The 56,617-nt window shown below is 71.2% G+C and carries 53 protein-coding genes (1 of these 53 cut by a window edge); 28 read left to right on the top strand and 25 right to left on the bottom strand.

Features of this window, described 5'->3' with window-relative positions; genetic code table 11:
- On the bottom strand, positions 1–1,113 hold the 5' portion of the coding sequence (locus ABD213_RS13260; protein ID WP_344329547.1) for a glycerophosphodiester phosphodiesterase. Its footprint begins 63 nt before the window's first position; the window shows 1,113 of its 1,176 coding nt (coding positions 1–1,113); it begins with the start codon at positions 1,111–1,113; its stop codon lies beyond the left edge, outside the window.
- Between the two features lie 99 nt (positions 1,114–1,212).
- Positions 1,213–1,746 (bottom strand): TetR/AcrR family transcriptional regulator, encoded by a 534-nt coding sequence (locus ABD213_RS13255; protein ID WP_344329545.1) that lies wholly within the window; start codon positions 1,744–1,746, stop codon positions 1,213–1,215.
- A gap of 138 nt (positions 1,747–1,884) precedes the next feature.
- On the opposite strand from ABD213_RS13255, the gene ABD213_RS13250 reads away from it, so the two are divergent.
- Positions 1,885–3,432, top strand: coding sequence for an MFS transporter (locus ABD213_RS13250; RefSeq protein ID WP_344329544.1), 1,548 nt, complete (start codon positions 1,885–1,887; stop codon positions 3,430–3,432).
- Between the two features lie 24 nt (positions 3,433–3,456).
- On the opposite strand, the gene ABD213_RS13245 is transcribed toward ABD213_RS13250, so the two are convergent.
- The gene (locus tag ABD213_RS13245) at positions 3,457–4,359 is read right to left on the bottom strand and encodes a LysR family transcriptional regulator (protein WP_344329542.1); all 903 of its coding nucleotides are present in this window, start codon (positions 4,357–4,359) and stop codon (positions 3,457–3,459) included.
- Positions 4,360–4,431: 72 nt separating this feature from the next.
- Between ABD213_RS13245 and ABD213_RS13240 the strand changes: the two genes are divergently transcribed.
- On the top strand, positions 4,432–5,340 hold the full coding sequence (locus tag ABD213_RS13240) for an EamA family transporter (protein WP_344329540.1): 909 nt from the start codon (positions 4,432–4,434) through the stop codon (positions 5,338–5,340).
- Here the strand turns inward: ABD213_RS13240 and ABD213_RS13235 are convergent.
- The gene (locus ABD213_RS13235) at positions 5,279–5,827 is read right to left on the bottom strand and encodes a TetR/AcrR family transcriptional regulator (RefSeq protein ID WP_344329539.1); all 549 of its coding nucleotides are present in this window, start codon (positions 5,825–5,827) and stop codon (positions 5,279–5,281) included. The genes ABD213_RS13240 and ABD213_RS13235 overlap by 62 nt on opposite strands.
- A gap of 41 nt (positions 5,828–5,868) precedes the next feature.
- Positions 5,869–6,315, bottom strand: a complete 447-nt coding sequence (locus ABD213_RS13230; RefSeq protein ID WP_344329537.1) for an SRPBCC domain-containing protein — start codon at positions 6,313–6,315, stop codon at positions 5,869–5,871.
- Positions 6,316–6,417: 102 nt separating this feature from the next.
- Between ABD213_RS13230 and ABD213_RS13225 the strand changes: the two genes are divergently transcribed.
- The 3 genes from ABD213_RS13225 to ABD213_RS13215 all read left to right on the top strand — a co-directional run bounded on the left by ABD213_RS13225 (position 6,418) and on the right by ABD213_RS13215 (position 10,935).
- A complete protein-coding gene (locus tag ABD213_RS13225; protein ID WP_425546069.1) occupies positions 6,418–7,992 on the top strand; it encodes a carboxyl transferase domain-containing protein in 1,575 nt (524 codons plus the stop codon).
- Positions 7,993–7,997: 5 nt separating this feature from the next.
- Positions 7,998–9,881 carry an acetyl/propionyl/methylcrotonyl-CoA carboxylase subunit alpha gene (locus tag ABD213_RS13220; RefSeq protein WP_344329534.1) on the top strand — a complete coding sequence of 628 codons (1,884 nt, stop codon included), beginning with the start codon at positions 7,998–8,000 and terminating at the stop codon, positions 9,879–9,881.
- A 121-nt stretch (positions 9,882–10,002) separates the two neighbouring features.
- Positions 10,003–10,935, top strand: coding sequence for a hydroxymethylglutaryl-CoA lyase (locus ABD213_RS13215; protein WP_425546068.1), 933 nt, complete (start codon positions 10,003–10,005; stop codon positions 10,933–10,935).
- On the opposite strand, the gene ABD213_RS13210 is transcribed toward ABD213_RS13215, so the two are convergent.
- On the bottom strand, positions 10,932–12,521 hold the full coding sequence (locus ABD213_RS13210) for an FAD-dependent oxidoreductase (protein ID WP_344329533.1): 1,590 nt from the start codon (positions 12,519–12,521) through the stop codon (positions 10,932–10,934). The two genes, ABD213_RS13215 and ABD213_RS13210, sit on opposite strands and share 4 nt — an antisense overlap.
- A gap of 65 nt (positions 12,522–12,586) precedes the next feature.
- Between ABD213_RS13210 and ABD213_RS13205 the strand changes: the two genes are divergently transcribed.
- Complete coding sequence (locus ABD213_RS13205; protein WP_344329532.1) at positions 12,587–13,147, top strand: helix-turn-helix domain-containing protein; 561 nt, start codon at positions 12,587–12,589, stop codon at positions 13,145–13,147.
- 12 nt (positions 13,148–13,159) lie between these two features.
- Here ABD213_RS13205 and ABD213_RS13200 read toward each other — a convergent pair whose 3' ends face one another.
- A complete protein-coding gene (locus ABD213_RS13200) occupies positions 13,160–13,840 on the bottom strand; it encodes an EcsC family protein (RefSeq protein ID WP_344329530.1) in 681 nt (226 codons plus the stop codon).
- Positions 13,841–13,904: 64 nt separating this feature from the next.
- Here ABD213_RS13200 and ABD213_RS13195 point away from each other — a divergent pair, with 64 nt between their 5' ends.
- The 3 genes from ABD213_RS13195 (at position 13,905) to ABD213_RS13185 (ending at position 15,890) form a co-directional block, all read left to right on the top strand.
- Positions 13,905–14,864 carry an aminoglycoside phosphotransferase family protein gene (locus ABD213_RS13195; protein ID WP_344329529.1) on the top strand — a complete coding sequence of 320 codons (960 nt, stop codon included), beginning with the start codon at positions 13,905–13,907 and terminating at the stop codon, positions 14,862–14,864.
- Entirely contained in the window at positions 14,861–15,517 is a 657-nt protein-coding gene (gene aat, locus ABD213_RS13190) for a leucyl/phenylalanyl-tRNA--protein transferase (protein WP_344329527.1), read from the top strand. The genes ABD213_RS13195 and aat overlap by 4 nt, the downstream gene beginning before the upstream one ends.
- Before the next feature lie 94 nt (positions 15,518–15,611).
- Positions 15,612–15,890, top strand: coding sequence for an HU family DNA-binding protein (locus tag ABD213_RS13185; RefSeq protein WP_425546067.1), 279 nt, complete (start codon positions 15,612–15,614; stop codon positions 15,888–15,890).
- A gap of 57 nt (positions 15,891–15,947) precedes the next feature.
- Here the strand turns inward: ABD213_RS13185 and ABD213_RS13180 are convergent, their stop codons facing one another.
- On the bottom strand, positions 15,948–16,256 hold the full coding sequence (locus ABD213_RS13180; protein WP_344329525.1) for a rhodanese-like domain-containing protein: 309 nt from the start codon (positions 16,254–16,256) through the stop codon (positions 15,948–15,950).
- 93 nt (positions 16,257–16,349) lie between these two features.
- On the opposite strand from ABD213_RS13180, the gene ABD213_RS13175 reads away from it, so the two are divergent.
- The 3 genes from ABD213_RS13175 to ABD213_RS13165 all read left to right on the top strand — a co-directional run bounded on the left by ABD213_RS13175 (position 16,350) and on the right by ABD213_RS13165 (position 19,926).
- Positions 16,350–16,790: an ATP-binding protein gene (locus ABD213_RS13175; protein ID WP_344329523.1), complete on the top strand. Its 441-nt coding sequence runs from the start codon at positions 16,350–16,352 to the stop codon at positions 16,788–16,790.
- 43 nt (positions 16,791–16,833) lie between these two features.
- On the top strand, positions 16,834–17,685 hold the full coding sequence (locus tag ABD213_RS13170; RefSeq protein ID WP_344329521.1) for a DUF5926 family protein: 852 nt from the start codon (positions 16,834–16,836) through the stop codon (positions 17,683–17,685).
- A gap of 138 nt (positions 17,686–17,823) precedes the next feature.
- Positions 17,824–19,926, top strand: a complete 2,103-nt coding sequence (locus ABD213_RS13165) for an AfsR/SARP family transcriptional regulator (RefSeq protein WP_344329519.1) — start codon at positions 17,824–17,826, stop codon at positions 19,924–19,926.
- A 26-nt stretch (positions 19,927–19,952) separates the two neighbouring features.
- Here the strand turns inward: ABD213_RS13165 and ABD213_RS13160 are convergent, their stop codons facing one another.
- The gene (locus tag ABD213_RS13160; RefSeq protein WP_344329516.1) at positions 19,953–20,438 is read right to left on the bottom strand and encodes a MarR family winged helix-turn-helix transcriptional regulator; all 486 of its coding nucleotides are present in this window, start codon (positions 20,436–20,438) and stop codon (positions 19,953–19,955) included.
- 93 nt (positions 20,439–20,531) lie between these two features.
- Between ABD213_RS13160 and wrbA the strand changes: the two genes are divergently transcribed.
- The 9 genes from wrbA to ABD213_RS13115 all read left to right on the top strand — a co-directional run bounded on the left by wrbA (position 20,532) and on the right by ABD213_RS13115 (position 29,297).
- Positions 20,532–21,146 carry an NAD(P)H:quinone oxidoreductase gene (gene wrbA / locus ABD213_RS13155; protein WP_344329514.1) on the top strand — a complete coding sequence of 205 codons (615 nt, stop codon included), beginning with the start codon at positions 20,532–20,534 and terminating at the stop codon, positions 21,144–21,146.
- A gap of 249 nt (positions 21,147–21,395) precedes the next feature.
- Complete coding sequence (locus tag ABD213_RS13150) at positions 21,396–21,914, top strand: flavin reductase family protein (protein ID WP_344329512.1); 519 nt, start codon at positions 21,396–21,398, stop codon at positions 21,912–21,914.
- Positions 21,915–21,930: 16 nt separating this feature from the next.
- Entirely contained in the window at positions 21,931–22,329 is a 399-nt protein-coding gene (locus ABD213_RS13145; RefSeq protein ID WP_344329510.1) for a YybH family protein, read from the top strand.
- Between the two features lie 40 nt (positions 22,330–22,369).
- Positions 22,370–23,590: an acyl-CoA dehydrogenase family protein gene (locus tag ABD213_RS13140; protein WP_344329509.1), complete on the top strand. Its 1,221-nt coding sequence runs from the start codon at positions 22,370–22,372 to the stop codon at positions 23,588–23,590.
- Between the two features lie 15 nt (positions 23,591–23,605).
- Positions 23,606–24,481, top strand: coding sequence for an aldo/keto reductase (locus tag ABD213_RS13135; protein WP_344329507.1), 876 nt, complete (start codon positions 23,606–23,608; stop codon positions 24,479–24,481).
- A gap of 11 nt (positions 24,482–24,492) precedes the next feature.
- Positions 24,493–25,536 carry a methyltransferase gene (locus ABD213_RS13130; RefSeq protein WP_344329505.1) on the top strand — a complete coding sequence of 348 codons (1,044 nt, stop codon included), beginning with the start codon at positions 24,493–24,495 and terminating at the stop codon, positions 25,534–25,536.
- Positions 25,537–25,676: 140 nt separating this feature from the next.
- Entirely contained in the window at positions 25,677–27,011 is a 1,335-nt protein-coding gene (locus ABD213_RS13125; RefSeq protein ID WP_344329504.1) for an NAD-dependent epimerase/dehydratase family protein, read from the top strand.
- A 70-nt stretch (positions 27,012–27,081) separates the two neighbouring features.
- Positions 27,082–28,329, top strand: a complete 1,248-nt coding sequence (locus tag ABD213_RS13120; protein ID WP_344329502.1) for an MFS transporter — start codon at positions 27,082–27,084, stop codon at positions 28,327–28,329.
- A complete protein-coding gene (locus tag ABD213_RS13115; RefSeq protein ID WP_344329501.1) occupies positions 28,329–29,297 on the top strand; it encodes a glutathione S-transferase C-terminal domain-containing protein in 969 nt (322 codons plus the stop codon). Before ABD213_RS13120 ends, ABD213_RS13115 begins: the two co-directional genes overlap by 1 nt.
- Before the next feature lie 24 nt (positions 29,298–29,321).
- Here ABD213_RS13115 and ABD213_RS13110 read toward each other — a convergent pair whose 3' ends face one another.
- The 8 genes from ABD213_RS13110 to ABD213_RS13075 all read right to left on the bottom strand — a co-directional run bounded on the left by ABD213_RS13110 (position 29,322) and on the right by ABD213_RS13075 (position 39,474).
- Entirely contained in the window at positions 29,322–30,719 is a 1,398-nt protein-coding gene (locus ABD213_RS13110; RefSeq protein WP_344329499.1) for a class II 3-deoxy-7-phosphoheptulonate synthase, read from the bottom strand.
- 77 nt (positions 30,720–30,796) lie between these two features.
- Positions 30,797–31,822 (bottom strand): anthranilate phosphoribosyltransferase, encoded by a 1,026-nt coding sequence (gene trpD, locus ABD213_RS13105; protein ID WP_344329497.1) that lies wholly within the window; start codon positions 31,820–31,822, stop codon positions 30,797–30,799.
- Positions 31,819–32,388, bottom strand: coding sequence for an anthranilate synthase component II (locus ABD213_RS13100; protein ID WP_344329496.1), 570 nt, complete (start codon positions 32,386–32,388; stop codon positions 31,819–31,821). The genes trpD and ABD213_RS13100 overlap by 4 nt, the downstream gene beginning before the upstream one ends.
- A complete protein-coding gene (locus tag ABD213_RS13095) occupies positions 32,385–33,155 on the bottom strand; it encodes an anthranilate synthase component I family protein (RefSeq protein WP_344329577.1) in 771 nt (256 codons plus the stop codon). The genes ABD213_RS13100 and ABD213_RS13095 overlap by 4 nt, the downstream gene beginning before the upstream one ends.
- Positions 33,056–33,844: a hypothetical protein gene (locus tag ABD213_RS13090; RefSeq protein ID WP_344329494.1), complete on the bottom strand. Its 789-nt coding sequence runs from the start codon at positions 33,842–33,844 to the stop codon at positions 33,056–33,058. Before ABD213_RS13090 ends, ABD213_RS13095 begins: the two co-directional genes overlap by 100 nt.
- Positions 33,841–35,157, bottom strand: coding sequence for a cytochrome P450 (locus tag ABD213_RS13085; protein ID WP_344329492.1), 1,317 nt, complete (start codon positions 35,155–35,157; stop codon positions 33,841–33,843). Before ABD213_RS13085 ends, ABD213_RS13090 begins: the two co-directional genes overlap by 4 nt.
- Entirely contained in the window at positions 35,154–38,075 is a 2,922-nt protein-coding gene (locus ABD213_RS13080; protein ID WP_344329486.1) for an aminotransferase class V-fold PLP-dependent enzyme, read from the bottom strand. Before ABD213_RS13080 ends, ABD213_RS13085 begins: the two co-directional genes overlap by 4 nt.
- A gap of 184 nt (positions 38,076–38,259) precedes the next feature.
- On the bottom strand, positions 38,260–39,474 hold the full coding sequence (locus ABD213_RS13075) for an arginine deiminase (protein ID WP_344329485.1): 1,215 nt from the start codon (positions 39,472–39,474) through the stop codon (positions 38,260–38,262).
- A gap of 76 nt (positions 39,475–39,550) precedes the next feature.
- Here ABD213_RS13075 and ABD213_RS13070 point away from each other — a divergent pair, with 76 nt between their 5' ends.
- Genes ABD213_RS13070 through ABD213_RS13055 form a run of 4 tightly spaced genes read left to right on the top strand, consistent with a single transcriptional unit; the run spans position 39,551 to position 44,221 of the window.
- Positions 39,551–40,261, top strand: a complete 711-nt coding sequence (locus ABD213_RS13070; RefSeq protein WP_344329483.1) for an HAD family hydrolase — start codon at positions 39,551–39,553, stop codon at positions 40,259–40,261.
- Positions 40,261–42,795, top strand: coding sequence for a glycoside hydrolase family 65 protein (locus ABD213_RS13065; RefSeq protein ID WP_344329482.1), 2,535 nt, complete (start codon positions 40,261–40,263; stop codon positions 42,793–42,795). The genes ABD213_RS13070 and ABD213_RS13065 overlap by 1 nt, the downstream gene beginning before the upstream one ends.
- Positions 42,796–42,824: 29 nt before the next feature.
- Positions 42,825–43,217, top strand: coding sequence for a hypothetical protein (locus ABD213_RS13060; RefSeq protein ID WP_344329480.1), 393 nt, complete (start codon positions 42,825–42,827; stop codon positions 43,215–43,217).
- Positions 43,214–44,221 (top strand): adenosine deaminase, encoded by a 1,008-nt coding sequence (locus tag ABD213_RS13055; protein WP_344329478.1) that lies wholly within the window; start codon positions 43,214–43,216, stop codon positions 44,219–44,221. Before ABD213_RS13060 ends, ABD213_RS13055 begins: the two co-directional genes overlap by 4 nt.
- A gap of 4 nt (positions 44,222–44,225) precedes the next feature.
- Here the strand turns inward: ABD213_RS13055 and ABD213_RS13050 are convergent, their stop codons facing one another.
- The 3 genes from ABD213_RS13050 to ABD213_RS13040 all read right to left on the bottom strand — a co-directional run bounded on the left by ABD213_RS13050 (position 44,226) and on the right by ABD213_RS13040 (position 47,609).
- A complete protein-coding gene (locus ABD213_RS13050) occupies positions 44,226–45,839 on the bottom strand; it encodes a bifunctional phosphatase PAP2/diacylglycerol kinase family protein (RefSeq protein ID WP_344329477.1) in 1,614 nt (537 codons plus the stop codon).
- Positions 45,840–45,915: 76 nt separating this feature from the next.
- Positions 45,916–47,013 (bottom strand): inositol-3-phosphate synthase, encoded by a 1,098-nt coding sequence (locus ABD213_RS13045; protein WP_344329475.1) that lies wholly within the window; start codon positions 47,011–47,013, stop codon positions 45,916–45,918.
- 26 nt (positions 47,014–47,039) lie between these two features.
- Positions 47,040–47,609 (bottom strand): PadR family transcriptional regulator, encoded by a 570-nt coding sequence (locus ABD213_RS13040; RefSeq protein WP_344329473.1) that lies wholly within the window; start codon positions 47,607–47,609, stop codon positions 47,040–47,042.
- 200 nt (positions 47,610–47,809) lie between these two features.
- Here ABD213_RS13040 and ABD213_RS13035 point away from each other — a divergent pair, with 200 nt between their 5' ends.
- Positions 47,810–50,005 (top strand): transglycosylase domain-containing protein, encoded by a 2,196-nt coding sequence (locus ABD213_RS13035; RefSeq protein ID WP_344329472.1) that lies wholly within the window; start codon positions 47,810–47,812, stop codon positions 50,003–50,005.
- Positions 50,006–50,008: 3 nt separating this feature from the next.
- On the opposite strand, the gene ABD213_RS13030 is transcribed toward ABD213_RS13035, so the two are convergent.
- Genes ABD213_RS13030 through ABD213_RS13020 form a run of 3 tightly spaced genes read right to left on the bottom strand, consistent with a single transcriptional unit; the run spans position 50,009 to position 52,480 of the window.
- Complete coding sequence (locus tag ABD213_RS13030) at positions 50,009–51,046, bottom strand: alanine racemase (protein ID WP_344329470.1); 1,038 nt, start codon at positions 51,044–51,046, stop codon at positions 50,009–50,011.
- Positions 51,043–52,194, bottom strand: a complete 1,152-nt coding sequence (locus tag ABD213_RS13025; RefSeq protein ID WP_425546066.1) for a lipid II:glycine glycyltransferase FemX — start codon at positions 52,192–52,194, stop codon at positions 51,043–51,045. The genes ABD213_RS13030 and ABD213_RS13025 overlap by 4 nt, the downstream gene beginning before the upstream one ends.
- Before the next feature lie 28 nt (positions 52,195–52,222).
- Positions 52,223–52,480: a hypothetical protein gene (locus ABD213_RS13020; RefSeq protein ID WP_344329469.1), complete on the bottom strand. Its 258-nt coding sequence runs from the start codon at positions 52,478–52,480 to the stop codon at positions 52,223–52,225.
- A 102-nt stretch (positions 52,481–52,582) separates the two neighbouring features.
- On the opposite strand from ABD213_RS13020, the gene ABD213_RS13015 reads away from it, so the two are divergent.
- On the top strand, positions 52,583–53,473 hold the full coding sequence (locus ABD213_RS13015; protein WP_344329467.1) for a siderophore-interacting protein: 891 nt from the start codon (positions 52,583–52,585) through the stop codon (positions 53,471–53,473).
- On the opposite strand, the gene ABD213_RS13010 is transcribed toward ABD213_RS13015, so the two are convergent.
- Positions 53,452–54,624, bottom strand: a complete 1,173-nt coding sequence (locus ABD213_RS13010) for an HNH endonuclease signature motif containing protein (RefSeq protein ID WP_344329465.1) — start codon at positions 54,622–54,624, stop codon at positions 53,452–53,454. The two genes, ABD213_RS13015 and ABD213_RS13010, sit on opposite strands and share 22 nt — an antisense overlap.
- A 415-nt stretch (positions 54,625–55,039) precedes the next feature.
- Here ABD213_RS13010 and ABD213_RS13005 point away from each other — a divergent pair, with 415 nt between their 5' ends.
- The gene (locus ABD213_RS13005; protein ID WP_344329464.1) at positions 55,040–55,585 is read left to right on the top strand and encodes a hypothetical protein; all 546 of its coding nucleotides are present in this window, start codon (positions 55,040–55,042) and stop codon (positions 55,583–55,585) included.
- Positions 55,586–55,821: 236 nt separating this feature from the next.
- Here the strand turns inward: ABD213_RS13005 and ABD213_RS13000 are convergent.
- On the bottom strand, positions 55,822–56,617 hold a 796-nt coding region (locus ABD213_RS13000), incomplete at its 5' end, for an ISL3 family transposase (protein ID WP_344329462.1).

Raw genomic sequence — 56,617 nt, 5'->3', positions numbered from 1 at the left:
GAAGTCGGCGAACACCGCGTCGACGCCGGCGTCGAAGAAGGCGAACAGCTCGGCGCGGACGTCGCCTTGCTCGGCGGGGTTGGCGCTGCTGCGCAGCTCCGTCGGCAGGAACTGGTTCTCGTTGCGGACGGTGTAGACGCTCACCCTCAGCCCCGCGCGATGGGCGTCGCGGACGACCGGCGACGGTGACGTGAGTCGGCCCTGGGCGTCGCGCGGGATGATCGAGTTCTTCTCCGGACCGACCCAGTCGGCGTAGCGAGCCACCTCGCGCAGGCCCTTCGGGCTCATGATGTCGGCGTACGTGGTGGGGTCGCCGGCCTTCACGAGGTCGTACGGTGCGCCGGTCGCCGACGTCAGCTGCAGCAGCGGAACGCGGGAGATGCGCGACAGCTCGCGCAGGTTCGTCGTCTCGAAGGACTGCACGAGGACGGGCGAGCGGGGGTGGTCCCAGCCGACGCGGCGCAGGCTGCGCAGCAAGGGCGGCGTGAGGTCGAGCCCGATCTCCGTGAAGTACGTCGGGTGCTTGGTCTCCGGCGCGATGCCGATCGTCCGTCCCTTGCGGCGCGACTCCGAGCGGGCGAGCTCGATGATCTCGTCGAACGTCGGCACCTGGAAGCGACCGTCGTAGAGCGTGTTGCCAGGCCGGAGCTCGGGCAGACGCTCGACGGCGCGCAGGGTGCGCAGCTCGACGAGGGTGAAGTCCTCGGTGAACCAGCCGGTGACCGGACGGCCGTCGATGGTCTTGGTGGTGCGGCGGTCGGCGAACTCGGGCCGGTCGGCGACGTCGGTGGTTCCGCTGATCTCGTTCTCGTGGCGGGCGACGAGAACGCCGTCGCTGGTGCTGACGAGGTCGGGCTCGATGACGTCGGCGCCCTGCTCGATGGCCAGCTGGTAGGCCGCCAGGGTGTGCTCGGGACGGTAGCCGGAGGCGCCGCGGTGGGCGATGACGGTGACCTGGCGGGTCGGCTTCTTGAGCGCCTTCTTCAGGACCGGCGAGACGACCTTCTTCAGCGTCGGACGCTCGGGGGCCTGCGGGGCGGGGGTGGTGCCGGCGGCCATCGACGGCGTGGCGACCATGACGGCGAGGACGATCCCGAGCGTGAAGATCCGCATGCCTCCACGGAACGGGCGCATGGTGAACGCCAGGTGACGTCCTGGGGCCCGTCCGGTGATCAGTGCGTGAGGATGTCAGGCGTCGTTCTCAGGCGACGCTCACGCGTCGAGCGCGCCGAGCCTTCCGAGCACGTCGCGGACGTGGCGCAGGGCGTCGCGGTCGGCCAGGCCGGTGGTGTCGTCGAAGTACAGGCCGTCACCGATGAGCTGGACGGTGCGGGCGAGGGACTCGTCGCCGAGGTGCTCGCGCAGCACGGCGAACCAGCCCTCGCGCAGGTCGGCGAGGGCGGCCGATGCGCGGTCGTCGTTCTCCTGGGCGATGCGGGCGGCAGCGATGAGGGCGCGGTCGAAGTCGCTGCCGGAGTCGACCGACGTCTGCAGGTAGAAGTCGACCGGACCCGCGGTGGCGGTCCGCATCTTCTCGACGTCGGCCTCGCCCTGGGCGCGGAGCCGTTCGAGCATCCCCTCGACGAGCTCGTCCTTGCTGTGGAAGTGATAGAGCAGCCCACCCTTGGAGACCTCGGCCGCGGCGGCGACGGCGTCGAGGGTGGCGCCGCGGCTGCCGGCCCCCACGAGCAGCGACTCGAACGCGTCGAGGAGCCGGTCGCGGGTCGTGCGCTCGGTGGCCGGCATGGACCGATCCTAGTGGGCGACGGACGTCACACCTCCCCGCCACGACGACTGTACCGTCCAGACGGTACAGTTCTTCGGGTGTCGGTCACTGCCGGCGCACCACCGACGACGGTCCACCGACCGAGAGGAGGCCTCATCATGAGCACCACCGCACCCCAGCAGGTACCCGACGACACCCGCCGCGCCGGCGCCCGTGAGTGGGTCGCCCTCGCGGTCCTGATGCTCGCGGTCCTGATGGTCTCCACCGACAACACCGTCCTGAGCTTCGCGCTGCCGGAGATCAGCACCGACCTGCGCCCCACCGGCAACCAGCTGCTGTGGATCGTCGACGTCTACGCCCTCATGCTCGCCGGCCTGCTCATCGCCATGGGCAGCCTCGGCGACCGGCTCGGTCGGCGTCGCCTGCTCGTCATCGGCGCGCTCGGCTTCTCCGCGGCATCGTTCCTCGGCGCCTACGCCACGAGCCCGGAGATGCTGCTCGTCGCGCGCATGCTGCTCGGCCTCTTCGGCGCGACCCTCATGCCGTCGACGCTGTCGCTGATCCGCAACATCTTCCACGACGCCCGTGACCGCCGGATCGCCGTCGCCACGTGGGCTGCGATGTTCTCCGGTGGCGCCGCGCTCGGCCCGATCATGGGCGGCTGGCTGCTCGAGCACTTCTGGTGGGGATCGGTCTTCCTCATCAACGTCCCGATGGTGGCGCTGCTCGTGCCGCTCGTGCTGCTGCTCGTGCCGGAGTCGAAGGACCCGTCGCCGGGGCCGCTCGACCCCGCCTCGATCGCGCTGTCGATGCTGGCGATGTTCCCCCTCGTCTACGCGATCAAGCACGGCGCGAAGGCCGGGCTCGACGACGTCACCGTCGCCGCGCTCGCGTTGAGCGTCGCCGCCGGCGTCATGTTCGTGCGTCGCCAGCAGCGCAGCCGCACGCCGATGCTCGACCTCCAGCTGTTCCGCAACCCGGTCTTCAGCGGTGCCGTCGTCGCGAACCTGCTGAGCCTCATGGCGTTGACGGGCTTCCTGTTCTTCGCCGCCCAGCTGCTGCAGCTCGTGCTCGGCCTGTCGCCGATGGACTCGGCGATGGTGCTCCTGCCCGGCTTGCTGGTGACGGTGCTGTTCGGGTTCCTGGCCGTGCGCCTCGTGCGGCACGCCCCGGTGCGCACCCTCGTGAGCATCAGCTTCGTCGCGTCGTCGCTCGGGTACGCCCTCGCGGCGTTCACCGGGACGGCTCCGACCGTGCTCAGCGTGCTCGTCGCGTTCGCGATCATGGGCGTCGGCATCGGCATGGCCGAGACGATCACCAACGACCTCGTCATCGCGGCCGTCCCGGCGCACAAGGCCGGCGCGGCCTCGGCGATCTCCGAGACGGCCTACGAGATCGGCGCCGTGCTCGGCACGGCGGTGCTCGGCAGCATCGTCATGTCGACCTACCGCTCGAACCTGGTGGTGCCGGAGGTCGTGCAGCGTCCGGCCGGCGACAGCTCCTTCGAGACGCTCGGCAGCACGATGGCCGTCGCGGAGCGGTACCCGAACGTGCTCGGCGAGCGGCTCGTGGAGTCCGCACACCTGGCCTTCGACCTCGGCGTCCAGCGGGCCTCCGGCGTCGCGATCGGCATCGCGCTGCTCGCGGCGTGGGTCTCGTGGTTCGCGCTGCGCTCAGCCCCGGCACCCACTCGCTCCGGTCACTGACACGGCGGCGGTCCGGGCGGTCCCTTAGATCTCCCGAGCGATCGTTTCGAGCTCGGCCTGCAGGTGTCGGCGGGCCGGGTTGCTGGTGGCCGAGCGTCGCCAGATGAGCTGGACCTTCCGCTGCGGCGTGGGATCGACGACCGGCACCACCACGACGTCCGGGGGGAGCGGAGTCCGGCCCAGTCGTGGCACCAGGGCCACGGCGACGCCCGCGGCGACCATCGCCAGGTGTGTCGCGTAGTCGTTGTCGACGTAGGGCAGTCGTGGTCGCACGTCGTGCACGGCGAACATGTGCAGCAGCCAGTCGTGACAGATCGTGCCCGCAGGCGTGCACACCCACGGGTCCTCCAGGAGGTCCCTCGGGGAGAGCATGTCGGCTTCGGCCAGACGGTGGTCACGGTGCAGGACCACGTCGGCGGTGTCGACGAGCAACGTGGTGCTCTCGACCCCATCGGGGAGGTCCAGGCGCATCGACGTCCAGTCGTGCACCAGGCCGGCGTCGGCCTGCCCCCGCGCCACGAGCGAGACGATGTCGCGCGGGTCGCCCTCGTGCACGGTGGCGTCGAGCGCGGGGGTCGTGGTGGCCAGCCGCGCGAGCAACGGTGCGACCAGTCCGCGGTTCGCGGTGGAGAACGTCGCCAGGTGGAACGGCCCGGCCACCACGTCGTCACCGGCCAGGACCAGGTGCTCCAGCTCCTCCAGCTGGTCGAGCAGGAGTGAACCTCGTTCGGCGAGAAGTCGTCCACGGTCGGTCAGCACGACGCCGCGCCCGACGCGTTCCAGCATCGGAAGGCGGTTGCCGTGCTCCAGTCGCTTGATCTGTTGTGACACCGCGGACGGGGTGAAGTCCAGCGCATCGGCAGCGGCGACGACGCTGCCGTGGTCCCGCACGGCGATGAGCGAGCGGACTGCGGCGAGGTCGATCATAAAGCAATCGTACGTTGTTCTGAGTGGAATGTATCGCGGGTACTTCATCCAGGATCGCGGCAGGCTGGGGACATGTCCCTGCGTCACAGCCTGCTCGCCGTGCTCGTGATGCTCGCCTGGGGTGGCAACTTCGTCGTCATCGACCAAGGCCTGGACGACGTCCCTCCTCTGCTCTTCCTCGCCGTGCGCTTCGTCCTCGTGGCGTTCCCCCTCGTGCTGTTCCTGCCTCGGCCCGAGGGTCGTTGGCAGGACGTCGTCGCCGTCGGGACCTTCATGAGCCTCGGTCAGTTCAGCCTGCTCTACCTGGCCCTGGACCTCGGCATGCCCGCCGGGCTGGCCTCCCTCGTCCTCCAGGCCCAGGTGATCTTCACGATCGTCATCGCCGCCGTGGCGTTGAAGGAAGTCCCTGGTCGACAGCAGGCGCTCGGTGCGGTGGTCGGCACCGTCGGGCTCGTGGTCGTGATCGTCTCCCACGGCGTCACCTCGCCGGTGGTCCCGGCGCTCGTGATGCTCGGCGCGGCGATGTCGTGGGCGATCGGCAACGTCGTCGGTCGACGTGCGGGGATCGCATCGGGCCTCTCGCTCGTCGTGTGGTCCGCACTCGTCGTGCCGGTGCCGGCCCTGGCGCTCTCACTCGCCGTCGACGGCCGCGCCGAGGTCGTCCGCGCCCTCACGGAGCTCTCGGGCACAGCGGTCCTCAGCACGGCCTACACGGTGTTCGGGGCCTCGCTGCTCGGGTACGGCATCTGGAACACCCTGCTGGCCCGCTACCCCGCCGGTGCCGTGGTGCCCTTCGTGCTGCTGGTCCCGCCCGTCGGCATCGTGACGGCGTGGGTCGTCCAGGGCGAGGTGCCGACAAGCTCGGAGGTCGCCGGTGGCGTCGTGATGCTGCTCGGTGTCTCGCTCGCGACCGTGCGGTTCAGTCGAGCAAGGCGGCTCGCGCCATCCGCGCCAGCCGGCTCCGCAGGCGTTCCTCGCTGATCCGGGCACTGTGCGGCGTCGAGTTGAGCAGCCCGAAGGTCGCCTGGACCGCGGCGCGCGCCTCGGAGCGGTCGATCTGGGGCTTCAGCTCCAGCAGCACGTCGACCCACAGGTCGACGTACGCGAGCTGCAGCCGACGCACGGACGCGCGGGCGTCGGCGTCGAGGCGCGACCACTCCCGCTCCTGCACGACGATGTACGCGGGATGGGTGACGGCGAAGTCGATGTGCCAGGCGATGAGCGCGTCGAGGGCAGCATCCGGGACCGTCTCTGCCGCCGCGCGCTCGCGCCCGGTCTCGAGCAGCTCGGTGCTGATGTCGACGAGGGCGTGGGCGAGCACCTCCTCCTTGCCGGAGAAGTGCTTGTAGATCGCCGGGCCGGAGATGCCGGAGGCCGCGCCGACGTCGCCGACGCTGACGCCGTGGAACCCACGGTCGGCGAACAGCTCGACCGCACGGGTCGCGATGTCACGCCGTCGAGAGCTCACCCGTCGAACGATAGTGCCCCCGTGGCCCCGTCATCGCTGCGTCATCGTGCGGCGAGCCACCGGCCCAGCTGTTCGAGGGCGAGGCGGTGGCCGTTGCGGTGGCCGTCGATGATGCCCGCTCCGGCGAACGACGCCACCTGGTCGACGATCTCGACGCGCGTGAGCCCGTCCTGCTCGGCGAAGGTCCACGTCAGCAGGGCCGTGGTGAGCACCTCGTCGCCGGAGCGGATGGTGTCGGTGTGCACGAGGAGCTCGCCCGGTGCGACGGCGAGGTAGGCCACCTCGCCGGCGACGTCGAGCGAGCCGGGCGGGCCGCACCGGTAGGAGCCCGTGCCCCCGGGCCGGAGGTCGTCGTGGTCGATGACCATCTGCTCGCCCGCCGGGACGCTCCATCCGGCTCGCGCCCCGGGGTCGGCGACGGCGGACCAGACGTCCTCGATCGGCGCCGCCAGCACGGCGGCGAACGTCAGCGTCTCGTGCAGCACCATGATCGCGCCTCTCCCTCCGGGGCCTCGGGGCATTGTCGCACGGGCCGGGTGCTGGCCCGAGGTCGATGGATCGGTAGGTTAATGGGTGTTAACCTCAGGTCCATGAGCACGATGCGCGAGCTGGTCGACGAGCTGCACGAGCGCCTGGCCATGGTCCGCCTCGGCGGCAGCGAGGCCTCGCGCGAACGTCACGTCGCACGCGGCAAGCTGCTGCCGCGCGACCGCGTCGACCGGCTGCTCGACGCCGGGTCGCCGTTCCTGGAGGTCGCCCCCCTGGCCGCGTACGGCATGTACGGCGACGAGCACGCGGTCCCGAGCGCGTCGATCGTCACCGGCATCGGGCGGGTCGCCGGACGCGAGGTGATGGTCGTCGCGAACGACGCCACCGTCAAGGGCGGCACCTACTACCCGCTGACCGTCAAGAAGCACCTGCGTGCGCAGAGGATCGCGCGCGAGAACCGCCTCCCGTGCGTCTACCTCGTCGACTCCGGCGGCGCGTTCCTGCCCATGCAGGACGAGGTGTTCCCCGACCGCGAGCACTTCGGACGCATCTTCTTCAACCAGGCCCAGCTGTCCGCTCAGGGGATCGCGCAGGTCGCCGCCGTCATGGGCTCATGCACCGCCGGCGGCGCCTACGTGCCGGCGATGAGCGACGAGACCGTCATCGTCAAGGAGCAGGGCACGATCTTCCTCGGGGGCCCGCCGCTCGTGAAGGCCGCGACCGGGGAGGTCGTGACCGCGGAGGACCTCGGCGGCGGCGACGTCCACGCCCGCACCTCCGGCGTCGTCGACCACCTCGCCGACGACGACGCGCACGCCCTCGACATCGTCCGCTCGATCGTCGGCACCCTCGGCCCGGCCCGGCACCACCTGGAGCCGCAGGCGGCCCTGCCGCCCCGGGAGGACCCCGAGACCCTGCTCGACGTCGTCCCCGTCGACGGCCGCACCCCCTACGACGTCCGCGACGTCATCCGCCGCGTCGTCGACGACTCCCGGCTGCACGAGTTCAAGCCGCTGTACGGGGAGACGCTCGTGTGCGGGTTCGCGCACGTCGAGGGGTACCCCGTCGCGATCGTCGCCAACAACGGGATCCTCTTCAGCGAGTCGGCCATGAAGGGCGCGCACTTCATCGAGCTGGCCAACCAGCGCGGCATCCCGCTGCTGTTCCTGCAGAACATCACCGGCTTCATGGTCGGGCGCGACTACGAGAACCGCGGCATCGCCAAGGACGGTGCCAAGCTCGTCACCGCCGTCGCCTCCAGCGTCGTGCCCAAGCTGACCGTCGTCATCGGCGGCTCGTTCGGCGCCGGGAACTACGGCATGTGCGGCCGCGCCTACGACCCGCGCTTCCTCTGGACCTGGCCCAACGCCCGCATCTCCGTGATGGGCGGTGAGCAGGCGGCGTCGGTGCTGGCCACCGTGCGTCGGGACGGCATCGAGAGCAAGGGCGGCGACTGGTCCGCCGAGGACGAGGAGGCGTTCAAGGCGCCGATCCGCGAGCAGTACGAGCAGCAGGGCAACCCCTACTACGCCACCGCCCGGCTCTGGGACGACGGCGTCATCGATCCCCGCGAGACCCGACGCGTGCTGGGGCTGGCGCTGCAGGCGTGCGGCAACGCCCCCGTCCCGTCCTTCGCCGACCGTGACGCCGCCGGGTTCGGCATCTTCCGGATGTGAGGACCGTGACCATCGAGACCGTCCTGATCGCGAACCGCGGCGAGATCGCCCGCCGCATCGTCCGCGGGTGCCGACGCGCGGGCCTGCGCAGCGTCGCCGTCCACTCCGACGCCGACGCGCGGGCGCCGCACGTCCTCGAGGCCGACGTCGCGGTGCACCTCGGCCCGACGCCCGCGTCCGAGTCGTACCTGAGCATCGAGAAGGTCGTGGCCGCCGCGCTCGACAGCGGTGCCGACGCCGTGCACCCCGGCTACGGGTTCCTGTCCGAGAACGCCGCGTTCGCGCGGGCCGTCGCCGAGGCCGGGCTCGTCTTCGTCGGGCCGAGCGCCGACGTCATCGACCTCATGGGACGCAAGGACCGCGCCCGCGACGTCGCGGTGCGCGCCGGGGTCCCCGTCACGCCGCGGCACGAGACCGACGACATCCCCGAGGACGCGTACCCGGTGCTCGTCAAGGCCGCGGCCGGTGGCGGCGGCAAGGGCATGCACGTCGTCCGCCGTCCGCAGGACCTCGCGGTCGCCGTCGCGACGGCACGACGCGAGGCTGCGTCGGCGTTCGGCGACGACACGCTGCTCGTCGAGGCGTACGTCGAGGGCGGCAGGCACGTCGAGGTGCAGGTCTTCGGCGACACCCACGGCAACGTCGTCCACCTCTTCGAGCGGGACTGCTCCGCCCAACGGCGCCACCAGAAGGTCGTCGAGGAGGCACCGGCACCCGGTCTCGACGCCGACGTCCGGCAGCGGCTGCTGGACTCCTCGGTCGCCCTGGCCCGCGAGGTCGGCTACGTCGGCGCCGGCACGGTGGAGTTCCTCGTCGCCGGCGAGCCCGGGCACCAGGAGGCGTACTTCCTGGAGATGAACACCCGCCTGCAGGTCGAGCACCCCGTCACCGAGAAGGTCACCGGCGTCGACCTCGTGCAGTGGCAGCTCGACGTCGCCGCGGGACGTCCGCTGCCGCTGACCCAGGACGAGATCGCGTGCACCGGGCACGCCGTCGAGGTCCGGGTGTACGCCGAGGACCCCTACGCCGGGTTCCTGCCGCAGTCCGGCGAGGTGCTCGAGGTCGCGTGGCCCGACGGACCGCTGTTCGACGGCGAGGGTCGCGTGCACGCCGCCCTCGAGCCGAGCGCCGACGGCGTGCCGACGACCGTCAGCGCCGCCTATGACCCGATGCTCGCGAAGCTGGTCGGTCACGGTGACGACCGTGACGCCGCGATCGCCGACGTCCTCGACGTCATCGACGGCTCCCGGGTCGTCGGCCTCACCACGAACCTCGGATGGGTGCGGCGGCTCGTCGACTCCGCGGCGTTCCGCGACGGTGAGGTCCACACGGGCTGGCTCGACGGCTACGACGGACCCCTGCTCGAACGCCCGGGCGTGCTGCGGGAGGTGCTCGTCGCGGCCGCTGCAGAGCTCCACGGGGTCCGCGACGCCGGGGACGGTCCGTTCGGACGCCGCGACGGCTGGCGCTCGGCCGGCCCGTCGGCGCCCGTGGTCATCCGACTCGTCGACGAGCGCGGCCTCGCCCACGACGTCGAGGTGGTGCTGCCCCATGACGATGTCGACGTCCTGCGGTGCGGGTCGCAGGTCCACGCGACGTGGCACGGACAGACGTGGACCCTGGGGGAGGCCGACGCGATGCGCCGCCAGGGTGCGGCGGTGGCCTCGGCGGCCGACGTCGTCGCGCCGATGCCGGGGACGGTCGTCGCCCTCGCGGTGGCCGAGGGGGACCGCGTGTCGGCCGGCGACGCCCTCGGCGCGGTGGAGGCGATGAAGATGGAGTTCGCGCTCACCGCCCCGCACGACGGCACCGTCACCCACGTCGGGGCGGTCGTCGGGCAGCAGGTCGCGATGGACCACGTCGTCGTGCACGTCGAGGCGGATGCATGACGCCGAGTGGCGGATTCCCGGTCGCGAGTGGCGCAGAGTCGGTCGCGAGTGGCGCAGTCTGGGGCGACACGCCGTCTCACTTCCCTCAGATTGCGCCACTCGCGGGAGTGGGGGAGGACGCGTGAGGGGACTGCCGATGGTCGTGCGGGACGCGCGGATGCCCGAGCGGGTGACGATCTACGAGGTGGGGCCGCGCGACGGGCTGCAGAACGAGCCGGAGGTGGTGCCGCTCGAGGTCAAGGCCGAGCTGGTCCGCCGCCTCGTCGCCGCCGGGCTCCCGGTCGTCGAGGCCACGAGCTTCGTCCACCCCCGGTGGGTGCCGCAGCTGGCCGACGCCGCCGAGCTCGTCGAGCTGCTCCGCGGTGAGGACGAGAGCCTCGAGCATCCCGTTCTCGTCCCGAACGAGCGCGGCCTCGACCGTGCCCTGGCCGCCGGCTGCACCCACGTCGCGGTCTTCGCCAGCGCCACCGAGACCTTCGCCGCCAAGAACCTCAACAGCACCGTGGCCGACCAGATGACGATGTTCGGGCCCGTCGTGGAGCGCGCGCTGGCTGCGGGAGCGACCGTGCGCGCCTACGTGTCCATGTGCTTCGGCGACCCGTGGGAGGGTCCGGTCGACCCCGACGTCGTGGTCCGCGTGGGACGCCGGCTGCTCGACCTCGGTGCCACCCAGTTGTCCCTCGGCGACACCATCGGCGTCGCCACCCCGGCCCAGGTGGGCGACCTCGTCGCGCGGTTCGCCGCAGCGGGCATCGACGTCGACCGGCTCGCGATGCACTTCCACGACACCTACGGCCAGGCGCTCGCCAACGTGCACGCCGCCCTGCTCGCCGGCGTGACGACGTTCGACGCGTCCGCCGGTGGACTCGGCGGCTGCCCCTACGCCGAGAGCGCCACCGGCAACCTCGCCACCGAGGACCTCGTCTGGATGCTCACCGGGCTCGGCATCGAGCACGGGGTCGACCTCGACGCCGTCGTCGCCACCACCGCCTGGATGGCCGAGCAGCTCGGCAAGCCCCCGGCGAGCGCCGTCGCCCGCGCGCTCATCGGCTAGCGCGCGACCTCTCGATCGCTGCCGCGACGGCGGGCCTCCAGCACGATGTCGCGCACCACGACGCCGGGCCCGTGGCCGGTGCCCACGCGGTCGACGACGTCGGTCTCGACCTCCCAGTCACCGTCGGCGGACCGCACCGCGTCGACGAGCTCGGGCGCCGGGAAGCCGTCCGGCCCGGGCGCGCCGAGCACGTCGTCGGGGTGGTGGAGGACGACGAGGAGGGTGCCCCCCGGGGCCACCGCCGCGGTCAGGCGACGGACCGCGTCGGCCATCGCGTCGTCGGCGAGGTGCAGGTAGTGCGAGACCACGAGGTCCCACGTGCCGTCCGGCTCCCACGACCGGACGTCCTCCTGGCGCCAGTGGGTGCGATCCTCGACCCCGGCCTCGACGGCGTGCAGGGCCGCTCGCTCGAGCCCGACGGCCGAGAAGTCCATCCCCGTGGCGTCCCAGCCCTGCTCGGCGAGCCACAGGACGTCGGCCCCCTCGCCGCAGCCGACGTCCAGCGCGCGACCGGGTGCGAGGGAGGAGACCCGCTCGGGCAGCCGTGGGTTGACGTTGCCGCTCCAGACGTGGTCGGCGTAGCGCTCGTCCCACGGGCCCGGCTCGTTCTGCTCCGCGCGCCAGGCCTGCACGGCGAGGGCGGTGTCCTCCTCCACGAGCTCGGCGTTGACCATCGCGCCGACCTGCGTGCCGTTGGCCGCCGCGGCGATGGTGGTGCCCATCGGGTTGGCGGCGTTCCCGACGACGAACACCCCTGGCACCGTCGTCGAGCCCGTCATCGCGTCGGCGGTGAGGGCTCGCGCCATCACGAGCTCGCCGCGGCTCATGTCGTGGGTGGGCACGCCGAGCGCCTCGGCGACCGGGTGGCCGGCGTCGGGGAACGAGGCGACGACCACCGCGTCGAGCGCGAGGCGCTGGTCGCCGACGGTGACGCCGACGAGGGCGTCGTCCTCGGTGTGCACCGCGGTGACGGGGCCCTCGACCACCGGGACGCTCGTCGCCCGCAGCCGAGCGCGGTCACGGTGGCTCAGCTCGACGTCCTGGGCGAGCAGGCACACCTGGTCGCTGAGCTGGCGGAACAGGCCCACCTGGTGCAGCGCGGCGGCGTTCGTGGCGAGGATCCCGATGCGCTGGTCCCGCACCTCCCAGCCGTGGCAGTAGGGGCAGTGCAGGACGTCGCGTCCCCACCGCTCGGCGAGGCCGGGGACGCCCGGCAGCTGGTCACGCACGCCCGTGGCGAGGACGACCCGTCGGGCCGAGAACGCGCTGCCGTCGTCGAGCCTCACGTCGAACCGGGGTCCGGGTCCGTCGTCCGTCGCGACCGCCTCGACCACGCTGCCGTCGACGACCCGTGCGCCGTAGCCCTGCACCTCCTCGCGTCCGATCGCGGTCAGCTCGCCCGGCGAGGTGCCCTCGCGACCCAGGTAGTTGTGCACGGCGTCGGCCGGTGCGTTGCGCGGCTCGCCGGCGTCGACGAGCACGACGTCGCGGCGCGACCGGGCGAGGACGAGCGCGGCGGCGAGGCCACCGGCGCCACCGCCGATCACGAGGACGTCGACGGGGGAGGGAGCGGAGGAGTCGGTCATGCCACCAGCGTGGGGCCGCGACGACGTATCAGCAAGTTCTCTTGCCGATGTGGCAAGATGAGGTCATGAGCACCGACGAGGTCCTGCGCGGCGTCGGACCCCGCCTGCGCCAGCTGCGGCTGCAGCGCGAGGCGACGCTCGCCGACCTCGCCGAGGAGACCGGCATCAGCATCAGCACCCTCTCGCGGCTCGAGTCCGGGCAGCGCAAGGCCACCCTCGAGCTGCTGCTCCCGCTCGCCCGCGCCCACCGCGTCGCCCTCGACGACCTCGTCGACGCCCCCGAGACCGGCGACCCGCGAGTGCGCGCCAAGCCCGTCGTGCGCCACGGCCGGACCTTCGTGCCGATGACGAGGCGACCCGGCGGGCTGCAGTCCTTCAAGATCGTCGTCCCGCCGGAGCCCGACGCCGTGCCCACCCCGCAGACGCACGACGGCTACGAGTGGATGTACGTGCTGTCCGGGCGCATCCGGCTCGTCCTCGGCACCCGTGACCTCGTGCTGGAGCCCGGTGAGGTGGTGGAGTTCGACACCCGCACACCGCACTGGATGGCCAACCCCGGCACGTTCCCCGCCGAGGTCCTCGCCATCTTCGGCCCCCAGGGCGAGCGCATGCACGTGCGCACCTGACGACGCGGCCGGCTACGGCGTCGTCGGGACGTTGCGGTCCTTCAGCTCGCGGGCCGCGTACTGGCCGATCTGCCACGTCGCCCAGCCGTCCGTGCCGCCGCCGACGACACCGCCGATGACCGGGACCCGCCGGCCCACCAGGGTCACCGCCCGCTTGCCGGCCGTGCGCGCGACGAGCTCGCTGGTGACCTCGCGGGCAATGAGCCGGTCGAGCTCGGGGTCGTGCACCGGGGACGTGGCCAGGGCCATCGGCGACGACGGCAGCGAGCCCCGCTTCACCAGGTCCTTCACCGCGTCCTCGCCGAGCATGCACGCGAGGATCGCGTTGCGCACGCGCGGATCCTGCAGGTCCCAGCCACGCAGGTGGGCGATCCCCGCCACGAGGTGGCACTGCACGAGGGTCACGCCGACCACGTTCGCCGGGATGGCGGCCGCTGCCGTCGCGATGCCACCCAGGTTCGTCACGAAGCCCTGGGTCCCCGCCAGGCCCGTGTGCCGGCGCACGCTCGCCGCGATCGCCGCCTCGACGTCACCGTCGGCGTCGACCCGGCGACGGTTCGCCGACTCCGCGGCCGAGGGCAGCGGGCCGACACCGTCGATCGCCTTGTCGAGCAGGCGGCGCACGAACCCGGACGCGACCTTGGGTGCCGCCTTGCCGCCCGCCGTCGCCGCTGCCTTGCTGCCGATGCCCATGGCGACATCCTAGGGATCGCGGTCGAATCCACCCGCCGAGCGCCGGGACCCCTAGGCTCAGGCCATGCAAGAGGCCTTCTCGGACTCCGTGACGGCCACGTCCTGGCTCCGGGACGCCCACGACTGGATCCACCGCAGGGCCGAGGACGCGGGCCTGCGCCTCGCCGGTCCGATCGACCAGCGCCGGGTCCGACCCTGGTCCACCCAGCTCGTCGCACCCACCGACCGTGGACCGATCTGGTTCAAGGCGAACTGCCCGTCGATGCGCTTCGAGGCCGCGCTGCACCGCCGGCTCGCCGCCCTGAGCCCGGCCGACGTCCCGCCGCCGCTGGCCGTCGACGAGGACCGCGGGTGGATCCTCACCGCCGACCGGGGCGCCACCCTCGGCGACGACCATCCGCCGACCGTCGAGGACTGGAGCGGCGTCGTGGGACGCGTGGCGGGCCTGCAGCGCCTCGTCGCCGACGACGGCGAGGCGATGCTGGCGACCGGCCTGCCGGACTGCTCGCCAGCGAGCGTCGCCGACCGGTTCGAGCAGATGGTCGAGCGCCTGTCGGACCTGGCCGACGACCATCCCGCGCACCTCACCGCGTCGCAGCGGCGCGCCCTGCTCGAGCGCGCTTCGCAGGTCGAGGACGCCGCCGACACGCTGGCCGCCTCGACCCTGCCCGTCACGCTGCAGCACGGCGACGTGCATCCGTGGAACGCCTTCCTCGACGGACGCCTGCTCGACTTCGGCGATGCGCAGTGGGCACACGCCGTGGAGGTGCTCGACGTCCCCTACGGATGGGTCGTCAGCAACTCCGACCTCCCCTGGGAGCGGATCCTGCAGGCATGGGGCGCCGTGTGGTCCGACGTCGTCGGCCCGCGCGAGCTGCGCACCCTGTTCGAGGCGAGCCAGTACACCCACGCCGTGAACCGGTCGGCCACGTGGTGGGGGTGCCTCCTGCACGCGACCTCGGCGGAGTGGCAGGAGTGGGGCGAGGCGCCGCGGCACCACCTGATGAGGATCATCGAGGCATGAGTCCGGTCCCCCTCCCACCGTCGCCGTGGGACTTCGATCCCACCGGCTGGCCCGACGACGACGACTGCGTCGGAGCCGGTGCCGACCTCGCACCGGCCACGGTGCTGAGCGCCTACCGGGCCGGCGCCTTCCCGATGCCGCACGACGGCTCCCTGCTGTGGTGGTCGCCGCAGCGTCGCGGGGTCCTCGTGCCCGGCGACCTGCGCGTCAGCCGCTCGTTGCGGCGGTCCCTGCGCGGCTTCACCACGACCGTCGACCAGGACTTCGACGCCGTCGTCGACGCGTGCGCGGACCCGCGCCGACCGCACGGCTGGATCAGCCCGGAGATCGTCGAGGCCTACCGCGAGCTGCACCGGCTCGGCTGGGCCCACTCCGTGGAGACCCGCGACGGCGAGGGGCGCCTCGTCGGGGGGCTCTACGGGCTCGCCATCGGCCGGCTGTTCGCGGGGGAGTCGATGTTTCACCGCGCCACCGACGCCTCCAAGGCCGCGCTCGTGGCGCTGGCGGACATCGTGGGTCCGTCCGGACTCATCGACGTGCAGTGGCGGACCGACCACCTGGCCTCCCTCGGGGTGGTCGAGTGGTCGCGCGGACGCTACATCAGGGCCGTGATGGAGCTCGTGAACGCCCCCCTGCCGGAGATCTGGCGGTGACCGCGGCGCGCCCGAAGCACGGGGCGCCGTGGAATTCCAGCGAAGGATCCCTAGACTGCTAGGCGGAATCACCCCACAGAATCAAGGAGTCCCCGTGGCAATCACCCGCAGCGACCTCGTCTCGGCCCTCGCCGAGAAGGCCGGCACCAGCAAGACCGACGCGGACGCGGTCCTCTCGGCCCTGGCCGACACGCTCCTCGACGCCGTCAGCAAGGGCGAGAAGGTCTCGATCCCCGGCATCCTGTCCGTCGAGCGCGTCGAGCGCGCCGCTCGCACGGGCCGCAACCCCGCCACCGGCGAGACCATCGAGATCCCGGCCGGCTACGGCGTCAAGGTCAGCGCCGGCTCCAAGCTGAAGGCTGCCGCCAAGTAAGCAGCGCCAGCGCAGTGTCGAGGGGCCCCGGACCGTCTGGTCCGGGGCCCCTCGACGTCACGTGACGACCGGACGTCCCGCGCCCTGCCAGGCGTCCATGCCCCCGGCGAGGTTGACGACGTCGTAGCCCTGTTGCGCCAGCCACGCGCTCGCGCGGGCCGAACGACCCCCGACGTGGCACACGACGAGCGTCCGGACCGTGGGGTCGAGCTCGTCCACGCGCGCCGGGACGTCACCCAGCGGCACGTGGCGGGCACCCTCGATGTGCCCGGCGTCCCACTCGTGCTGCTCGCGCACGTCGAGCACGACGAGGTCCGCCGGGAGGGGGTCGGGCAGGTCGGTCACGGTGGTCTCGGCGATCTCCATGGCACGAGTGTCGCACCCGCGCGCCACCGCTCGGCAGGGACGATTTCGAGATGTGGGTGGATTTCAACCACCTTCTCTGGTTACTTTGGACTAGTGACGTCGTCCCATCAGACCGGAGAGCAGGCACCGCGTCCTGTCCAGGAGCGCATCCGGCTGCCGTTCGACCTCTCGACGCCGGGCATCGCCCGCACCAAGCTCGCCGCGTTCCTCACCGTCCAACGGGCGGCTCCGTCCGCGGTCGACGACGCCCTGATCGTGCTGAGCGAGATGATCGCCAACGCCATCTCCCACGGCGAGCCGGGCTCGGAGGGCACCATCGAGATCACGTGGAGCATCGACGCCTCGCGGGGTCTGCTCGAGCTGAGCGTGCACGACGCCGGGGAGGGCGCCTCCCTGGAGCCGATCGACTTCGACAACGACTCGCTGTCCGGTCGCGGGCTGTCGATCATCAGCCGGGTCGCCGACCGCTGGTGGGTCGACATGACGTCGGGCACCCGCGTCAACGCCGAGCTCGTCATCGCCGACCACGCCTGAGACCCCCTCGGCGACCCGTTCGTCGCGCCCGTAGGGTGCCGTCATGGGCAAGAAGTCGCGACGCAACCGTCAGAACGCCGAGCCGCGCAAGCAGCGCATGCCGTACGTGGCGCGGACCTTCGGTGGTCTGCCGAACGAGGGCGACTGGATCGCCCTGCGCGAGTTCGTCCCCTCGGGCACGGCCGACGTCGCCCTGACCGACGGAGGGACGGTGCGCTTCTGCTCGTTGCTGCCCGGCAACGGCGCCGGCATCCGCCGTCCCGACGGTGACCTATGGATCGGACTGCAGGTCCAGCACAACTTCGGTGACGTCAGCCGCGACCTCGCCCACATGGTCGCCACGGGTCGCGCGGTCGAGCCCGGCAACCCGGTCCCGGTCACCGACCCGGGCGTCGGCGACCGCCTGCAGGACGTCGTCGACCCGGCGTCGCCGTTCGACGTGACCGTCCACGACGGGTTCGACTGGTGGGTCGAGGGCACCGACGCGGAGGGCTCCGACGCGCTCGCCGCCGCCAACGAGTCCATCGCCCCCACCGAGCGGCTCACCTCCGTCGACGCCGCCTACTGGACCCGCATGGGCGATCGTCGCTACCTGCGGTGGGTCATCACCCAGGAGGAGGACCGTGTGCTCGACGCGTTCGCGCGTCTGCACGAGAGCGACGCCGACCGTCTCGGCGACGGGACCCGCCTGATCGGCATGTTCCGCGCCCACGGTCTGCTCGTCCCCGTCTGGGAGATGGACGAGACCGTCGCCGATGGTGCCGAGCCCCTCGAGACCCCCGTCGCCGCCCTCCGCGAGCGCCTCGACGAGGCCCTCGCCGACACCTCCGACCTCACCAGCGAGCAGCGTCGCGTCCGCAACGGCCTCGCCTCCCGCCAAGTCACCATCCGCTGACGCGCGAGCGAGACCGCCCCACCTGCCCCGAGGGATGGCTTCCAGGAGTTCATCGTCCCAGCCTTGATTCACGAGCGATGTGGCGTCATCATCACATGACGCTGTCTAAATCTAGAGCAGCCTCATGGGGGAAGTGTCGTGGATTTTCGTGTTCTGGGCTCGCTCGAGGCCACCGTCGACGACGTGCCGGTCGACTTGGGGGGCAACCGGCAGCGGATCGTGCTGGCGCTCCTGCTGTCCGCGCCACGACGGACGGTCACGGTGGCCGAGTTGGTCGACGGGCTGTGGGGAGGACGTCCGCCCCGGACTGCCGCCGAACAGGTGCAGACCTGCGTGTGGAAGCTCCGCCGCTCGTTCGCCCTGGCCGGTGCACCCGACGTCATCCGGACGGCCGCCACCGGCTACGTGCTCGATGTCTACCCGCTGACAATCGACGTCCACCAGTTCACCGCCAGCGTCGACGAGGCCCGCGCCATGGCCGCTCGCGGCGACACGCTGCTCGCGGCCAAGCGATTCCGATGCGCCCTGTCCCTCTACCGCGGCCCAGTGCTCGCCGAGGTCGAGAGTCCCGCGGTGCAGGCCATCGCGTCGCAGTGGGAGGAGCGACGGCTGGCCGTCCTCGAGGAGTGCGTCGCGCTGGAGATCGAGTCCGGTCGCGGCCGTGACGTGGTGGAGGAGCTGACGAGCCTCGTCGACCTGCACCCGCTGCGTGAGGGACTGCGCGTCGAGCTGATGCGCGCACTCTACAGCGCCGACCGCCGCGCCGGCGCCCTCGCGGTGTATGCGCAGGGGCGTGCCCAGCTCGTCGACGAGCTCGGGCTCGAGCCAGGGCGGGCGCTGCAGGAAACTCAGCAGAAGATCCTCGCCGGTGAGCCCTTGCACGACGCCGCATCAGTCGGACCCGCGCACGCGCATGCCCCTCCTGTTCCGGCGCAGCTCATCTCCGCGGTGCCCGACTTCGTCCCGCGGCCCGAGCACGGCGACCGCGTCCGGCGGGCGTTGCTCGAGCGCCGCGCGGCGGCGCCGCGGGTGTGCAACATCCACGGCGACTTCGGTGCTGGCAAGACCGCCCTCGCCATCGACGTCGCGCACGGCGTCCGCGACGAGTTCCCCGATGGAAAGCTCTACGCTGACCTGCGCGGCTCGAGCTGCGACCCCGTGGCGATCATGGACGTGCTGGCCCAGTTCCTCCGTGCGCTCGGCGTCCCCGACGTGGCCATGCCCACCGATCTCGCCGAGCGGTCGAGCCACTTCCGCAGCCTCGTCGACGGCAAGCAGGTGCTCATCCTGCTCGACGACGTCCCGAGCTCCGAGTGGGTCTGTCCCGTCATGCCCGCCCACCCCGAGGCGGCCCTGCTCATGACGAGCCGCTGCCACATGTCCGAAGTCCCCGGCGCCGCGTCGGTCGAGGTCGGCGTCATGACGGTCGAGCAGTCCGTGCAACTCCTGCGCAACATCGCGGGCGACGACCGTGTCGATCCCGACTCCGCTGCCGCCGTCGAGCTGGTCAACGCCGCTGGACGTCTGGCGCTCTCCGTCCGAGCGGCGGGAGCGCGTCTCGCGGCGCGCTGCCACCTGCAGGTCGGCGAGTTCGCCGAGCGACTGCGGGACCCCTATCGCCGACTCGACGAGCTCTCGCACGGGACCCTCGACCTGCGCTCCTACCTGCGCCCGAGCGCCGACGTCCTGCCCACCGCGACACGCGAGGTGTGGCTGTCCGTCGGCCTGCTGCAAGTGCCCGACTTCGGTGCCTGGGTGGTCGCCGCCGCCACCGACACTCCCATCCCCGTGATCGAGGGAGTGCTCGACAGTCTCGTCGACCGCGGCCTCCTGAGCACCGCCGGCACCGATCGCATGGGGATCGTGCGCTACCGCATGCACCGGCTGGGCGGCCTGTACGCGAGGGAGCGCGCGCTGCGCGAGATGACCGCGGAGGACCGTTCCCGCGTGCTCGACCGTGCCGCCGACTGCTGGCTCGGTCTCGCCCAGCGAGCCGAGCAGCTCCTGAACGGTCTCCCTGAGGACTCCGAGCTGCTCGAGTGCCCCCACGGCGCGTGCCAGCGCATGATCGACATGGTGAAGTCCGACCCGGGCGGCTGGCTGGTGCTGGAGTCCGAGGGACTTCGCTTCGCCGCCCGGCGCACCCAGCACGTCACCGGCGTGCAGGTCCCTCCAGAGGGCGTCGACCGCTGGGACTTCAGCACCGACGTCAACGAGCTGACGTTGCCGGCGGCTCCCTGAGCCGGGCCCGGCTGTCGACGGCTTCGCTACGGACGACCCGGGGCGAGGTCGGCCGCGCAGGACGACGACGGCGGCTCCCAGCCCAAAGCGCCGATGACCTGCTCGAGCGTGTCGGCGACGTCGACGAACCGTTCGTCCGGCACGTGCCCAGCCAGCACGTCGGTGATGGTGGCACGGTGCACGGGTCTCGACGAGACGAGCGCTTCCTGACCGGCAGCGGTCAACTCGGCCCAGATGGCTCGGCGGTCCTCCGGACGTAGAACGCGGACGACCCATCCGTTGTGCACCTCGAGCTTTGCGACGAGGCGGGTGGTGCCGCTCTTGGAGAGCATGAGCGCCGTCGCGAGCTCGCCCATGCGAGCGGTGCCGCCGTGGGAGTCGAGGGTGGCCAGCAGGTCGTGCTCGGCCAGGCTCATGCCGCAGTCGGAGCGTAGCGTCGCCTCGAGTCGCGCCGTCATCATCGACGTGAACCGGTACGTCGCGGCCCAGGCCTGCACTTCGGGGCTCACCACGAGAGGAGAGTGTAGTACGCAACTGTTGACAAGTGAAGCGCGCATACGATTTGCTAAAGAACAGTCCATCACTGAAACGTTGAGAGGTGAATCATGATAGCCCGCATCGCCGTGATCTACTACTCGTCCACGGGCACGATCCACTCGCTGGCTCAGGACATCGTGCGAGGTGCCGAGAGCGCCGGTGCCGAGGTCAGACTCCGCCGGGCCGCCGAGCTGGCACCGGACTCCGTGGTCGACCAGAACCCCGAGTGGCGGGCCCACCTGGACGCCACGAAGGACGTCCCCGAGGTCAGTCATGACGACCTGCGCTGGGCCGACGGATTCGCCTTCGGCACCCCCTCGCGCTTCGGCAACGTGGCCTCCCAGCTCAAGCAGTTCATCGACACGACGAGCGGCATCTGGAACGAGGGCGTCATGGTCGGCAAAGGCGCCACCGGGTTTACGAGCAGCTACGAGCTCCACGGCGGCCAGGAGACGACGCTCGTCGCGCTCTACAACGTCATGCACCACTGGGGGACGGTCATCGTCCCCACGGGCTACGCCGACTATGACCTCATTCACGAGGGCGGGGGCAACCCGTACGGGATCAGTGCCACCCACCCGGACGAGGAGGGCCGCAAGGCGGTACGGCTTGCGGCCGAGTTCCACGGCGCCCGGTTCGCCCGGGTGTGCGCGGCGCTCAGGACCGTGCGCGACGAGGGCTGAGCGCGTCAGCCGACCAGCACCAGGAGCCACGCCCCACCACACGGACGGCCGTCGAGAGCATCGCCCTCGACGGCCGTCCGTCGTCTACGCGAGGCATCGCTCGCGGGGTCCAGGGGAGAGTAGGGATCGGTTCGGGAAGAGAACGCGAAGAGTGCCACGAGAGAGCACGCTCCTAGCGTCATGGGTGAGGGGTTCCAGACAGACCCTGAGGCCGTACGAGGCCTCCGACCCACCGAGGCGGTGCCCAGGATGGAGCAGACCAGGACCGAGGCCGTGTGCGAGGACGACTTTCTCGCGCTGATGTCGGGATTCCCCACCGGCGTGTCGGTCGTGACCTCGCTAACGCCCGAAGGACAGCCCTGGGGCATGACGTGCTCCGCGGTCTGCAGCGTCACCGTGGAGCCGCCCACGCTGCTCGTGTGCCTGCGCAGCGCCAGCCCCACCTGTGTGGCAATCGCCGCCAGCGGCTCGTTCGCGGTGAACCTGCTCGACAGCGCGGCCCGGCCCACGGCGGCGCTGTTCGCCTCAGGGGACCCGCGCCGCTTCGACCACGTCGAGTGGGACACCGACGACCGGGCGGGCGGCCCCCACCTGACCGAGGCGGCCTTCTCCGTCGCCGACTGCGATGTCGACCGCACGGAGGTCGTCGGCGACCACACCATCGTCATCGGCCGCGTCCGACGCGTCCTGCGACGCGGCGTCCGTCGACCGCTGCTGTACGGCCTCCGGTCGTACTCGGCATGGCCTGAACCGGCCGCCACCGCCTGAAGAGGAAGAGGAGACCATGTCCACCACCGCCGCGCACACTCCCGTCGCCGACCCGCACGAGCACACCGCGGGCTTCGCCACCGCGTTCAACAGCGGCGACCCCGACGCCGTCGTCGCCACGATGGCCCCGGAAGCGGTCTTCGTCCGCGCGCCGGGTGATCCTGTCACCGGAGCCGACGCACGTCAGGCCGTCGCCGACTTCCTGGCCCTCGGCCTGCCGATGCAGATCGCCGACCGCCACGTGTACGTCGCCGACGACACCGCGCTCGTCATCGCCGACTGGCTCGTCGAGGGCGACGGTCCTGACGGCACGCCCCTGCGGCTCGAGGGGTCCAGCACCGACGTCCTGCGCCGAGGGGCCGACGGCCTCTGGCGCTCGATCATCGACAACCCCCACGGCACCACTGCCGCGTAGGTCCTGCCGCGTCCCGTCCACCCCATCGAAGGAGCCTTCCGTGACGACCACCCTGCCCACGACCAACCGCACCGTCACCGCCGACTGGTCGCAGCGTCCGACCACCCCTGAAGGATGGGTGGCCCGGGCGCACGAGGCTGCCGCGTCGATCGCCGAGGGCGCCGCCGAGCGCGACCAGACGCACCGCACGCCGCACGCCGAGGTGCAGACCATCAAGGACGCGGGTCTCGCCACCCTGCTCGGTCCGATCGAGCACGGAGGCGGCGGCCAGGAGTGGCCCACCGCCTACAAGGTGGTCCGCGCCGTTGGAGCCGCCGACGGCTCCATCGGACAGCTGCTGGGCGACCACTACACGTGGTGCTGGCTGCCCCGGATGGTCGGCACCGCCGAGCAGATCGAACGCATCGAGCGTGACGCCGCGCTGGGGAACTGGTTCTTCGGCTGCGCCCTGAACCCCCGCGACGCCGACGTGGTGGGCCACGACCAGGGTGACCGCGTCGTCCTCAACGGTCAGAAGAGCTTCTGCACCGGCATCAAGGTCTCCGACCATGCGGTCCTCGAGGGAGTCCTCGACAGCGGCGACCACGTCATCGGGGTCGTCCCAACCGACCAGCCCGGCATCGTCTACCACGACAACTGGGACAACATGGGCCAGCGACTGACCGACAGCGGCGGCGTCACGATCCGCGATGTCGAGGTGCCGTGGGAGGACGCGCTCGGCTTCACCGACAAGACGTTCGAGCCGTCCACCTACATGACGATGAACATCCCCATCGGTCAGCTGCTCTTCGCCAACCTCTGGCTCGGCGTGGCCAACGGGGCGCTCAACGCGGCGATCGAGTACACGCAGGGCAAGCGTGGCTGGGGCGGCTACGACCGCACGGTCGACGAGCCCCGCGTGCAGGACACGATCGGCGGGCTCGCCGCCAAGATCTGGGCCGCCGAGGCGTTCGCCGACCAGGTCGCGCTCGAGGCTCTTCCGCTCCACCGCGACCGGCTGGCCGTCACGCCCCAGATGCGCGGCGAGCACAAGGTCCGCACGGCGGCCGTGAAGGCCATGGCCGACGAGGTCGCCCTCGACGTGACGGCGCGCATCTTCGAGGTGACGGGAGCGCGCTCGACCTCCAACCACTTCGGGTTCGACCGCTTCTGGCGCAACGTCCGGACGCACACGCTCCACCATCCCGTGGCCTACCAGCGCCGGGAAGTCGGGGTGTTCCGACTCTCCGGCGAGATCCCCGAACCCGGCCGTTACAGCTGAACCGAAGGAGTCATCGTGACCAGGACGCTCTCCGCTCCCGTCGACGAGGCGGCGACCTCGCCGTCCCCGCCGACCGTGGAGCTCAACGACGGCACGACGCTGCCGCAGGTCGGGTACGGGGTCTTCATGATCTCAGCCGACGACGTGAGGGAACCGCTCGCCGCCGCCCTCGACACGGGGTACCGCCTCATCGACACGGCCGCCGCCTACGGCAACGAGGAGGGCGTGGGCCGCGCCATCGCCGAGACCGACGTGCCCCGGTACGAGCTCGTCGTCACGACGAAGCTCTGGAACGACGCGCACGGATACGACGAGACGCTGCGCGCCTTCGACGCCAGCGCTCGCCGGCTCGGCCTCGACACGGTCGACCTGTACCTCATCCACTTCCCCCGGCCCGCGCTCGGGCGCTACGTCGACAGCTGGCGCGCCATGGTCAGGCTGCGGGACGAGGGCAGGATCGGTTCGCTCGGCGTCTCCAACTTCGGCGTCGCCGAGCTGGACCGCCTGCACGACGAGACCGGGGTGGTGCCAGCGGTCAACCAGGTCGAGCTGCACCCGATGTTCCAGCAGGAGGAGCTGCGCGCGGCGCACGCCGAACGAGGCATCGTCACGCAGGCCTGGAGCCCGCTCGGGCGCAACCAGGGCCTCCTCCAGCACCCCGACGTCACGGCGCTCGCCGCGCGGCTCGGACGGACTCCCGGACAGGTGGTCCTGCGCTGGCACCTGCAGCTGGGTGTCGTCGTGATCCCCAAGTCCGAGCGCCCCGAGCGCATCCGCGAGAACTTCGACCTCGCCGGCTTCGCGATCGACGACGAGGGCATGGCGACGTTGTCGGCCCTCGGCGAGCAGCGCTGCAACCCCGTGCCCGGAACCCTGTTCGACATCTCATGAGAAGAGCCACCATGACCAAGATCAGCTCCATGAACGACCTCGTCGGCCCGCTCTTCGGTGCCGCCGCCTTCCAGATGCTTCACGCGGGCGTCGAGCTCGGACTCTTCCCGCTGCTGTCGGAGAAGGGCGAGCTCGGCGACGAGGAGATCGGCGCGGCGCTCGAGCTCTCCGACCGCTCCACGCGCATCCTGCTGCTCGGCGTGACGTCCCTCGGGCTCACCGAGGTCTCCGACGGGCGCTACCGCAACGCCGACCTGCTGAACGGCATGTTCGCGGACGGCTCCTGGGAGATCTTCGCCGACATCGTCGAGTTCGAGGCGCGCCTCGTCTACCTTCCGCTCTCGGACCTCGTCGAGTCGCTGCGCACCAACTCCAACACCGGGCTCGCGCGGTTCCCGGGACCGGGCGACGACCTCTACCACCGGCTGCCGGCGTCGCCCGAGCTGGAGGCGCTGTTCTATCGGTGCATGCGGTCGTGGTCGCGGCTGTCGAACCCGGTGCTCGTCGCCAAGGCCGACCTCACCGGCCTGCACAGCGTCCTCGACATCGGCGGAGGTGACGGCGTCAACGCGATCGCGCTGGCCCGGGAGAACCCGGGCGTGCAGTTCACGGTCGTCGACCTACCGGGTGCACTCGAGATCGCCCGGGGCAAGGTCGAGGAGGCCGGACTGAGCGACCGCATCGACACGCTGGCGCTCGACATCTTCAACGACCTCTACCCCTCCGGACACGACGGCGTCCTCTTCGCCAACCAGCTGGTCATCTGGTCGGGGGAGGACAACGTCCACCTGCTGCGTCGCGCCTACGACGCGCTTCCCGAGGGCGGCCGCGCGATGGTCTTCAACGTGATGTCTGACGACGCCGGGGACGGTCCGCTGTACTCGGCGCTCGACAACGCGTACTTCGCGACGCTGACGGCGCCGCGCAGCCGCATCTACCCGTGGAGCAGCTACGAGGAGTGGCTGCGCGAGGCCGGCTTCGGGGCCGTGCACCGCGCGCCCGGAGACACCTGGACGCCTCACGGCGTGATCAGCGGCGTCAAGGGCGCCGACTGAGTCGTACGCCGACCGGCGGATCCGTTGAACGATCGGCGGATCCGCGAGGTCCGAGGCGCGCTCTCATCCGACGAGAACGACCCGAGACCCGTCGGAGCTAGCGTCTCCGGACGTGATTATCGGTCAGGCAGGTGAGAAGGATGACAGGACGCGCAGACAACCTCGACCAGGTGCTCGACAACCTCCGCTCGTCGGCGCCGCCGAGGGGCGAGCAGGTCGACGCCGCCACGCTGGAGCGGCTCCGCAGGCTGTCCACGACGCTCGTGCGCGCGCACGGCGGTGCGGTCCGCGAGTACCGGCGCAGCCGCACCGTGGCTCCTCGCGACATCGACCTGCCGGTCGAACGGATCCGACGGGCCGTCGCGCACCGCGGGGTCCTGCTGTCCGGCGAGACGGCGCGGATGGGGCCGGCCCTCGTTGAGGCGCTGCGCGCGCTCGGACCGACCCGGACGTGCCTCCTCGACGACGCCTCGACCGGCAGGGGTTCGTCGGCCCGGATCGACCTCGTCGACCCGTCGGCCGTCGCGCACGCGGTCGGCGTGCTGCGGCCCGACATCGTCGTGCACCTCGTCGGACACACGGGTCTCGACGACCGCTACCGGCACCGGTGGGGGGAGCACGCCGCCGCGACGACGATTCTCGGGACCCGGCACGTCGTCGAGGCCGCCGTCGCGGCACGGGTGGGCACCCTCGTGCTGGGCACGTCGGAGCGGTCGACGTCGCTGTACTCCGACGACCCGCTGATCGCCTCGGAGCGGATCGCCCAGATGATCGTCGTCGACGCGGCGTCGCGCGGTCTCCTGCGCGCCGCGATCGCGCGATCAGGTCTCGTCGTGGACCCTGTCGCCGCCACGCGCTGGCTGCGGCGCGCGAGCTGCGACGACACGGTCCTGCCGCTGCCACCACCGGAGAAGTCCGTGCACGTGCAGGCCCGCCGCGACAGCGTCCGTCTGCTCCTCGCCGCGATCCACGGTGCCAGCACCTCGAGTGCGGGGCTGCACGCTGTCCGGTCTCTCGACGATCCGGTGCGTCCACTCGACCTCGTCGTCGGCCTCATGGCCGACGAGAACCTCGCCGTCGTCCCGCTCGCCATCGACCCCGCACCCGTGGATGGCTGCCGATCCGTCGGCGACCGCATCGGTCCGGCCGGTTCCAGCGCCCTGCTCAACGCCCTCGAGGTCTCGCTGGTGGTGCCGTCGGCCGCGCCCGGCGTCGACCTCGTCCCGGTGCGGTTCCGCCTGCCCGCGGCGGCGGCGAGGCTCGTCGACCACCTCGGGCACCTCGCCGCGCGAGATGCCGGCGAGATCCCCGACGTGATCGACCAGCTCGCTCGGATCGTGCTCGAGGGCACCCTCGCGCAGGCGTCGGCCGCGACGCTGCGCCAGGTGGCGAGGATGTCGCAGCGCGACGGTCCCGCGATGAGTGGCACCGATCGCATGGTCGACGACCGGGTGCGCTGGTGGGCCGGACGATGATCGGCCCGCCGAGTGACAACCCACCCGTCGCCCAGCACCATCCGTCACCGAGGACACAGGAGCGTCCGTCATGAACAGCAGCGCACCACCGGATCCCGTCGGTAGCCTCAGGGCCCTCTACGCGGCACAGGTCGTGGGTTCCCTCGGGCTGGCCGCCGGTGCGGCCGCGGGCCCCCTGCTTTCGCAGCTCGTCACCGGCTCGGCCGCGTCGGGCTCCGTCGCGACCGCCGCACTCGTCGCCGGCTCGGCCGTCTCGGGCCCGGCCGCCGCCGCGGTGATGCGGCGCAGCGGCCGAATGACGGGGGTCGTCGCGTGCTACGTCGCGGCGACGCTCGGCGCGGCGCTGTCGATCCTCTCCGTCTCGTGGGGCTTCGCGGCGCTCGTCGTCGGGTCCGTGCTGCTCGGAGCGGGCACCACCGGCGTGATGCTGGGGCGCTATGCCGCGGCCGAGGTGGCGGGCACGCGCGAGGCGTCGAGGGCCATCGGTCTCGCCGTCGGCGCGGTCACGTTCGGCGCGGTGGCCGGTCCGCTGCTGCTCGGGCCACTCGGTCCCGTGGCCGAGTTGCTCGGGCTGCCGCAGGAGACGTCCCTGCACCTCCTCGCGCTCGTGGCGTTCCCCGTGGCCGCGGTGATCGGCGCCAGCCTGCGGCGACGCACCCGACCGGTCGAGCTCGGTCCGTCCGGGCGGGCGCCCGGCCGAGGCTGGCCCCTCGCCGTCCTCGCCACCGGCAACCTCTCGATGGTCGCGCTCATGGGTGCGGCACCCACCCACCTGCACCACCACGGTGCCAGTCTCGACGTCGTCGGCGTCGTCATGGCGATCCACATCGGCGGCATGTTCGGGTTCTCGCCGGCCTCGGCCGCGCTGGCTCGACGCGTCGGCCACCGGCGGCTCGCGCTCATCGCGATGGTCGGCATGGCGGTCGTCATGGTGCTGGGCCTGGCGAGCGGCACCCTCGTCGTTGACGTGCTCCTGCTCGTGCTCGTGGCCATGGTCTGGAACGCCCACCTCATCGCCGGCAGCATGTGGCTCATCGAGGTGACGCCCGAGGCTCTGCGTCCGCGTGCGGAGGGCCTCGGCGAGCTCGCCATGGGGGCCGCTGGCGCGCTCGGAAGCCTGGTGATCGCCGGCGTCGCGGTGGCTCTCGGTGGTCTCGTGGCACTGTGCCTGACCCTTGCGGTGCTGAACACCGCCATGGTTGCGCTGCTGCTCCTCAGGCTGCGCGGTGTGGAGCCCGCGGACGCCGTCGTGGTGGAATCTCCCGTCGGGACCACCCCCGACCACGAGGAGGCGCCGTGGGAGACCAGGATCCGGTGATGGCACCGAGCCGGTTCACCGCACGTATCACGGCCGACGAGGGAGCCACCTGGTCGGTCGCCGCGGGCCGCTACCGCATGCTGGTCAGCCGTGCCTGCCCCTTCGCCAGCCGCGCGTTGATCGTGCGCCGGTTGCTCGGGCTGGAGGTGGCGCTGACCGTGGCGATCGTCGATCCCATTCAGGACGAGCTCGGCTGGCGCTTCACCCTCGACGAGGGAGGTCGTGACCCTGTGCTCGGCATCCGGTACGTTCGCGACGCCTACCTCGCGGCGGACCCAGGCCACGCCTCGGGCTTCCCCGTCCCGGCCGTCGTCGACGTCGAGAGCGGCCACGTGGTCACGAACGACTTCGCCACGATCCCGATCGACCTCGCCACGCAGTGGCGCTCGCTGCACCGGCCGGGCGCCCCCGATCTCTACCCGGACGGTCGGCGCGAGGAGATCGACGAGTTCAACGCCATCCTCCACCGGGATGTGGTGAGCGGCGTCTACGAGGTGGGGATGGCGCGTTCCCAGGCCGACTACGACCGCGCCTTCACCGCGTTGTTCTCGCGTCTGGAGCAACTCGACGCCCGGCTGGCGTCCCGGCGCTTCCTTCTGGGCGACCGCATCACGGACGTCGACGTGCACCTCTTCCCGAGCCTCGTGCGGTTCGACCTCGTCTACCACGGTCACTTCCGCTGCAACCGCGTGAAGCTCGTGGAGCTGCCGCACCTGTGGGGGTACGCGCGCGACCTGTTCCAGACTCCCGGTTTCGGGGACACCGTCGACTTCGACCACATCAATCGGCACTACCACCTGGTGCTCGACGAGTCGAACCCCCACCACCTGCTGCCGGGTGGTCCGGACCGGACCCTTTGGCTGACCGCGCACGGACGCGAGGAGCTGGGTGGCGCGCCGTTCGGCGACGGCACGCCGCCCGGTCCTCCGCGCGAGCCGGTCCCGCCGGCCGGCCGCGCCGACGCCTGAGGTCGGCGCGGCCGGCTGCGGGGCTCAGCCTCCGTGATGCTCGCGCAGAAGCTCGGCGACCCTGAAGGCCAGCTCGATCGACTGACTGGCGTTGAGCCGGGGGTCGCACGCCGTCTCGTAGCGCTCGCACAGGTGGGTGTCGAGCACCTCGTCGGCGCCGCCCAGGCACTCCGTCACGTCGTCGCCCGTCAGCTCGAGGTGCACGCCGCCGGGCATCGTGCCCTCGGAGCGGTGGACCCTGAAGAATTCGCCGATCTCCCGCGTGATGTCGGCGAGGCGCCGCGTCTTGTAGCCGCTCGCGGACCGGAAGGTGTTGCCGTGCATCGGGTCGCACGCCCACACCACTCGACGGCCGGTGAGCTCCACGGCCCGCACCAGTGGCGGCAGGAGGTCGCCGACGCGGTCGGCGCCCATGCGGCTGATGAGCACGAGCCGCCCCGAGACGTGGTGCGGGTCAAGCCGGTCGCACAGTGCCACGAGATCGTCGGGGGTGATCGTCGGCCCGACCTTGACCCCGATGGGGTTCGCGAGTCCCGACATGAGCTCGACGTGGGCGCCGTCGAGGTCACGGGTCCGGTCCCCGATCCACAGCATGTGGGCGCTCGTGCCGTACCACGTCCCGGTGCGTGGGCGGTGTCGTGTGAGCGCCTGCTCGTAGTCGGGCAGGAGGGCCTCGTGCGAGGTGTACAGGTTCGTCTGCGTGAGCGCCGACGGCCGGTCGGCGGTGACGTCCGCACCGCAGGCCGCCATGAAGCGCAGCGCCCACGTGATGTCCTGCGCGGCCGACTCGTACTGCTGCCCGGCGGGGCAGCGACACACGAACTCCTGGTTCCAGGAGTGCACCTGGCTCAGGTCGGCGAAGCCCTCCTTCGTGAGGGCACGCAGCACGTTGAGGGTGGCCGAGGAGTGGTGATAGGCCCGCAGCAGGCGTTCGGCGTCGGGCTGACGCGCAGCCACCGTGGGCGCGGGGTCGTTGACGATGTCCCCCCGGAAGACGGGCAGCTCGACGCCGTCGACCAGCTCGACGGGGCTGGACCGGGGCTTGCCGAACTGGCCCGCGATGCGGCCCACCTTCACGACGGGAAGTCCGGATCCGTAGGTGAGCAGGATCGCGAGCTGCAGGATGACCCGGAGCTTGCTGCGCACCTTGCTCTCGTTGCACGACGAGAACCGCTCGGCGCAATCGCCGGCCTGCAGGAGGAACGCCCGACCGTCGGCGACCCGGGCCAGCTCGGAGCGGAGCTCGTTGATCTCGCCCGGAAAGACGAGTGGAGGGAGCAGCGCGAGCTCGTCGAGGACGCCGCGGAGCCGGTTCTCGTCGGGCCACACGGGCTGCTGCGTGATGGGGCGGTCGCGCCATGAGTCGGGCGTCCACTCCCTCGCCGCCTGGTAGGAGCTGAGAGGCTTCTCGGTCGTTCGCATGCGTGCACCGTCACTTTCGTGCGTAGGGGTGAGGATCTCCCCGCGGGCTGGTCTGTCGTCGAGGTCCGGCCAGGTCCTCATGCCAGCCCCCCGACACGGTCCTGGGACGAGACCGCCACCCAGCGGTCGAGCAGGGCTCGCGCCCGCCCGGTGGTGAGCGTCTCGCGTGCCGCGGCCAGTCCGTCGGCCCAGGTGTTGACACGGCCGGACACTCGCAGGCCCGCCGCGGCGTTGAGCACGACGACGTCCGCGGCGGGGCCGGGCACGCCGTCGAGCACGTCGCGCACCATGCGCGCGTTCTCGCTGCGCGAACCTCCGAGCAGCGCACCGCTCGGGGCGGGGTCGAGCCCTACCTCCGCGGGGTCGAAGCTCGACGGCCGAGTCTCGCCGTGCACCACCTCGACGACGCGCGCGGGAGCGCTCGTGCTGAGCTCGTCCATCCCGTCGGCGGAGTGGAAGACCGTCGCGCGGCGCGTGCCCAGCCGCGCCAGGGTCTCGGCGAGCGGCTCCACAAGACGGGCCTCCGCCACGCCGAGCACCTGGTAGGCGGCGCCGGCGGGGTTCACGAGGGGACCCAGCAGGTTGAACGCGGTGCGTACGCCGAGGGCGCGTCGCACGGGGGCCACGTTTGCGAGACCGGGGTGGTACAGCGGAGCGAAGAGGAAGGTGATGCCCGACTCCTGCAGGCAGGCAGCAGCGGCGGCCGGGTCGAGGTCGATGCACACGCCCATCTCCTCGAGGACGTCGGCGCTGCCGCACGTCGACGACGCGGCCCGGTTGCCGTGCTTGGCGACCGGTACGCCGCACGCCGCGGTCACGATCGCCGCCGCCGTGGAGATGTTGAACGTGCCGGATCCGTCGCCGCCGGTGCCGCACGTGTCGAGCACGTCGCCGCCCACGGCGAGGGGGACGGCCGCGGCGCGGACGGCCCGGACCAGCCCCACCAGCTCATCGACCGTCTCGCCTCGCGCGGCGAGGGCGAGGGCGAACCCCGCGACGCGCACGGGGTCGGCGGTGCCGGAGAGGATCGTCCCCATCGCGGCCGCGGCGCCGTCCTCGTCGAGCCTCCGGCCGGCAGCCAGGGTGCGTAGGTGTTCGATCATGGGCGTACCTCCAGGAAGTTGGCCACGAGTCGTCTGCCGACCTCGGTCAGCACGGACTCAGGGTGGAACTGGACCCCGTACGTGGGGTGCTCGCGGTGTTGCAGCGCCATGACCACGCCGTCCTCGGACCACCCGGTGACCTCCAGCTCGGCGGGCAGGGTGGCGGGGTCGACGACGAGCGAGTGGTAGCGGGTCGCCTCGAACGGGCTGGGCAGGCCTCGCAGGACACCGACGCCGTCGTGGACGACGCCCGACGTCTTGCCGTGCATCGGGGTGCCCCGCACGACGTCGCCGCCGAAGATGCTGGCGATGCTCTGGTGCCCGAGGCAGACGCCGAGGACGGGCACGCGTCCCGAGAGCGCACGGATCGCCTCGGTTGAGACGCCCGCGTCGGCGGGGGTCCCGGGACCCGGGCAGACCACGAGCCGGTCGTGCTCGGCAAGCTCGTCGACTGTGGTCTCGTCGTTGCGGCGCACGGTGACGACGGATCCGAGCTCGCGCAGGTAGTGGACGACGTTGTAGGTGAACGAGTCGTAGTTGTCGATGACGGCCACCCGCGTGCTCACGATCCAGCCTCCGCGTTCGCGACGGCCGTGAAGAGCGCGTTGGCCTTGTGCAGCGTCTCGAGGTACTCCGCCGTGGGGTGGGAGTCGGCGACGACCCCGGCGCCGGCCTGCACGTGGACCTGGCCGTCGGCGACCACGAGCGTCCGCAGCCCGATGGCAAAGTCGAGGAGGCCGTCGGGACCCACGCAGCCGAGCGCGCCACCATAGACGCCTCGCTGGTCGGGCTCGAGGTCGGCGATGATCTCCATCGCACGGATCTTGGGGGCGCCGCTCAGCGTGCCGGCGGGGAACGCCGAGCGCAGCGCGTCGAACGCGGTGGAGGTCTCGTCGAGCTCGCCGGCCACGGTGGACGACAGATGCATGACGTGCGAGAACCGCTCGATGTCCATGAGCCGCTCCACCCGGACCGTCCCCGGAACGCACACGCGGCTGAGGTCGTTGCGACCGAGGTCGACGAGCATCACATGCTCGGCCCGCTCCTTTCCGTCCTTGAGCAGGTCCTGCTCCAGTGCGAGGTCGCCGACGTGGTCGGTGCTGCGGGGACGGGTGCCGGCGAGCGGCCGGGTGCGCACCGTGCGTCCCTCGGCGCGGACGAGCAGCTCGGGGGAGGCGCCGATCACGTGGCGTCCTCCACCAAGGCTCAGGTGGTAGAGGTACGGCGAGGGATTCACGGCGCGCAGGTGCCAGTAGAGGTCCGACGGACTCGCGTGCAGTGGCTTGCTGAACCGTTGCGAGAGCACGATCTGGAACGCGTCCCCCGCAGCGATGTGCTCACGGGCGCGGAGCACGCGGTGCTCGAACTCGGCCCGCGTCGTGGTGGACGTCCACCGTGCGTCGGGCTCGACGCGCCGGTGCGAGCCAGCGGGGGAGAAAGTCGGCGTCGCGGGCGCGTCCGCCAGCCCGTCCTGCAGGACCTGCAGCGCTCGAGCGCCGCCTCGTACGGCTCGGCCTCCGGACGATGCAGCGTGACCAGGACCACGGATCGCGTCGCGTGGTCGAAGACCACGAGGTCGTCCGCGAGCAGGAACGTCGACTCCGGCAGGTCCGGTCCGCCGCGCTCTGCCCGTGGGAGCCGCTCGAAGTGACGCGCCGCCTCGTACCCCAGGTAGCCGACCGCGCCGCAATGGAACGGCGGCAGACCCGTGACGGGGGCGACGGAACGCTCGGTGAGCTCCTTCAGCGTGGGCAGCGGATCACCCTCGGGCAGCGCCACCGCGACGGGACGGTGGCCGAGGTAGGAGTAGCGGCCGACGTCGTCGCCGACGGGGACGCTCTCCAGCAGGAAGCCGGTGTCGTCGGGACCGCAGAGCAGGTCGAACGCCACGGTCGGGGTGAGGCTCTCCACGAGCAGCTCGCGGAACACCGGGATCCATGTGAAGTGCTCGGCGAGCTCGGCGACCTGGTGTCGTCCGGGCAGGGCGCCGGCCTCGGCGAGGAGCGGGTGCGGTGCGCTCATCGGTCGGCCACCACGCAGACGGTGCGCTCCGGCGCCATGAAGATGCCCTGCTGACGGGCGGGAGGCACGGGTCCGGTGGGACGCACGTCGACAGCCGACAGCACCATCGCCAGCACGAGCCGCATCTGCGCGAGTGCGTACCCGCGGCCGACACACATGCGGGCGCCGCCGCCGAACGCGCCGAACACGTACGGGTCGGGTGTCGCGTCGAGGAAGCGCTCGGGCAGGAATCGCGTCGGGTCGTCGTAGTTGCGGGGATCGCGCTGGATGAGGTGGGCGCAGTGGACGAGGATCGTGCCCGGGGGCAGCTGGCGTCCGTCCAGCTCCATCGGCTCCACGAGCATCCGGACGCCGTTGAGCGCCGAGACGGGATGCAGGCGCAGGGCCTCCGACAGCACGGCGTCCGTGTACTCGAGCCCCGTCATGGCCTCCCGAGCGACGGGTCGGGTCGCGAACCGGTCGCCGATCTCGTCGTCGAGCCGCGCTCGGACCCGTGGATCGTCGAGCACCTCGAGCACCGCCCACGACAGGGTGTTCGCGGTCGTGGAGAACCCGGTGAACAGCAGGCTGAAGACCTCGTCACGAACGACCGTGGGGGTCAACGCCTCGTCGCCCTCGGCGGCGTGCCGCTGCAGCGCGGCGCTCACGTCGTCGAGCCCCGCCTCGTCGCATCGCTGCAGGTGGCCGTCGAGCGCCTCGTCGAGGTAGTCGCGGATCTCGTGGTCGGCGGCGAGGACCTCGTCGCGGCCGTAGTGGGCGTTCTCCATCCGTGGGAGCATCTCGGCGATCCGGGCGCGCGCCGCGGCCGGCATCGCGCCGCACACGATCTCGACGATGATGTCGCTCGTCATCGCCTGGAGCGCCGCGAAGAGGTCGAGCTCGGTGCCGCGGGGCCATCGCCGGACGTGGGCGTCGACGGCGTCGGCCACGAGCACGGCGTAGTCGCGCGAACCGCTGAAGGCCGGGTGCAGCTGCGAACGCCGGCGCCTGTGCAGTTCACCGTCGATGTAGCCCACCGACTCCTCGTCCGTGCCGAAGAACAACTGGTTCGCCAGCGCGCCCGACGTCCCCGCGTCGCGGGCGTACATCGCACGCAGCTGGTCGGCGCGCGTGAGGAAGACCCACGCGCCGTTGTGCTCGACGTCGACGAGATCCTCGTTGCCGAGCCCCCCGAGCCGGAGCGTGAACAGCTCCCCGTATGTGCCCGCCATCCTCTCGACGCACCCGAACGGGTCCGCCTCGAACTCGGCGAGCTGCTCATCCACCGGACGGTCAGGTCCGGGTGGCAGTCCGCGCAGCGTCGTGACGGTCATGGTGCGACCTCCCTCTTCTGCCGGGAGCGGGCTCCCTGCAGGTCTTCGATGAGCTGATCGACAACCATCTCGTCGGTCAGGTGATGGGTCAGACAGGCCCGGATCACGGTGCCCTCGTGCGGCAGCACCGAGGTCGCGACGTAGACGTTGCCGCGCTCGCACACCCGTTCGCACAGGGCGATCGTGCCCGCGGGCGGACCGTCGACCCTGAAGGCCACGGTGGGCAGGTGCGGGGCGCCCCGCTGGACGACGTCGATCCCGGGAAGGTCCGCGAGCCGTTTCGCGAGCCGGTCGGCGAGGTCCAGCTTTTGGTCCAGGGCACGCTCGAAGGCCCCCGCTCCGTGCAGGCGCATCGGCAGCCAGGCGGTGAGGCCCCGGAACTCGCGCGTGACCTCGGGGCCGTAGTTCATGAAGTCGGCCGTGGTCTCGTCGGTGGACAGCTCCGGTATGTAGGCGGCGCCGGGGATGGCGAACGCCTCCCGCAGCGTGGCCTTCTCCCGCACGAGGAGCGCGGAGCTCCCGTGGGGCAGGAACAGCGACTTGTGGCCGTCGACCGCGATCGAGTCGGCTCGGCCGCTGCCCGCGAGCAGGCGGCGACCGCGCGAGGTGAGGCGGAAGAAGCCGCCGAAGCAGGCGTCGACATGCAGCCAGGTGCCGGTCTCCTCGGCCACCACGGCCAGTGCCTCGACGTCGTCGACGGCGCCGGTGTTGGTGGTGCCGCCCGTGGCGACGATGCAGCCGGGCGGGACCCCGTCGCGGAGGTCGGCGGCGATCGCCTCGCGCAGCGCGTCGACGTCCATCCGGTAGTCCAGGCCGGTGCGCACCGCCACGACGCGGTCGGCGGGGAGCCCGGCCAGGCGGGCGGCCTTCGCGACCGAGAAGTGGCCCTGGTCGGAGACGTAGATCCGGGCGCGATGCCGAGCGTGCTCGGGAATCCGCTCGAGGGCGCACCGCACGGCCATGAAGTTCGCGATCGAGCCGCCCGTCGTCAGGTAGCCGAACGAGCCCGGTCCGTATCCCATGATCGAGCAGAACCAATCGATGACGTCGGTCTCGATGCGTGCGAGGCCGGGCGCGGCTGCCCAGGCTCCCGCGAACCGGTTCGAGGCCCGGGCGACGAACTCGCCGACCGCGGCCTGGAACAGCCCGCCGGACGGCACGTGGGCGAGGAACCCGGGATGCGCGTGCATCATCCCCTGGGGCATCGCGGAGTCGAACAGCTCGTCCAGCAGCGGCTCGAGCTCCGTGCCGTGCCGAGGCAGCGGGCTCGCCGCCACGACGGGCTGCGGCGGGTACGACGCCGGCACGTTGCGTGCCGCGAGCTCCTCCTGCAGCCCGGTCAGCCGGTCGGACACGGCGTCCAGCAGCCTGCGCTGGTCTGCGGGATCCATGTCGAGCGAGCCGATGTCGGCACCGGGGGCCTCCTCACCGGAGCCATCGGCGCGGTCGCAGGCGTCGTCGACGCGAGGGAGGGCGAGCAGCGTGGCGCACTCGGCGATGATCTGGTCCTTATCGGCGTACGGGTCGTACCGCCGGCAGAGCTCGTCGAGCACCGCCCGCTGGCGGCGGTGCCGCGCGACGACCTCGTGGTACGGCGTCTCGGTGAAGGCGACGGCGTGGTATAGCGGCACGTAGAGGTCGGGGTGCGCGGCCTGCAGCGACTTCTCCAGGTTCGACCGGTGGTGGAAGTTCGGGTCGCCCGCTTGCTGCTTCAGCTCGCGCGCCATCGCCAGGGACATGTCGGAGATGGCGTGGCCCGCGGGCTTGCGCAGGCGCGTGTACTCCGGCAGCGCCGCGGCGATCGCACCCGGTCCGTCGGCGTCGCACCGCTTCGCGGCCAGCAGCGTCAGGAACGTGCGGACGTCCTCGAAGCTGCAGTTGATGCCCTGCCCGAAGAACGGCACCAGGGTGTGGGCCGAGTCGCCCATGAGGACCGTCCGGCCGTGGTGGTACGGATCGCAGCGGATCGTCTTCAGAGGTGCGGGCGGGAAACGGAGCACGTCGTCGGCGTAGTCGGGGGCCATTGGGACCAGGTCGGCGAAGTGCTCGGTGAACATGGCCTCGACCGCGGCCCGGCCCCTCAGCGTCCGCCAGTCCGGGGTGTCGCCGTCGGCGGTGAGCGGCATCCAGAGGCCCGCGGTGTAGGTGCCGTCGACGTTCGGCTGGGCGATCAGCACGGACTCGCCCCGCGGCCACACGTGCAGTCCGTGCTTGCGGCTCGCCGGCTCGGCCGGGTCGTGCAGGGCCTGCATGAGGGCGTGACCGCCGTCGGCGGCAGCCGGGACGACAATCTCGACGAACCCGTCCTGCACGTACTCCTGGCGCATCGTCATGCGTGACCCGTGACGCGAGATCTCGTGCCGCACAGTGCTGTTGGCGCCGTCGCAGCCCACCAGCAGGTCGGCGGCGGAGCCCACGACGCCCTCGTCGGCGACGAAGGACGCGGTGGCCTCGATGGGGTCGACCGCGATGCAGTCGTGCTGGAAGTGGATGCGGGCGCCGGCACGCTCGGCCTCGTCGATGAGGATGCGGTGGAGCAGCGCACGGGGGATCGACAGCAGGTGGTGGCTGGGATCGAGGCTGTACTGCTGGTAGGAGATGGACCCGTCCTGGCCGTGGATCACTCGCTGGGGTAGAGGCACGCCGTGCGCATATAGCGCCTCCACGACGGCGGGGTCGAGGGAGTCGAGCCCGCGCTTTGTGAGGGTGAGGTTGAAGGAGTGTCCTCTCAAACCCGTCGCGCCACGGGGGTCCGGACCGCGTTCGTAGAGGTCGACCTCGAATTCCTGGCCGCGCAGGCCGATCGCCGTCAGGCAGGCGACAGGCCCGGCTCCGACCACGGTCGCTCGCAGTCCCGGGGTGTTCGGCATCAGCGTCGCTCCGTCCGTCTCGGTCTGCTCGCGGTCTCCGCGGCTCACGTCGACGACATTAGGAACGCGGCCTCTCGCGGCACTCTTCCCTGACTCTTAGGGCGTCCCAGCCCCCGCAGACGAACCCCGTCAGGACGTCGGGAGACGCCCAAGGGCACGCGCCGGCGCGCCGGAGCCCGTCGCGTGGCACCGGTGACCGGACGGGGCGACGGGGTTGATGACCGGAGGGTGATCAGTCGCGCAGGATCGGGCAGGACATGCACCGGGGGCCGCCGCGGCCCGAGCCGAGCTCGGAGCCGCTGATGGCGATGACCTCGATCCCGTGCTCGACGAGACGGGCGTTGGTCTGCTCGTTGCGCTCGTAGGCCACCGCAAGCCGCGGTCCGACGGCCAGGGTGTTGTTGCCGTCGTCCCACTGCTCGCGCTCGGCCGTCACCGGGTCCAGGCCGGTGTCGATGCGCCGCAGCTCCTCGATGCCCATCGCCTCGGCCGCCGCCTCGAAGAACGACCGCGCCGCCCCGACGACGAGCTCGCCGTCCACTGCCGTGACCGGTACGGCCCGCAGGTGGTCGGCGACGTTCGGGTAGATCACCACCGTGTCGACGTCGACCATCGTCACGATCGTGTCCAGGTGCATCGTCGCGCGCTCCTGCGCGATCGGGACGGCGAGAACCGTGTGGGCCAGCGGTGTGCCTTCTGCGGCCCACGGCCCCGCACCCCCGCCGGGCTGCAGCACCTGCGCCGCGAACCGCTCGAAGCCCGCCGGGGTGGTGCGCTCGCCGACGCCCACCGCGATGACGCCCGGCGCGAGCAGTAGCACGTCGCCGCCCTCGAGGTGCTCCAGGTGCGGGCCGTGGACCCGAGGGACCGACGCGAAGCGCGGGTGGTGCTCGTAGATGAGCCCGGTCAGCTGCGTCTCGCGCAGGCGCGCGGGCATCGCGAGGCTCGTGACGGCGACGCGGTCGGGCAGCCACACCGACGAGTCGCGCGTGAACAGCAGGTTCGGCAGCGGGTCGACGAGGAAGTCCTCGGGCTGCAGCAGGCTCGTCACGATGCTGCGGTGCGACACCTCGTCGTTGCGCAGCCCTGCCGTCACGACGGCCGCCAGCTCCGCGGGAGCGAGGTCGCCCATGAGGTCGACGAGGTGCGCGCGCAGCGAGTCCCCGAGGTGCAGCGCCGTGGTGGTGCTCTCGACGATCTGCGCACGGGCCACCTCCTGCTCGAGCGTCTCGGTCAGCAGGTCGAGCAGGTACAGCACCTCGACGTCGTGGTCACGCAGCGCCTGGGCGAACGCGTCGTGCTCCTCCTGGGCGCGCCCGACCCACGGGACGCCGTCGAACAGCAGCGAGTCGTTGTTGCGGGGCGTGAGCCTCGCCAGCTCCGCGCCGGGGCGGTGCAGCATGACCGTCCGCAACCGCCCGACCTCGCTCGATGCACCCGTCGTCATGGGGACACCGTAGGGCAGCGCGGCCGGCGGGCTCCCGGTTCACACGCACGACACGTGATCCCCGTACTCTCGAGGGGTGAAGTGGAGCGACTACGACGCCGTGCTCTTCGACCTCGACGGGGTGATCACTCCCACCGCCGAGGTGCACATGCGCGCCTGGGACCAGATGTTCAACGCCTTCCTCCAGCAGCGCGGAGGTCAGCAGCCGTACACCGACGACGACTACTTCGAGCACGTCGACGGCAAGCCGCGCTACGAGGGCGTGCGTGACTTCCTCGCCTCGCGCGACATCGAGCTGCCCGAGGGCGGCCCGGACGACGACCCCGACGCCGAGACCGTCGGAGGGCTCGGCAATCGCAAGAACGTCGTCTTCGAGCAGATCCTGGAGCGTGATGGCGTCGAGGCGTACCCCGGGTCGGTCCGGCTGGTCGAGCGGCTCGAGGCCGCCGGCACCCCGATGGCGATCGTCTCCAGCTCGCGCAACGCACCCGCGGTGCTGCGCGCCGCCGGCATGATCGAGCACTTCGGGATCATCGTCGACGGCAACGTCGCCGCCGACCGTCAGCTCGCCGGCAAGCCGGCACCGGACACCTTCCTGTTCGCCGCGCAGCAGCTCGAGACGGAGGCGGCACGGGCGGTCGTCGTCGAGGACGCCGTCAGCGGCGTCGCCGCGGGCCGAGCCGGCCGCTTCGGGCTCGTCATCGGCGTCGATCGTGGCGTCGGTGCGCAGCGACTCACCGACAACGGTGCCGACGTCGTCGTCGACGACCTGGACGAGCTGCTCTGATGCCGCCCCTGGACATGCCGCCCGAGGGCGTGGACACCAGCGGGCTCGGACCCTCCCACGAGCCGCCGCAGGTGCACGACTTCCTCGACCGGTGGCGGTTCCCGGTCGACGAGTGGTCCCTCGTCGAGCAGCACCACGACCCGTCCGACCTCGGCGTCACCGAGACGCTGTTCGCGGTCGGCAACGGCTACCTCGGCATGCGCGGCAACGTCGAGGAGGGCCGCGACGCCCACACCCACGGCACGTTCGTCAACGGCTTCCACGAGACGTGGCCCATCCAGCACGCCGAGGAGGCGTACGGGTTCGCGCGGGTCGGGCAGACCATCGTCAACGTCCCCGACGCCAAGATCATCCGCCTGTACGTCGACGACGAGCCCCTGCTGCTCACCGTGGCCGACCTGCTCGACTACGAGCGCAGCCTCGACCTGCGCGACGGCGTGCTGCGCCGCCGGCTCCTGTGGCGCACGCCGTCGGGCAAGCGGGTGCGCATCGAGTCGACCCGCATGGTCAGCCTCACGCAGAAGCACCTGGCCGTCATGACGTTCGAGGTCACGCTGCTCGACGACGCCGCCCCCGTCGCGATCTCCTCGCAGATCCTCAACCGCCAGGACGGTGAGGACGAGTACCACGTCCGTGCCATGGCGATGGGTGAGGGCGCCGACCCGCGCAAGGCCGAGCAGTTCGAGCGCCGCGTCCTCGTGCCGCAGGAGCAGCTCGGGGAGCCGGGGACCGAGCGCATGGGCCTGGGCTTCCGCTGCGCCGAGAGCGGCATGACGCTCGCGGTCATGGCCGACCACGTCCTGGAGACCGAGAACGAGCACAGCAGCCGGGTGGTCGTCGGCGACGACCTCGCCAAGACGACCTACCGGGTGGCCGCGGAGCCCGGCGTGCCGATCCGGCTGACCAAGCTCGTGGCCTACCACACGTCGCGCGGCGTCCCGTCGCGCGAGCTCCTCGACCGCTGTCGTCGCACGCTCGACCGCTCCTGCGGGCTGGGGGTCGCGGAGCTGCAGGCCGAGCAGCGGGCGTGGCTCGACGACTTCTGGCAGCGCTCGGACGTCGTGGTCCCGGGCCAGCCGGAGGTGCAGCAGGCGGTGCGCTGGAACCTGTTCTCCCTCGCGCAGGCGGCAGCACGCGCCGAGGGGCAGGGTGTCCCCGCCAAGGGCGTGTCCGGTTCCGGCTACGGGGGTCACTACTTCTGGGACACCGAGGCCTACGTCATGCCGTTCCTGACGTACACGGCGCCGTGGATGGCCCGCAACGCGATGCGCTTTCGCTACTCGCTGCTGGACGCCGCCCGACGCCGCGCGAAGCAGCTCGCCCAGACCGGTGCGTTGTTCCCGTGGCGCACGATCAACGGCGAGGAGGCGTCGGCCTACTACGCCGCCGGCACCGCGCAGTACCACATCGACGCCGACGTCTCGTACGCGTTGAGCCAGTACGTCGGCGCCACCGGCGACGTCGACTTCCTGAACCGCGAGGGCATCGACATCCTCGTCGAGACGGCACGACTGTGGGCCGACCTCGGCTTCTGGCGCACCGAGGAGGACGGCACCTTCCACATCCACGGCGTCACCGGTCCCGACGAGTACACGACCGTCGTCAACGACAACATGTTCACCAACGTCATGGCGCGCTTCAACCTGCGCCGGGCGGTCGAGGCGGTGCGCACCCTGCAGCACGAGGCGCCCGACGCCCACGCCGAGATGGTGCGGCGGCTGCGCCTGGCCGACCACGAGGTCGACGAGTGGGCGCGGGCCGCGCGGCAGATGGCGATCCCCTACGACGAGCACCTCGGCATCCACCCGCAGGACTCGCACTTCCTCGAGCGGGAGATGTGGGACCTCGACCGCACCCCGCTGGACAAGCGTCCGCTGCTGCTGCACTACCACCCGCTGGTGATCTACCGCTTCCAGGTGCTCAAGCAGGCCGACGTCGTGCTGGCCCTGTTCCTGCGGGGCGAGGACTTCACGCCGGCGCAGAAGCGCGCGAACTTCGAGTACTACGACCCCATCACGACGGGCGACTCGACGCTGTCGGCGGTCGTGCAGTCGATCATCGCCGCCGAGGTCGGCTACCACGACCTCGCCTACCGCTACTTCCTGTCGGCGCTGTTCGTCGACCTCGCCGACCGCCACGGGAACGCCTCCGACGGCGTCCACGTCGCGTCGACCGGCGGCGTGTGGAGCACCCTCGCCTCGGGCTTCGGGGGCTTCCGCGACCTGGGCGCCGGCCAGTGGTGCATCGACCCCCGCCTGCCCGACGCCTGGGAGTCGCTGGAGTACCGCCTGACCCTGCGCGGCACCCGCGTCCGCGTCACGGTCCGCCAGGAGGAGCTCGAGCTGGTGGTGGAGGACGGCGACGGGACCCTGGCGTTCGACGTGCGCGGCACGGAGGTCGTCGTCTCGCCCGGCGACGGCGCCGTCGTCCCGTTGAAGGGACAGGGCCCGCGCCTGGAGGGACAGCCGCCGTCGCCGGTGGGAACCCGGCGCGCCGACGGTACCGTCATCTCGGCCATCGTGCCGGGTGCCTGAGCCCTGGGACCGACTTCTAGGATGGCGCCGTGCTGATCGTCAGGTACGAGCTCTCGGACGGGACCTTCGGCGAGGACATGGTCCTCGCCGGTCAACGCTGGATCTTCGGGCGGCCCGGGGGTGAGGAGTCCCCGAGCGTCGCCGTCGACGACCGGCGCGTCAGCCGTACGTCGCTGGTGGTGCGCGACAGCGGACCCGGCCCCGTGGTCTTCCGCGGGCAGCGCGGCGACGCCGAGGTGGGCCTGATCTCCGACGACGGCGACACGCAGTGGCTCGAGGAGGGCACGGCCGGCAGCCTCACGCCGGACGCCCGACGCGTCGAGATGCACCTCTGCGGCGAGCACGTCATCACCATGGAGATCGAGTTCTCCGACCGTCCGAGCGTCGCGGAGCGTCAGCGCGAGGTCGACGTCCAGCCGTGAGCGTCGACCGGTCGTTCGTCGCCGCCCTCCCGAAGGCCGAGCTGCACGTCCACCACGTCGGTTCCGCCTCCGTCGACGCGGTGGCCGAGCTCGCGTCGCGCCACCCCGACTCGCCGGTGCCGAGCGACCCGGACCGGTTGGCCGAGTACTTCACCTTCTCGGACTTCGCGCACTTCATCGAGGTCTACCTCTCGGTCGTCGACCTCCTGCGCACGCCCGAGGACCTGTGGACCCTCACGCACGAGGTCGGTCGTGACCTCGCGGCACAGAACGTCCGGTACGCCGAGCTCACCCTCACGCCGTACACGTCGATCACCCGCGGGATCGCCGCCGAGGCCTACTGCGAGGCCGTCGAGGACGCGCGGCGCGCGGTCGAGCGCGACCACGGCGTGGTCCTGCGCTGGTGCTTCGACATCCCGGGGGAGTCGGGCGTCCCGGCCGCCGACGTCACGCTCGACACGGCGTTGCGGCTGCGGCCCGACGCGCTCGTGAGCTTCGGGCTCGGTGGCCCGGAGCAGGGCGTGCCGCGCGCGCAGTTCCAGCCGCACTTCGACGCCGCCCGGGCCGCCGGGTTGCGCAGCGTCCCGCACGCGGGGGAGTCCACCGGACCGCAGACGGTCTGGGACGCGGTGCGCCTCCTCGGCGCCGAGCGCATCGGCCACGGGATCGCGTCGGCCCAGGACCCCGAGCTGCTCGCGCACCTCGCGGCCGAGGGCATCGCCCTCGAGATCTGCCCGACGTCGAACGTCCGCACCCGGTCGGTCCCGTCGCTGGCCGAGCACCCGCTGCCCGCGATCGTGGCTGCCGGCGTGCCGGTGAGCATCAACTCCGACGACCCGCCGATGTTCGGCACGACCCTCACCGACGAGTACCTCGTCGCGGCCGAGCTGCTCGGCCTCGACGAGTCCGGTGTCGTCGACCTCGCCCGGGCGGCCGTCGACGCGTCCTTCGCGCCCGCCGACGTCCGCGCCGGCCTGCACCGCGAGCTGGACGGCGTCGGCTGAACGATCAGACCGGGTCCACCACCGGCACCACCGGCACGCGCACGAGGAGCACGCCGGGGCGCACCTCCGCGGTGATCTCGGTGCCCTCGCCGACCGGGTCGCCGTCGAGCTGCATGGGGGTCGGTGCGGACGCGCTGATGTGCACCCGTCGGCCGGTGAAGCGGTCGAGCCGGTCGTTGGTGCGCTTGCGACGGGTGATGACCCGCCACACGATCGGGATCCAGCCGAGGAAGCGACGCGGCGCGATGACGACGACGTCGAGCTGACCGTCGTCGATGCGGGCGTCCGGCAGCAGCGGCAGACCCGCCTGCAGGAACCCGACGTTGCCGATGACCACCGTGCGGGCGCGGAACGTGCGCGGCTCCTGGTCGTCGACGGTGATGGTCACCTTGGCGCCGGGGAAGCGCAGCGCCTTGAGGCCGGAGACGAAGTAGGCCGCCCAGCCGACGCGCTTCTTCAGGTCGTCGTTGACGCCGGTCATGATCATCGCGTCCATGCCCAGGCCGGCCATCACCAGGAAGCTCGTCTCGACCCCGGAGTCGGTCGTGAACCGGGACAGGTCGATCGCCTTGTCCTGGCCGCCGAAGGCCGCCTCGAGCGCGTCGCGACTGTTGAGCGGGATGCCGAGGTTGCGCGCCAGCAGGTTGCCGGTGCCGTGCGGGACGATGCCGACGGCCACGCCGGTGCGGGCCGCCTCCTCGCACACGGCGCGGACGGTGCCGTCCCCACCGGCGGCGATGATGAGGTCGACGCCGGCCTCGAGCGCCGCCGTGGCCTGTCCGTAGCCGGGGTCCTCGATGGTCGTCTCGAACCACAGGGGCTCGTTCCAGTCGGCGCGTTCGGCGGCGGCACGGACCTTGGCCTTGAAGTCCTCGACGGGGCCGACCTTGGCCGGGTTGAGCACGACGGCTGCTCGACGGTGACCGGTCCCGGTGAGCACGGCGAGCTCCGACGGCAGGCGGGCGGGGTCGAGGGCGACCAGAAGCCACAGTGCCACCGTCAGGCCGATCCCGAACGCGAGCCCGCCGGTGATGTCGGAGAGGTAGTGCACGCCCAGGAGCACCCGGCTGAGGGCGACGAAGACGCCGAGCCCGACCCACAGCGTGAGCAGCAGCCAGCGCCGCCACCCGCGGGCGGTGACGATGATCGTGATCAGGACCAGGACGGTGAAGAACATGCCGGCCCCGACGGCGTGACCGCTGGGGAAGGAGTAGCCGCCGATCTCGTGCAGGGGCTCGTCCCAGCGCGGTCGCTCGCGCGAGAACAGCAGCTTGAGCAGGACGTTGCCGAGCAGCGCGACGGCCGAGCTCAGCAGGACCCAGAGCCCGAGGCGCCACTCCTTGCGCCAGAAGGCGTAGGCGGCGATCCCCCCGAGGACCACGGCGACGCTGAGGTTGCTGAAGACCGCGGCGGCGACCTCCATGACGCGCACCGTGGCAGGGGACTGGGACATGGCGTCGTAGGCCCGTCGGGCCACGTCCTCGTCGAGGTCGATCAGCGGTGCCCACCGGACGGCCACCGCCGTCGCGAGCAGGCCGAAGACCACGGCCAGGACCGCGATGATCGCCAGCAGCAGGCCCGGGCGTCCGGGCACGGCGCGGCGCGGGTCGATCGACACGGAGGTCCTCCCAAGGTCAACGTCGTGTGAGCGTCAGGCCCAGGGTAGTGGTGCTCCGTGCCGACGACCCGTCGGCTCAGCGCTCCTCGGTACCGGAGATGAAGGCCTCGAGGCGCTCGCGACCGACGTCGTCGGGACGCTGCTCCGGAGGGGACTTCATCAGGTAGGACGAGGCGCTCAGCAGGGCGCCACCGATGCCGCGGTCCTTCGCGATCTTCGCCGCGCGGATCGCGTCGATGATGATGCCGGCGGAGTTGGGGGAGTCCCAGACCTCCAGCTTGTACTCCAGGTTCAGCGGCACGTCGCCGAACGCGCGACCCTCGAGGCGCACGTAGGCCCACTTGCGGTCGTCGAGCCAGGCGACGTAGTCGCTCGGGCCGATGTGCACGTTCTTGTCCTGCACCTTGCCGGCCAGGGAGCCGGTCAGGTTGGACGTGACGGCCTGCGTCTTGGAGACCTTCTTGGACTCCAGGCGCTCGCGCTCGAGCATGTTCTTGAAGTCCATGTTGCCGCCGACGTTCAGCTGGTAGGTCCGGTCGAGCGTGACGCCGCGGTCCTCGAACAGCTTGGCCATGACGCGGTGGGTGATGGTCGCGCCGACCTGGCTCTTGATGTCGTCGCCGATGATCGGCACGCCGGCGTCCTCGAACTTCTTGGCCCACTCGGGGTCGGAGGCGATGAACACGGGCAGTGCGTTGACGAACGCGACGCCGGCGTCGATGGCGCACTGGGCGTAGAACTTGTCCGCCTCCTCCGACCCCACGGGCAGGTAGGACACGAGGACGTCGGCCTGCGCGTCGCGCAGGACCTGGACGACGTCGACGGGCGCGGCGTCGGCCTCGTCGATGGTCTGCAGGTAGTAGGTGCCGAGACCGTCGAGGGTGTGACCGCGCTGGACCGTGACGCCCGTGGGCGGCACGTCGCAGATCTTGATGGTGTTGTTCTCGCTGGCCTGGGTGGCCTCGGCGAGGTCGAAGCCGACCTTCTTGGCGTCGACGTCGAACGCGGCGACGAACTCGATGTCGCGGACGTGGTAGTCGCCGAACTGCACGTGCATGAGGCCGGGGACGCTGCCGCCCGGGTCGGCGTCCTTGTAGTACTCGACGCCCTGGATGAGCGACGTGGCGCAGTTGCCGACGCCGACGATGGCGACGCGGATGGGACTGGAACCCATGGGTTCTCCTTCGGTGGGTGTGGTGGTCAGTCGGTGGGATGATCGGTCGTGCCGCGGGCGGAGCGTTCGCGGTCGATGAGCTCGGTCAGCCAGCGCAGCTCGCGCTCGACGGACTCCAGCCCGTGTCGGTGCAGCTCACGGGTGTAGGAGTCGGCCCGCTCGCGGCTGCGGCGCGTCGCCTCCTTGACGCTGGCGAGGCGTTCCTCGAGACGCGCCCGGCGGCCCTCGAGGATGCGGACCCGCGTGGAGGCGTCGGTGCGCGCGAAGAACGCGAACCGGACGCCGAAGCCCTCATCGTCCCAGGTGGCGGGTCCGGCGTCCGCCATTGCCGTGGCGAAGTGCTCCTTGCCCTCGGGCGTCAGGCGGTAGACGATGCGGTTGCGCCGCCCGCGCACCTCGAGGTCGGGGTCGTCGTCGGCGACGATGAGCCCGGCGCGCACGAGGGCCTTCAGGCAGGGGTAGAGCGTCCCGTAGGACAGGACGCGACCCCAGCCGAGCACCCCGATGAGCTCCTTGCGCAGCTCGTAGCCGTGCATGGGAGCGTCCATGAGCAGGCCGAGGACGGCCAGCTCGAGGGTCGCTCCGCGTCGGGTCATGTATCGGGACGATACATCGCCTCGGTACTGACAAGCGAGCCCTTTTGTCATGTGAGTCCGCTCACCGTTGACGGTACGCATTACTGTGCTCTCAGGATGTTCGGTCACACTGGTCGTCGGCCTTCGCGCGCCGACGCTGCAGCGCGACCCGGAACCAGTGCCCGAGACCATCGTTCTCGGCCGAACCGAAGGACCCGCTCTTGACGACCTCTCGCCGTGCGACCTCGCGTCGCCGTGGCCTGATCAACCGCATCGGTGGCAACGGACCGGTCTGGGCCAAGTCGCTGCGCTGGCTGCTCGCCATGGCCGCCACCGGATTCCTCGGCGGTGCGCTGGCCTTCTTCGTCCTGTACTCGATCATCGAGATCCCGAACGCCAACGCGGACTTCGAGACCGAGACCACCAAGGTGTTCTACAGCGACGGGGAGTCCCTCCTGGGCGAGTTCGCGATGCAGGACCGCGAGATCCTCGAGCTCGACGAGATGCCGGAGACGATCCAGGACGCCGTCATCGCCGCCGAGGACCGTTCCTTCTACGAGAACCGCGGCATCGACGTGCGGGGCATCGTCCGGGCGTTGCGCGACAACACCCGCAGCGGCGAGATCACCAGCGGTGCCTCCACGATCACCCAGCAGTACGTCAAGGTGCTCTACCTGACCCAGGACCAGACGTGGAGCCGCAAGATCCGCGAGGCGATCCTCTCGATCAAGATCCACAACCAGCTCAGCAAGGACGAGATCCTCGAGGGCTACCTCAACACCATCTACTTCGGCAACGGCGCCTACGGCGTCGAGGTCGCCTCCCAGACGTACTTCCGCCAGCCGGCGTCGGAGCTGACGTACGACCAGTCCGCCCTGCTGGCCACCATCTTGAACAGCCCGTCCTTCTACGACCCGTACGCCGAGGGTGCCGAGGACCGGATCATGCCGCGGTACCGGTACGTGATCAACGGCCTGGAGTCGACCGGTCAGATCACCGCGGAGGAGGCCGCCGAGTTCTCCGAGCGGCTCCCCGAGGTCGAGGACAAGCGCAGCGAGGAGCGCTTCGGCGGCCCGAACGGCCACCTGCTCGCCCTCGTGCAGCAGCAGATGCAGCAGATGCAGTTCACCGAGTCGCAGATCCTTGGTGGTGGCCTGCGCATCACCACCACCATCGACCGACCCCTGCAGCGCGCCGCCGTCGACGCGGTGAACCAGGTCCGGCCGCAGGGTCTGGACGAGCTGCACACCGCGCTCGTCTCGGTCGAGCCGGGCACCGGGCGCGTCAAGGCGATGTACGGGGGACCGGACTACCTGGAGAGCCAGCTCAACTGGGCGATCCTCGGGGTCCAGCCCGGGTCGACCTTCAAGACGTTCGCCGTGCAGGCGGCCCTGGAGGACGGCTTCAGCCTCGAGACCCAGCTCAACGGCAACTCACCGGTCCAGGTCGGCGGCGGCGTCGTCGCCAACCAGGGCGACAGTGGCGGCCGCTCGTTCGGTCGGATCTCGCTGCGCACCGCGACGGAACAGTCGGTCAACACCGCCTTCATCGACATCACCCAGCAGATGGCCGGTGGCCAGAACGCCGACATCACCGCCGGCACCTCCAAGATCCGGGAGGCTGCGGCAGAGGCCGGCATCCCCGAGAACGTCCTCGACGGCATCGACGAGGGAGCCGCCGTCTACTCCCTCGGCTTCGCGCCCGTGCCGGCCGTGGACATGGCCAACGCCTACGCGACGTACGCCGCCGGTGGCGAGCGCGCCGAGTGGTACATGATCGAGGGCGTCAGCGACAGCCGCGGCAACGAGCAGCAGATGCCCGAGCGGAGCACCGAGCGCACCATGTCCGAGGACGTGGCGGGCGACGTCGTCTCCTCGCTCGAGAGCGTCGTCCAGCGAGGCACGGGTCGCAGCGGTGCGACCATCTGCCCGACGCTCGGCAAGACCGGCACCGCGACCGCTGGACCGGACGACGCGCAGCGTGTCTCGTCCTCGTGGTTCGTCGGCGCGACGCCGAAGCTCGCCACGGCCGTCATGTACAACCGTGGTCGCGGCAACGAGCCGTTGGACGGCTACCTCCAGCCGTTCTTCGGCGGGTCCTTCCCGGCGCAGACGTTCCAGGCGTTCATGAACCAGGCGGTCGACCCGGCCGACTGCGGCACCTTCCCGACGCCGGGCAACATCCAGTCCGACCGCGGCACCGACTTCGTGCCCGTGCCCCGGTGCGGTGCGGGACAGCGCCTCAGCGGCGACCGGACCACGTGCGTCGACGTCGCCCCGGAGCCGACGCAGGAGCCGGAGCCCGAGCCGACCGAGGAGCCGGAGCCCGAGCCGGAGCCCGAACCGAGCGAGGAGGTGCCGGATCCGACGCCGGAACCCGGTGAGAGCCCCAGGCCACCGTTCGGTGGGAACGGCTGAACCTCAGCCCTCGAGCACGACCCGGTCGAAGGCCGCCGTGGTGAAGCGCACGGCGGCCTTCACCTGCTCGCCCACGGCAGGCGGCGGCACGGAGGCGGGCAGCAGCACCATCGAGGCCTGCATGTGCGGAGGTTCGATGAACCACCGTTGACGCCCGGCGACGGTGAACGGGCTGAGCGAGAGCCCGGCGGCCTCGAGGCCACCCTTGGCGACGGTCTTGCCACGCGCGAGCACCCCTGCTGCGGCGCGCGGCGCCTCCAAGCCGATGCCGTGGCTGGTGCCTCCGGCGATGATCAGCAGGTAGCCGTCGCGCGGGACGGGGCGCTGGCGGTAGCCGACGCGTTCGCCGCGGCTCAGGTGGTGCACGTCGAGCACGGTGGCCCGGACGTCGAGGGCCCCGAGGTCGCCGAGCCACAGCGACGTCCCGATGCGCGGCCGGATCTGCAGCTGGGGGCGGCGCTCGCGCAGCGTCGCGAGCTCGTGCGGGACCAGGTGGGAGACGAACAGTCGGTCCGTCTCGACCTGGGACGTCTCCAGCGCCGCGGCCCAGCTCTCGGCCTCGGCGAGGTTGGCGCCGGCCATCGGCAGGTGGATGGCGAAGCCCTCGAGGCGCAGTCCGCCGAGCGCGGCGACGGCGGCCGCGAGCTGGTGGCGGTCGAGGCCGTGGCGGGACATCGAGGTCTCGCCCTCGAGCACGATGCGGGCGTCGGGGCGCAGGGCGGCGAGGGCCGCGACGTCCTCGACCCGGCCGAGCGTGTGGATCACGCGGGAGTCGTCGACGTCGGTGCCGGGCAGGAAGGGTCGCCAGGGGCTCAGCACCATGACATCACCGGCGAAGTCGGCCAGCGCGGAGGGCACCTCGTCGTACGTGCCGACCGCGATCGTGTCGCAGCCGAGCGTGGTGGCCTCGGAGGCGAGCACGTCGCGGCCGAGGCCGTAGCCGTTGCCCTTGACCACGGGCACGAGTCCCGGCGTGGTCTGCGCGACCTGCGCGAGGTGGGCGCGCCAGCGCGGCGCGTCGACGACGAGCTCGAACGTCATCCTCGTCTCCTCATGTAGGCCGTGAACGCGGCGTGGAGCGGCCGGTTGAGCGGCAGGTCCCACTCGCCCAGGTACTCCACGGCGTCCCCACCGGTGCCGGCCTTGAACTGGATGAGGCCGACGTGCGGGTCGTCGGGGTCGAGCGTGTCGGTGATGCCGCGCATGTCGTAGACGGTGGCGCCCGCGGCGAGCGCGTCGCGCATCATCTGCCACTGGACGGCGTTGGAGCCGCGGACGTCGCGCTTGGCGGTGGTGGAGGCGCCGTAGGAGTACCAGGCGTGGGTGCCGACCTGGACGAGCGTCGTGGCGGCGACGAGGTCGCCCTCGTGGTGCGCCAGGTGCAGGCTCATGCGGTCGGGATGCTCGGCGGTGAGCGCGTCCCACATGGTCTGGAAGTACGACAGTGGGCGGGGCGTGAAGTGGTCGCGCTCGGCGGTCTCGACGTAGACGCGGTGGAAGTCGGCCAGGTCGTCGCGGGTGCCGCGGCTGGTCTCGACACCAGCCTTCGTGGCCTTCTTGATGTTGCGTCGCCACAGCTGGTTCATGCCCTTGAGGACGTCGCCCTCGCTCTTGGCGGTGCCGTCGGCGTCGACGAGGGGCACGTGGAAGTTGTACTGCGGCTGGCCGGCGGCGAACCCGCCGTCGCTCGTGAGCTGCTTCCAGCCGAGCCGCTGCAGGGTGGGGGCGACGTGCTCGTGCTCAGGGACGACCACGTCGGCCGGAGTCTCGCGCAGGGAGCCGAGCGCGTCGTCGGCGATGGCCTTCTTGACCGTCGAGGCGTGCCAGCGGCGGGTGATGGCGGCCGGTCCGATGCGGATGCCGAACGCCTTCTGACGCTTCAGGTGGTCCGCGAGGGGGGCCAGCCAGCGCTCGAGGTCGGGGTCGGTCCAGTCGATGGAGGGCCCCTCGGGCAGGTAGGCGAGGTACCGCTTGACCCTGGGCACCTGTCGGTAGAGCACGAGGGCCGATCCGACGAGGCTCTCGGTGCCGCCGTCGGTGGCGAACCAGCCGACGGACTCACCGCGCCACTCGGCCTTGACCGTCGCCCATGCGGGCGTCTGCAGGAAGCTCACCGACGACACCTGCTCGACGTGCGCCAGGTGCTCGGCGGGGGAGATGGTGCGGACCTTGAGCTGTGCGGACGTCACCTCGCGAGGCTACCAACGTCCGCGGTGCTCACCCCCTGGGCGGGCGGTCCGTCTCCGGCGATCGAGTGGTCAGCGCAACCACCACGAACGAGCCCGTGATCAGGCCGGCGCCGACGTAGAGAACGGCACTCAGCAACACCTGGACAGCGGCCAGAGCCCGCATCGCGAGCGGTGAGGCGGTGAAGCCTCCGGTGTACAGGAACTGCAAGGCGAGCTGCGCGGCGACCGCGAGCGCCACGACTCCGGTGCCGAGCGCGAGCATCGAGCGGGACGAGAGGACAGGCACGGCTTCTCCTGGGGTCGGCGTCGTGTCAGTCTCGCACGCGGGCGAGGACCGCCTGCTGCATCGGTTAGGCTTGCCTAAAGTCTTCGAGCCTGGGAGTGAGCGATGGGCGCGGTCCGCACCCGCATCGGGACGGTGATCTCCCGCAGCGCGATCACCCCGCACCTGGTGCGCCTGACGCTGGACGTCGGTGACCTCGCGAGCACCGGGATCCCGGACGAGTACGTCCGGCTGATGATCCCCAGCGACCCGTCGCAGGTGGTCCTCCCGCACATCGATGAGGACTGGAACATCACCTGGCCGGACGGGGTCGAGCCTCCGGAGCCCAGGGTGTACACGTTCTCCGACCACCGTTGGGTCGACGGCGTGGCGCACGTCGACATCGACATCGCCCTGCACGATTGCGGCGTGGGCTCGGACTGGGCGCGCACCGTGACGCCCGGTTCGCAGGTCGGGTTCGTGGAGCCGCACGGCCTGTACCGCCCTGCGTCCGGTGTCGCCTGGCAGCTCCTGGTGTGCGACCTGACCGGGCTGCCGGCCCTCGCGCGCATCCTGCGTGGTCTGGACGCCGGCCAGCGGGTGCGTGCCGTGGTGGTCCTCACCGACGAGCGCGACCGCATCGCCCTGCCGAGCGCGGCGGACGTCGACGTCGAGTGGGTCGTCGTGGAGCGGGACACCGACGTGTGCGGCGCGCTCGAGCGGGCCGTCACCGAGGCGGAGCTGCCGGCCGAGGGGTCGCGGTACGTGTGGCTGGCGGGCGAGGCGCGGGCGAGCCGTGCGGTGCGCCGTCACCTGCGTCGCGAGCTCGGCTGGCCGCAGGCCGACTTCTATACGTGCGGCTACTGGCAGATCGACAAGGAGCGGTGGGAGGCGCGGTTCGAGGAGGTGCAGGACGAGGTCTTGGCCGAGGCCCGTCGCGTCGCCGCCGAGCTGGCGGCGGACGAGGGCGCCTACCTCGACGCGATCGACGACATCTACGAGAAGGCCGGCCTCTGAGCCAGAGTCGGTCGGCGGACGGTGTCGGCGGGAACCTCTCGTCCGGTGGGCAGGATCCATCGCAGGACGTCGTGGCCCTTCATGGAGTGGTGTCTCCTGCACAGTGCCCACATGTTGTCCCCGTTGGTGGGGCCGGTGGGCCAGGGTTCTCGGTGGTCGAGGTCGCATCTCTCTGCTGGTACCCGGCATCCGGGTGCTCGGCAGACGCCGTCTCTGAAGCGGATGGCCTTGGCGAGGGTCTCGGGGGCGAATCTGCCGACGTAGTCGTGAGCGAGGATGTTGTCGCTCACCGGTTCGGTGATGATGCGGTGCCAGAAGGTGTCGTCGGGGTCGAGGTCCTCGAGGATCCACGAGACCGGGACGGCCCATCCGCAGTCGGAGGACTCAGCGTGGCCGTCGATGAGTCCGGTGAGGACGTCGGCCTCGATCGTGACGGCGACGTCGCAGCCGATGGTCGGCTCGGCCGTGGTCTCGCCGTGGGTGAGCCAGGAGACGAACAGGTCGGCGGTCCGCTGCGGCAACGTGCGGTCGTCCTCGTCGTCGACGGGGATGCGTGCGGCGCGGTCGAGGCGCTTCATCACCGCCGCTGCCTGGTGCGACGGCAGGTAGGCCGAGAGCCAGGACATGCCGTCCTCGAGGTGATGCAGGGACACGTGCCGCTGCCCGCGGGCCTTCTCGGCCCGATCGAGCGCCTCGGCGGGCTCGACGCGGGTGACGAACCGCTTGATCCAGGCCCGCAGCTCACTGGTGGTGTGGGTGGTGGCGTAGGCGAGGGCTTTCTCGTCGAGCAGCGCCCACGAGGACTCCCGTTCCAGGCGATCCAGACCGGTGGAGATCTCCCGAACCCGGGCGGCATCGATGACACCGTCGCAGAACGCAGCCCAACAGGAGGGTGCGTGCGCGACCATCCGATCGGCCGTCGCGAGCCTCGACCAGACCTGGTTCTCCGACAGACCCATGGCCTGTCCGATTGACATCGGGATCGCCGAGCGCTCCACCATCTGCCGCATAGTCGAGTCCAACCGACTGATGCGAGCCTCCTCGGCGTCGCGGAACGCGAGCATCGCCGAGAACTGAGCCGCCTCGGCCCGCGCCACAGCACGGGTCGCGGAGGCCATGGCCTCCTCGCTCGTGCTCTCCCCGATGTCCATGAATCAAACATACGTGCGACCACTGACAGTCACCAGCGCGAATCCACAGATGTTGTCCCGGGAGATCGGTGACGGTTCTGCATCACGACATTGGTGACGGCGTCGTGCCGAGCCGCTGAACCGTGCGGGTCCGTGCGTCACGTCCTCGGCCTCGAGAACAGGGTGCTCTCGAGCCCGCTTCCCTCACCTCCCCGGAGCGTGCCGCCCACCAGGAGCGGACAGATCCAGTCACTCCTGACTCTCGCTGCCTGGAGATGATGTCTTAGCGGCGCTCTGGGCCCACCGGTGACAACAGGCCGCCCAAGCGCCGCGGTTGACCCAGGGCCCGTGCCGGGCGCTCGCTGTCTCACAAACCGTCGCCGCTGAACTCCGAGATCGAGGGATGACAGAGGCGCGACCGACCGGCCCAGGGGAAATGAGCGGCAGTGGGGCGGAGCGACGTCTCGCCGGAGGTATCGGTGCCAAGAAGGTTGACGTCACCTGGGCCACCGAGGAATCAGGACTGATCCTCGCCGTCAGCGTCAAGACCATCCTGTTTAAGGACAAGAAGACCCGAAACTTCCAGAAGAACCTAACGAACCGTCGAGCGGACCTTCTCAACGAAGCCGTCACCTTGCACCGCCGCTTCCCCTACGCAGTGTTGGCGGCGCTGCTGATCTTCGACGCCGGAGCAGCGAGCGACGGCACCGATCGGCGCAAATCCACCTTCCTCAATGCCGGACCTCGACTGCGACTCTTCACCGGTAGGCAGGATCCCGCCGGCCGCGACGAGCAGTATGAGAAGTTCTATGTCCTGCTCGCCGACCTCAACGACACCGCGCCCACGCTGCGAGCTTTCGAAGCGATCAACCTCGACACCGAGGTTCCCCTCGACCAGGCCTTCGAGACACTCGTATCGCTCATCGGTGAAAGAAACTTCGACCTGTACGAAGGCCTCGATGGCAAGATCAAGAAGGCATAGGTAGCGCTGCACGCTCGGGTGAGGCGAGGCTCAAGTGCAGTTCAAGAAAAGACGTCGAGATGTGTCTGAGGCTAGCCCACTCCAAGCTTCATAGATTTGTAGCAAACGGCTGCGATTCCTCCAATAGCGGTGATAGAAATCTCCTGGATGTCGCTTCTGAAAGCGACCAGAGGCTCCAGGAGAGCGCATGTTTGGTGAGTCGGGTCGCTTTACTAGATCTACAGTTTGGGGGCTCTTCACAATCCAGGGTGTAGTCGAGGCCTGAACCCGCCGGACTCGAGCAAGCATCTCGCGATGTAGTTCGTGAGGTTGCGGAACCCGAGTGCGGAGCCGCGTAGGTGCTCGAGCCTGCCGTTGATGGCCTCGGTCGGACCGTTGGACGTGCCCGGCCTGTCGAAGTAGGCGAGCACGTCGTCTGCGCGCTTCTTCAGTGTCCGGCCCAGTGTCACGACTTCACTCAGCGCTGCGGGTACGCCGTGGCTGATCGACTCGATCAGCTTGGTCATCAGCTCGCGGCCCTGGGTGCGGTCGGGTTGACGGTAGGCGGCGATCATCCGCTGGTAGATCCACCAGGTCACTTCGACCTCGGCGTGCTCATCGACGGTGAACAGTGCGTCCAGGCGGTCGTGCTGCTTGTCGGTGAGCAGATCGGCGCCGGTGTGCAGCGTCCGCCGGGCACGGTAGAGAGGGTCGTCCTTGCGGCCGCGGTGGCCGTGGATGGCTTGCTGCACTCGCCGGCGGCACCGGTCCAGCGCGTCGCCGGCCAGCCGGACGACGTGGAAGGGGTCCATCACCGCGACCGCGTCAGGGAGTTCCTCGGTGGTGGCGGTCTTGAAGCCGGTGAACCCGTCCATCGCGACCACCTCCACGGCGTCGCGCCACGCCTTCGGGCGGTCGGCGAGCCAAGTTTGGAAGGCCTGCTTGGAACGGCCCTCGACCATGTCCAGCAGCCGTGCTGGGCCGACGCCGTTGCGGATGCCGGTCAGGTCGATGATCACGGTGACGTACTTGTCGCCGCGCCGGGCGTGGCGC

Origin of the sequence: Aeromicrobium halocynthiae (genome assembly GCF_039531385.1) — a bacterium.
GTDB classification, from domain to species: domain Bacteria; phylum Actinomycetota; class Actinomycetes; order Propionibacteriales; family Nocardioidaceae; genus Aeromicrobium; species Aeromicrobium halocynthiae.
Note: the sequence above shows the minus strand (reverse complement) of the source record. Positions and strands in the feature narration are given on the sequence as shown.

Bases quoted from the DNA above. Each gene is read 5' to 3' on its own strand.
- ABD213_RS13005 (WP_344329464.1), top strand. From the start codon at position 55,040: ATGAGCGGCAGTGGGGCGGAGCGACGTCTCGCCGGAGGTATCGGTGCC.
- ABD213_RS13195 (WP_344329529.1), top strand. From the start codon at position 13,905: ATGCAAGAGGCCTTCTCGGACTCCGTGACGGCCACGTCCTGGCTCCGG.
- ABD213_RS13040 (WP_344329473.1), bottom strand. From the start codon at position 47,609: ATGACCCGACGCGGAGCGACCCTCGAGCTGGCCGTCCTCGGCCTGCTC.
- ABD213_RS13170 (WP_344329521.1), top strand. From the start codon at position 16,834: ATGGGCAAGAAGTCGCGACGCAACCGTCAGAACGCCGAGCCGCGCAAG.
- ABD213_RS13245 (WP_344329542.1), bottom strand. From the start codon at position 4,359: ATGATCGACCTCGCCGCAGTCCGCTCGCTCATCGCCGTGCGGGACCAC.
- ABD213_RS13115 (WP_344329501.1), top strand. From the start codon at position 28,329: ATGGCACCGAGCCGGTTCACCGCACGTATCACGGCCGACGAGGGAGCC.
- ABD213_RS13205 (WP_344329532.1), top strand. From the start codon at position 12,587: ATGAGCACCGACGAGGTCCTGCGCGGCGTCGGACCCCGCCTGCGCCAG.
- ABD213_RS13145 (WP_344329510.1), top strand. From the start codon at position 21,931: ATGTCCACCACCGCCGCGCACACTCCCGTCGCCGACCCGCACGAGCAC.
- ABD213_RS13075 (WP_344329485.1), bottom strand. From the start codon at position 39,474: ATGACGACGGGTGCATCGAGCGAGGTCGGGCGGTTGCGGACGGTCATG.
- trpD (WP_344329497.1), bottom strand. From the start codon at position 31,822: ATGATCGAACACCTACGCACCCTGGCTGCCGGCCGGAGGCTCGACGAG.
- ABD213_RS13130 (WP_344329505.1), top strand. From the start codon at position 24,493: ATGACCAAGATCAGCTCCATGAACGACCTCGTCGGCCCGCTCTTCGGT.
- ABD213_RS13045 (WP_344329475.1), bottom strand. From the start codon at position 47,013: ATGGGTTCCAGTCCCATCCGCGTCGCCATCGTCGGCGTCGGCAACTGC.
- ABD213_RS13090 (WP_344329494.1), bottom strand. From the start codon at position 33,844: ATGAGCGCACCGCACCCGCTCCTCGCCGAGGCCGGCGCCCTGCCCGGA.
- ABD213_RS13085 (WP_344329492.1), bottom strand. From the start codon at position 35,157: ATGACCGTCACGACGCTGCGCGGACTGCCACCCGGACCTGACCGTCCG.
- ABD213_RS13180 (WP_344329525.1), bottom strand. From the start codon at position 16,256: ATGGAGATCGCCGAGACCACCGTGACCGACCTGCCCGACCCCCTCCCG.
- ABD213_RS13125 (WP_344329504.1), top strand. From the start codon at position 25,677: ATGACAGGACGCGCAGACAACCTCGACCAGGTGCTCGACAACCTCCGC.
- ABD213_RS13250 (WP_344329544.1), top strand. From the start codon at position 1,885: ATGAGCACCACCGCACCCCAGCAGGTACCCGACGACACCCGCCGCGCC.
- ABD213_RS13230 (WP_344329537.1), bottom strand. From the start codon at position 6,315: ATGGTGCTGCACGAGACGCTGACGTTCGCCGCCGTGCTGGCGGCGCCG.
- ABD213_RS13225 (WP_425546069.1), top strand. From the start codon at position 6,418: ATGAGCACGATGCGCGAGCTGGTCGACGAGCTGCACGAGCGCCTGGCC.
- ABD213_RS13065 (WP_344329482.1), top strand. From the start codon at position 40,261: ATGCCGCCCCTGGACATGCCGCCCGAGGGCGTGGACACCAGCGGGCTC.
- wrbA (WP_344329514.1), top strand. From the start codon at position 20,532: ATGATAGCCCGCATCGCCGTGATCTACTACTCGTCCACGGGCACGATC.
- ABD213_RS13110 (WP_344329499.1), bottom strand. From the start codon at position 30,719: ATGCGAACGACCGAGAAGCCTCTCAGCTCCTACCAGGCGGCGAGGGAG.
- ABD213_RS13255 (WP_344329545.1), bottom strand. From the start codon at position 1,746: ATGCCGGCCACCGAGCGCACGACCCGCGACCGGCTCCTCGACGCGTTC.
- ABD213_RS13150 (WP_344329512.1), top strand. From the start codon at position 21,396: ATGGAGCAGACCAGGACCGAGGCCGTGTGCGAGGACGACTTTCTCGCG.
- ABD213_RS13200 (WP_344329530.1), bottom strand. From the start codon at position 13,840: ATGGGCATCGGCAGCAAGGCAGCGGCGACGGCGGGCGGCAAGGCGGCA.
- ABD213_RS13015 (WP_344329467.1), top strand. From the start codon at position 52,583: ATGGGCGCGGTCCGCACCCGCATCGGGACGGTGATCTCCCGCAGCGCG.
- ABD213_RS13240 (WP_344329540.1), top strand. From the start codon at position 4,432: ATGTCCCTGCGTCACAGCCTGCTCGCCGTGCTCGTGATGCTCGCCTGG.
- ABD213_RS13210 (WP_344329533.1), bottom strand. From the start codon at position 12,521: ATGACCGACTCCTCCGCTCCCTCCCCCGTCGACGTCCTCGTGATCGGC.
- ABD213_RS13030 (WP_344329470.1), bottom strand. From the start codon at position 51,046: ATGACGTTCGAGCTCGTCGTCGACGCGCCGCGCTGGCGCGCCCACCTC.
- aat (WP_344329527.1), top strand. From the start codon at position 14,861: ATGAGTCCGGTCCCCCTCCCACCGTCGCCGTGGGACTTCGATCCCACC.
- ABD213_RS13010 (WP_344329465.1), bottom strand. From the start codon at position 54,624: ATGGACATCGGGGAGAGCACGAGCGAGGAGGCCATGGCCTCCGCGACC.
- ABD213_RS13120 (WP_344329502.1), top strand. From the start codon at position 27,082: ATGAACAGCAGCGCACCACCGGATCCCGTCGGTAGCCTCAGGGCCCTC.